General features: G+C 69.6%; 43 protein-coding genes and 3 rRNA genes (1 of these 46 cut by a window edge). 18 read left to right on the top strand and 28 right to left on the bottom strand.

All coding sequences use genetic code 11. The annotated features are described in order from the left end of the window. The first annotated feature begins 7 nt into the window (after positions 1 to 7). Entirely contained in the window at positions 8 to 1,219 is a 1,212-nt protein-coding gene (locus tag C4B68_RS24315) for a helix-turn-helix domain-containing protein (RefSeq protein WP_099504274.1), read from the top strand. 88 nt (positions 1,220 to 1,307) lie between these two features. Beyond that, the gene (locus C4B68_RS24310) at positions 1,308 to 1,520 is read left to right on the top strand and encodes a hypothetical protein (RefSeq protein WP_099504272.1); all 213 of its coding nucleotides are present in this window, start codon (positions 1,308 to 1,310) and stop codon (positions 1,518 to 1,520) included. A gap of 482 nt (positions 1,521 to 2,002) precedes the next feature. Here C4B68_RS24310 and C4B68_RS24300 read toward each other — a convergent pair whose 3' ends face one another. Together C4B68_RS24300 and C4B68_RS24290 are read right to left on the bottom strand one after the other, a co-directional pair. Beyond that, a complete protein-coding gene (locus C4B68_RS24300) occupies positions 2,003 to 2,242 on the bottom strand; it encodes a helix-turn-helix transcriptional regulator (RefSeq protein ID WP_099504270.1) in 240 nt (79 codons plus the stop codon). Positions 2,243 to 2,746: 504 nt separating this feature from the next. Then, positions 2,747 to 3,262: a DUF6912 family protein gene (locus C4B68_RS24290; protein WP_099504268.1), complete on the bottom strand. Its 516-nt coding sequence runs from the start codon at positions 3,260 to 3,262 to the stop codon at positions 2,747 to 2,749. Between the two features lie 322 nt (positions 3,263 to 3,584). Between C4B68_RS24290 and C4B68_RS24280 the strand changes: the two genes are divergently transcribed. Continuing rightward, on the top strand, positions 3,585 to 4,259 hold the full coding sequence (locus tag C4B68_RS24280; protein WP_099504266.1) for an Rv3235 family protein: 675 nt from the start codon (positions 3,585 to 3,587) through the stop codon (positions 4,257 to 4,259). A gap of 201 nt (positions 4,260 to 4,460) precedes the next feature. Here C4B68_RS24280 and secA read toward each other — a convergent pair whose 3' ends face one another. Further along, the gene (gene secA / locus C4B68_RS24275; RefSeq protein WP_099504264.1) at positions 4,461 to 7,271 is read right to left on the bottom strand and encodes a preprotein translocase subunit SecA; all 2,811 of its coding nucleotides are present in this window, start codon (positions 7,269 to 7,271) and stop codon (positions 4,461 to 4,463) included. 244 nt (positions 7,272 to 7,515) lie between these two features. Between secA and C4B68_RS24270 the strand changes: the two genes are divergently transcribed. After that, the gene (locus C4B68_RS24270; protein WP_099504472.1) at positions 7,516 to 8,088 is read left to right on the top strand and encodes a GNAT family N-acetyltransferase; all 573 of its coding nucleotides are present in this window, start codon (positions 7,516 to 7,518) and stop codon (positions 8,086 to 8,088) included. A gap of 212 nt (positions 8,089 to 8,300) precedes the next feature. Continuing rightward, positions 8,301 to 9,491, top strand: a complete 1,191-nt coding sequence (locus tag C4B68_RS24265) for a winged helix-turn-helix domain-containing protein (protein WP_099504262.1) — start codon at positions 8,301 to 8,303, stop codon at positions 9,489 to 9,491. 49 nt (positions 9,492 to 9,540) lie between these two features. Here C4B68_RS24265 and C4B68_RS24260 read toward each other — a convergent pair whose 3' ends face one another. The 7 genes from C4B68_RS24260 to mtnA all read right to left on the bottom strand — a co-directional run bounded on the left by C4B68_RS24260 (position 9,541) and on the right by mtnA (position 18,583). After that, positions 9,541 to 10,287, bottom strand: coding sequence for a response regulator (locus tag C4B68_RS24260; RefSeq protein WP_099504260.1), 747 nt, complete (start codon positions 10,285 to 10,287; stop codon positions 9,541 to 9,543). A 205-nt stretch (positions 10,288 to 10,492) separates the two neighbouring features. Next, the gene (gene hpf, locus C4B68_RS24255) at positions 10,493 to 11,185 is read right to left on the bottom strand and encodes a ribosome hibernation-promoting factor, HPF/YfiA family (protein ID WP_373682249.1); all 693 of its coding nucleotides are present in this window, start codon (positions 11,183 to 11,185) and stop codon (positions 10,493 to 10,495) included. Between the two features lie 316 nt (positions 11,186 to 11,501). Beyond that, on the bottom strand, positions 11,502 to 12,473 hold the full coding sequence (locus tag C4B68_RS24245; protein WP_099504470.1) for a ComF family protein: 972 nt from the start codon (positions 12,471 to 12,473) through the stop codon (positions 11,502 to 11,504). Positions 12,474 to 12,825: 352 nt separating this feature from the next. Further along, complete coding sequence (locus C4B68_RS24240; protein WP_099504254.1) at positions 12,826 to 14,670, bottom strand: LpqB family beta-propeller domain-containing protein; 1,845 nt, start codon at positions 14,668 to 14,670, stop codon at positions 12,826 to 12,828. Continuing rightward, positions 14,660 to 16,738, bottom strand: a complete 2,079-nt coding sequence (mtrB, locus tag C4B68_RS24235; RefSeq protein WP_099504252.1) for an MtrAB system histidine kinase MtrB — start codon at positions 16,736 to 16,738, stop codon at positions 14,660 to 14,662. The genes C4B68_RS24240 and mtrB overlap by 11 nt, the downstream gene beginning before the upstream one ends. A 1-nt stretch (position 16,739) precedes the next feature. Next, the gene (mtrA, locus tag C4B68_RS24230; RefSeq protein WP_191870552.1) at positions 16,740 to 17,429 is read right to left on the bottom strand and encodes a two-component system response regulator MtrA; all 690 of its coding nucleotides are present in this window, start codon (positions 17,427 to 17,429) and stop codon (positions 16,740 to 16,742) included. A gap of 8 nt (positions 17,430 to 17,437) precedes the next feature. Continuing rightward, complete coding sequence (gene mtnA / locus C4B68_RS24225) at positions 17,438 to 18,583, bottom strand: S-methyl-5-thioribose-1-phosphate isomerase (protein WP_099504250.1); 1,146 nt, start codon at positions 18,581 to 18,583, stop codon at positions 17,438 to 17,440. A 137-nt stretch (positions 18,584 to 18,720) separates the two neighbouring features. Here mtnA and C4B68_RS24220 point away from each other — a divergent pair, with 137 nt between their 5' ends. The 5 genes from C4B68_RS24220 to C4B68_RS24200 are packed head-to-tail and all read left to right on the top strand — an operon-like array spanning position 18,721 to position 24,394. Next, a complete protein-coding gene (locus C4B68_RS24220) occupies positions 18,721 to 20,157 on the top strand; it encodes a DUF7847 domain-containing protein (protein WP_099504248.1) in 1,437 nt (478 codons plus the stop codon). A 4-nt stretch (positions 20,158 to 20,161) separates the two neighbouring features. Further along, complete coding sequence (locus tag C4B68_RS24215) at positions 20,162 to 20,908, top strand: DUF4129 domain-containing protein (RefSeq protein ID WP_099504246.1); 747 nt, start codon at positions 20,162 to 20,164, stop codon at positions 20,906 to 20,908. After that, positions 20,905 to 22,095, top strand: a complete 1,191-nt coding sequence (locus C4B68_RS24210) for a DUF4350 domain-containing protein (protein WP_099504244.1) — start codon at positions 20,905 to 20,907, stop codon at positions 22,093 to 22,095. The genes C4B68_RS24215 and C4B68_RS24210 overlap by 4 nt, the downstream gene beginning before the upstream one ends. Beyond that, positions 22,095 to 23,084, top strand: coding sequence for an AAA family ATPase (locus tag C4B68_RS24205; RefSeq protein ID WP_099504468.1), 990 nt, complete (start codon positions 22,095 to 22,097; stop codon positions 23,082 to 23,084). The genes C4B68_RS24210 and C4B68_RS24205 overlap by 1 nt, the downstream gene beginning before the upstream one ends. Further along, positions 23,084 to 24,394, top strand: a complete 1,311-nt coding sequence (locus C4B68_RS24200; protein ID WP_099504242.1) for a DUF58 domain-containing protein — start codon at positions 23,084 to 23,086, stop codon at positions 24,392 to 24,394. The genes C4B68_RS24205 and C4B68_RS24200 overlap by 1 nt, the downstream gene beginning before the upstream one ends. Before the next feature lie 106 nt (positions 24,395 to 24,500). Here C4B68_RS24200 and rrf read toward each other — a convergent pair. From rrf to C4B68_RS24175, 4 genes are all read right to left on the bottom strand, one after another. Further along, a 5S ribosomal RNA gene (gene rrf / locus C4B68_RS24195) occupies positions 24,501 to 24,617 on the bottom strand. A 92-nt stretch (positions 24,618 to 24,709) separates the two neighbouring features. Then, a 23S ribosomal RNA gene (locus tag C4B68_RS24190) occupies positions 24,710 to 27,829 on the bottom strand. Positions 27,830 to 28,148: 319 nt separating this feature from the next. Further along, positions 28,149 to 29,674, bottom strand: a 16S ribosomal RNA gene (locus C4B68_RS24185). Together the 16S, 23S and 5S rRNA genes form the textbook arrangement of a ribosomal RNA operon. Before the next feature lie 583 nt (positions 29,675 to 30,257). Continuing rightward, positions 30,258 to 31,265: a stage II sporulation protein M gene (locus tag C4B68_RS24175; protein WP_099501654.1), complete on the bottom strand. Its 1,008-nt coding sequence runs from the start codon at positions 31,263 to 31,265 to the stop codon at positions 30,258 to 30,260. Positions 31,266 to 31,384: 119 nt separating this feature from the next. Here C4B68_RS24175 and C4B68_RS24170 point away from each other — a divergent pair, with 119 nt between their 5' ends. Beyond that, positions 31,385 to 32,335 carry an RDD family protein gene (locus C4B68_RS24170; RefSeq protein WP_099501655.1) on the top strand — a complete coding sequence of 317 codons (951 nt, stop codon included), beginning with the start codon at positions 31,385 to 31,387 and terminating at the stop codon, positions 32,333 to 32,335. 78 nt (positions 32,336 to 32,413) lie between these two features. On the opposite strand, the gene C4B68_RS24165 is transcribed toward C4B68_RS24170, so the two are convergent. Continuing rightward, complete coding sequence (locus tag C4B68_RS24165; protein WP_099501657.1) at positions 32,414 to 33,028, bottom strand: hypothetical protein; 615 nt, start codon at positions 33,026 to 33,028, stop codon at positions 32,414 to 32,416. A gap of 99 nt (positions 33,029 to 33,127) precedes the next feature. Next, the gene (ahcY, locus tag C4B68_RS24160) at positions 33,128 to 34,585 is read right to left on the bottom strand and encodes an adenosylhomocysteinase (protein WP_099501659.1); all 1,458 of its coding nucleotides are present in this window, start codon (positions 34,583 to 34,585) and stop codon (positions 33,128 to 33,130) included. A 440-nt stretch (positions 34,586 to 35,025) separates the two neighbouring features. On the opposite strand from ahcY, the gene C4B68_RS44125 reads away from it, so the two are divergent. Continuing rightward, on the top strand, positions 35,026 to 35,154 hold the full coding sequence (locus C4B68_RS44125) for a hypothetical protein (RefSeq protein ID WP_257217300.1): 129 nt from the start codon (positions 35,026 to 35,028) through the stop codon (positions 35,152 to 35,154). Positions 35,155 to 35,254: 100 nt separating this feature from the next. Here the strand turns inward: C4B68_RS44125 and C4B68_RS24155 are convergent, their stop codons facing one another. The 7 genes from C4B68_RS24155 to C4B68_RS24125 all read right to left on the bottom strand — a co-directional run bounded on the left by C4B68_RS24155 (position 35,255) and on the right by C4B68_RS24125 (position 43,230). Further along, on the bottom strand, positions 35,255 to 36,232 hold the full coding sequence (locus C4B68_RS24155) for a cation diffusion facilitator family transporter (RefSeq protein ID WP_099501660.1): 978 nt from the start codon (positions 36,230 to 36,232) through the stop codon (positions 35,255 to 35,257). Between the two features lie 163 nt (positions 36,233 to 36,395). After that, the gene (gene manA, locus C4B68_RS24150; protein ID WP_099501662.1) at positions 36,396 to 37,547 is read right to left on the bottom strand and encodes a mannose-6-phosphate isomerase, class I; all 1,152 of its coding nucleotides are present in this window, start codon (positions 37,545 to 37,547) and stop codon (positions 36,396 to 36,398) included. Between the two features lie 145 nt (positions 37,548 to 37,692). Continuing rightward, positions 37,693 to 38,820 carry an SIS domain-containing protein gene (locus C4B68_RS24145; protein ID WP_099501664.1) on the bottom strand — a complete coding sequence of 376 codons (1,128 nt, stop codon included), beginning with the start codon at positions 38,818 to 38,820 and terminating at the stop codon, positions 37,693 to 37,695. Between the two features lie 54 nt (positions 38,821 to 38,874). Beyond that, a complete protein-coding gene (locus C4B68_RS24140) occupies positions 38,875 to 39,045 on the bottom strand; it encodes a Trm112 family protein (protein WP_099501666.1) in 171 nt (56 codons plus the stop codon). 265 nt (positions 39,046 to 39,310) lie between these two features. Then, the gene (locus tag C4B68_RS24135; protein WP_099501667.1) at positions 39,311 to 40,723 is read right to left on the bottom strand and encodes a phosphomannomutase/phosphoglucomutase; all 1,413 of its coding nucleotides are present in this window, start codon (positions 40,721 to 40,723) and stop codon (positions 39,311 to 39,313) included. Between the two features lie 158 nt (positions 40,724 to 40,881). Continuing rightward, positions 40,882 to 42,498 (bottom strand): L-lactate permease, encoded by a 1,617-nt coding sequence (locus C4B68_RS24130; RefSeq protein ID WP_099501669.1) that lies wholly within the window; start codon positions 42,496 to 42,498, stop codon positions 40,882 to 40,884. Between the two features lie 249 nt (positions 42,499 to 42,747). Next, positions 42,748 to 43,230 (bottom strand): DUF3499 domain-containing protein, encoded by a 483-nt coding sequence (locus C4B68_RS24125; protein ID WP_167459152.1) that lies wholly within the window; start codon positions 43,228 to 43,230, stop codon positions 42,748 to 42,750. Positions 43,231 to 43,601: 371 nt separating this feature from the next. Between C4B68_RS24125 and C4B68_RS24120 the strand changes: the two genes are divergently transcribed. Beyond that, positions 43,602 to 44,051, top strand: coding sequence for a metallopeptidase family protein (locus C4B68_RS24120; protein WP_099501671.1), 450 nt, complete (start codon positions 43,602 to 43,604; stop codon positions 44,049 to 44,051). 101 nt (positions 44,052 to 44,152) lie between these two features. On the opposite strand, the gene C4B68_RS24115 is transcribed toward C4B68_RS24120, so the two are convergent. The 3 genes from C4B68_RS24115 to C4B68_RS24105 form a co-directional block, all read right to left on the bottom strand. Then, positions 44,153 to 45,652: a DUF5719 family protein gene (locus tag C4B68_RS24115; RefSeq protein ID WP_099501673.1), complete on the bottom strand. Its 1,500-nt coding sequence runs from the start codon at positions 45,650 to 45,652 to the stop codon at positions 44,153 to 44,155. After that, positions 45,649 to 49,323 carry a glycosyltransferase family 2 protein gene (locus C4B68_RS24110; protein WP_099501675.1) on the bottom strand — a complete coding sequence of 1,225 codons (3,675 nt, stop codon included), beginning with the start codon at positions 49,321 to 49,323 and terminating at the stop codon, positions 45,649 to 45,651. The genes C4B68_RS24115 and C4B68_RS24110 overlap by 4 nt, the downstream gene beginning before the upstream one ends. Positions 49,324 to 49,570: 247 nt before the next feature. Further along, positions 49,571 to 49,834, bottom strand: a complete 264-nt coding sequence (locus tag C4B68_RS24105; RefSeq protein ID WP_003975777.1) for a WhiB family transcriptional regulator — start codon at positions 49,832 to 49,834, stop codon at positions 49,571 to 49,573. A gap of 728 nt (positions 49,835 to 50,562) precedes the next feature. On the opposite strand from C4B68_RS24105, the gene C4B68_RS24095 reads away from it, so the two are divergent. From C4B68_RS24095 to C4B68_RS24080, 4 genes are all read left to right on the top strand, one after another. Next, positions 50,563 to 51,051, top strand: a complete 489-nt coding sequence (locus tag C4B68_RS24095; RefSeq protein WP_099501676.1) for a cysteine dioxygenase — start codon at positions 50,563 to 50,565, stop codon at positions 51,049 to 51,051. Between the two features lie 79 nt (positions 51,052 to 51,130). After that, positions 51,131 to 52,090 (top strand): 2-phospho-L-lactate transferase, encoded by a 960-nt coding sequence (gene cofD / locus C4B68_RS24090; RefSeq protein WP_099501678.1) that lies wholly within the window; start codon positions 51,131 to 51,133, stop codon positions 52,088 to 52,090. Further along, on the top strand, positions 52,087 to 53,451 hold the full coding sequence (locus tag C4B68_RS24085) for a coenzyme F420-0:L-glutamate ligase (protein WP_099501680.1): 1,365 nt from the start codon (positions 52,087 to 52,089) through the stop codon (positions 53,449 to 53,451). Before cofD ends, C4B68_RS24085 begins: the two co-directional genes overlap by 4 nt. A gap of 160 nt (positions 53,452 to 53,611) precedes the next feature. Continuing rightward, positions 53,612 to 54,613, top strand: coding sequence for a DNA-3-methyladenine glycosylase family protein (locus C4B68_RS24080; RefSeq protein WP_099501681.1), 1,002 nt, complete (start codon positions 53,612 to 53,614; stop codon positions 54,611 to 54,613). Positions 54,614 to 54,807: 194 nt separating this feature from the next. On the opposite strand, the gene manB is transcribed toward C4B68_RS24080, so the two are convergent. Further along, positions 54,808 to 55,890 carry a mannose-1-phosphate guanylyltransferase gene (gene manB, locus C4B68_RS24075; protein ID WP_099501683.1) on the bottom strand — a complete coding sequence of 361 codons (1,083 nt, stop codon included), beginning with the start codon at positions 55,888 to 55,890 and terminating at the stop codon, positions 54,808 to 54,810. Positions 55,891 to 56,027: 137 nt separating this feature from the next. Continuing rightward, on the bottom strand, positions 56,028 to 57,503 hold the full coding sequence (locus tag C4B68_RS24070) for a peptidoglycan recognition protein family protein (protein ID WP_099501932.1): 1,476 nt from the start codon (positions 57,501 to 57,503) through the stop codon (positions 56,028 to 56,030). A gap of 129 nt (positions 57,504 to 57,632) precedes the next feature. Here C4B68_RS24070 and C4B68_RS24065 point away from each other — a divergent pair, with 129 nt between their 5' ends. Beyond that, positions 57,633 to 57,671, top strand: the start of a protein-coding gene (locus C4B68_RS24065; protein ID WP_099501933.1) for a TIGR03089 family protein. Its footprint extends 717 nt past the window's final position; the window shows 39 of its 756 coding nt (coding positions 1–39); the start codon lies at positions 57,633 to 57,635; its stop codon lies beyond the right edge, outside the window.

Raw genomic sequence — 57,671 nt, 5'->3', positions numbered from 1 at the left:
TCGAAACATGGCTGAGCACCTGGGGGACCGGATCGCCCACCTTCGGCGCATGGCGAGGCTGACCCAAGAGGCACTGGCGGAACGATCCGACCTGTCCGTGGACACGATCAAGAAGCTGGAGCAGAAGCGGAAGCACTCCGCCCGGCTCCCCACTCTGCACGCCCTTGCGAAGGGCCTCGGCGTCGAGCTGACCGCCCTACTTGGCGACCCGCCCGGCGTCCCCTCAACAGGCGAGGTCGACCCGCCCGAGCTCGTCAGCTTGAGGCGTGCCGTGATGCCCCCGTTGTTCGCCCCGCCCGCGGAGCCGAGCGACACCGAGCGCCTCACCGCGCGGCTCCTGCGCCGGGAGATCGCGGACGCATGGACGCTGTACCACGCTGCGGAGTTCGGGCGCCTCATGACCGTGCTGCCCGGCATCATCAGCGACGCGCGGTTCACCGCCTCGGTAGGCAATGCAGGCGACCGCGCGACCGGACAGGCAGCTCTCGGCAAGTCCCTCCAGCTCGCTGGCCACCTCGCGATCCGGCTCGGCAAAATCGACCTCGCTCTGTCCGCGCTCGAACGCGCGATGACCGCAGCCGACCAGTCCTCCGACCCCCTGCTCACGTCCATGGTCAGTAACAGCGTGGCCTGGAACTACCAACGACAGAACAGGCTCGACGACGCAACGAATCTCGCCGTCTACGCCGCCGACAAGGTCGACCGGGAACAGGCCGACACCGCCGAAAAGGTGCGCGTGTGGGGCGGCCTGGTCATGTCGGCCGCGACCAGTGCGGCACGTTCCGGGGACTACGACACAGCCAACGACATGATGACAACCGCCGAGGACGCCACCAAGAGGCTCGCCAAGCTACCCCCACCCAGCGACAGCAAGCTCGTGTCAGTGTTCAGCCGCTCCTCGGTCCGCATCGAACGAGTACGCCTCGCCGTGCAGCACGCACGGCCCGAGGAAGCCCTACGCCTCGCCAAGGGCATGCGCCTGTCGGCCGACACGCCTCCGTCGTGGCGTACGTGGCTGCTCCTCGACGTGGCGCGGGCACACGCCGACCTCGGCGACGCAGAGGGAGCTGTGAGAGCCCTCACCAGGCTTTATGAGGTGGCGCCCGGATGGATGGCGCACCACACCCTTGCCGTGGCCATCGTGAGCGACCTGTGGGCCGGGCCTGCGCGCCCTCCTGGGCTGCGGAAGCTCGCCGAGTTCCTCGGAGTGGCCGCGTAAGGGCGCAAAAGGGGGACGTTCCGTCCCTGTGAGCCTGCCCGCCCTCGCATGAGGCTGGTCGTCAGACGGACGACATGAGGGGCTGGCGATGGCGCACACCACGAGAGAGCGACTGTCCGAAGCGATCGACCTGTTCGGCCACGACGGCGCGTTGGTCGTGTTCCACGACCATGACGACCCGTGCGGCACCACCGCGGAAGGTGCGGACCTCCCCCCGCTCACGCGGCTCGACTCCCAACACCCCGAACTGAGCGAGAAGGTCTCCAAGGCCAACGCTCGGAGTCGGGGCGAACTCCTCTAGTGGCTCGGACGATGAGCCACCTGACGATCCCCCCGGCCGCCGACCTGTCGTTCCCGCAGTTCCAGGGGTGGGCTTGTGTGTTTTGCAGCGCCTCATTCATGCACGGCCGCCCTGCTCAAAGCGTCGGCAGGACCCGCGACCGAAACGGCAACCCTGACGTCGAGGTCTACGCCTGCGCGATCCCCTGTAAGCCGATGCAAGGAGACAAGCGGTGAGACTCATCTGTTGCCGATGCGACCGAGGGATCGAGCCTGGGGAGCGGCCACAGCAGCACGTCCATGACCGCAACTCGGGCGCGCCGCTCGTGAACTACAGCCACCGTGACGGCTGCCCACCGCGGTACCCGAAGGCCCCCGCTGCGTGCGTTGCGTCGCGCGTGTAGCGGAAGGGTCCGCCGTCGGGTCCCCGTCCGACTGCGGGCCGCTCATGAGACGACCCCCGGCACCTCAACAGGCGCCGGGGGTCGTTGCTGTCCTGCGCCGCTATGGAAGGTCGTCGCTCACAAGGTCGGCGACGGTTACGCCCATGGCGCGGGCGAGGGCGTAAAGGACGTCGAGGTGGCAGCCGTGGCGGCCGGATTCGAGAGAGACGACTGTGCGCGGGGCAAGGCCAGCGTCGTGTGCGAGCTGTTCTTGGGTGAGGTTCCGCCGACGCCGCTCGGTTCTCACGCGGTCGGCGACGAGGCGCCGGAAGTCCGGGAGGCCGGGCGGGGGATCGTGCACCTGACTACGCTCACGGGATCATGGTGAGGAGTCACGGCAGAAAGTTGCCGATTGTGTGATCACGAACGCCTAGGTAGCCTGAACCATCCGTTCCGCTACGGCGCGCCTGCGCCGGATGGTGCGGGGTCCGTTCAGGGCTGGTAGACCCCTGGCGGAACACGACAGGGCCCCGGGCGCTTCACCCGGGGCCCTGTCTCCTTTGTGGCCTAGCTGTCTGACCTTCGGTTATGCGCCATGCGGCCAGTTAAGCGTTTTACCTTCATTGTCGTGGAACAGCGTGCCGTTCCAGTCCCACACAATGTGCGCAGTTCCGTTCATCCCCATACCAAGAACGTACCCGGCCCCACTGACATCCTCGCCGCAGCCGCCGTAGCAGCGGGCGCCGCAGCCGCCCTAGCTGCGGGCACGACAGCCCGCGGGCAACCCCACCCCCGGGTGCCGTTACAGCGGCCGGGGCAGGCCGCTGAGGCGGCGGAGCAGGCCGCTGCAGCGGCGCGGCGGGGGTCAGTCCCCCAACCCCACCAGGTTGGGAATCTCCTGCGTGGCGAACCACAGCAGCTCGTGGTCCTCGGCCCCGTCGACAATGAACTGGGCGTCGTCGTCCCCGACATCCGCCGCGCCGAGCGCCCCCGCCGCAGCGGCGACATCCTCCTCGGCATCGCCCGAGTCGACGTGCACGGCGGCCGCCTTCGCCAGCGGCACCGCCCCGGAGACCCGCACCTCGCCGAGCGCCTCGGGATCGAGCCCCCGGTCGGGATCGGCGACCGCGGCCCGGTCCGGGACGTCGACCGCGACGACAACCCGCCGCCGCGCCACCCCCGGATCGACCGCGAGCAACCGCAGCGAGGCCAGCGCGGCACGGCTGAGCGCCGCGTATTCGAGCTCCTCGATGTCGTCGGAGAGGTACCACTCACGCAACGCGGGCGTGACGGCGTACGCGACGAACGGTCCCGCCTCCAGCTCCCCCGTCTTGTACGCCTCGGCGAGACCGGAGAGGGTCAGAGGGACGTAGACGCGCATGGCTGGCCACTTTCGTAGTCGGAGGGCTCCGGAGGAGGGCGGTCCCGCGCCTCCCGCAGGAGCCTTCAGGATACGTGCGGGCGTCCCCTTTCGAGTCCCCATCCGCACCCTCCGGGGCGTCCACCCCCGGCCCGGGATTCACCCGGTACACCCCGCTCCCCCCAAGGCTCCGACACCTCCCGGCCACCCTGATAGGTGAACTTTCGGGCCGCTACGGCGCGCGCTCAGCGTCCTTGCGAAGGCCCGCTCCCGCCTCGTACAAGATCCCCAACGCAAAAGTTACCGCCCGGTATCAACCGGGCCCAGCGAGCGGGGACGACGCATGAACAAGGTGATGACCAGGACCAAGCGCCACCCGGGCACCCGCCCGCCCGGCCGCCAGGACACCCGCCGCCCGGGCACCACACCACCCCGCTCCCCCGGATCGGGCACACCCCGCAGGACCCCGGACAACAGCCCGCCTTCGACACCGCCCGGCTCAGGCACGTCCCGCCCAATCCCGACCACACCGACCACACCGCCGAGCACCCTCCCGCGAACGGCATCGACCGGCGCCCTCCCAGCAACGGCGGCAACCCGCAAGCCGCCGCGCCCGACGCCCAACGGCGACGGCGGCCCTCCGGGCGCCACGATGCAGCCCCCTGGCGGCGGAGCCCCGCCCCGCCCCACCGACCTCTTCGCCGACCGCCTGCTCGCCGTACTGAGCGGTCAGCGCCCCGTCCACTGCATGCTGCGACACACCGCGGGCCGTGCCTACGACGAACTGGCCTGGCTCGCCGAACGCGGCCCCCTGCGTACCCGCGGCACCCGCCCGGTCGTCCGCGACGTCGGCTACTACGTAGCGCGCCGCGGCGCGATCGAGGCCTTCGCCCGCATCGGCGCCGGCGACCAGCTGCGCGCCATGGCCTTCCGCCTGGAACGGGGCCCGGACCTCCGCTGGCGCTGCACGGCCGTGGAACTGGGCGGCCCCCGTATGCACCGCACGGACGCCGACTGAGCCCTGTCCACGCACTGGCGCACCGCCTGAGCCCGCCTGCGCCCTATCCGGACCCTTGCCCGGCAACGCGAACGGCTGGGCAACGCGAAGGGCCGTCGTCCAGGCAACGCGAAGGGCCGGGCACCCCAAGGTGCCCGGCCCTCACAAACATCCGCGACCGGCGCGCGCGGTGACCGGGTCACCGCTCGCGCGCCGCGGCCGTCACTTCTTGCGCCGACGTGCGCCCTTCTGCTGCTTGCGGCGCTCCGCGCGCGTGAGGCCGTCCGCCTCGGAGCGCACGGGCTCGTCGTCGCTGATGAAGTCGCCCTCGACGATGCCGCCCTCGCCGTCCACCTTCGGCGCGGAGAAGTGCAGCCGGTCCCGCCGCTGCGGGGCGTCGAGGCCCTTGGCGCGGATCTCCGGACGCGCCGCGCCAGCGGGGACGACGTCCTCCTTGTCGAGGGACGGCACGGCGTCCGCGACCGGAACCTCCTCGACCTGCTGCTCGACCTGGACCTCCAGGTTGAACAGGTAGCCGACGGACTCCTCCTTGATGCCTTCCATCATGGCGCCGAACATGTCGAAGCCCTCGCGCTGGTACTCGACCAGCGGGTCCTTCTGCGCCATGGCCCGCAGGCCGATGCCCTCCTGGAGGTAGTCCATCTCGTAGAGGTGCTCGCGCCACTTGCGGTCCAGGACCGACAGCACGACCCGGCGCTCCAGCTCACGCATGATCTCGGAGCCGAGCTGCGCCTCACGGGCCTCGTACTGCTCGTGGATGTCGTCCTTGATCGACTCGGAGATGAACTCGGCGGTCAGGCCGGCACGGTCGCCGGCCGCCTCCTCCAGCTCGTCGACGGTGACCTTCACCGGGTAGAGCTGCTTGAAGGCGCCCCACAGCCGGTCCACGTCCCACTCCTCGGCGAAGCCCTCGGCGGTCTCGGCCCCGATGTACGCGTCGATGGTGCCGTCCATGAAGTGGTGGATCTGCTCCTGCAGGTCCTCGCCCTCCAGGACGCGGCGGCGCTCGCCGTAGATGACCTCGCGCTGCCGGTTGAGGACCTCGTCGTACTTCAGAACGTTCTTACGGGTCTCGAAGTTCTGCTGCTCGACCTGCGACTGGGCGGAGGCGATCGCGCGCGTGACCATCTTGTTCTCGATCGGCACGTCGTCGGGAACGTTCGCCATCGACATGACGCGCTCGACCATCTGCGCCTTGAAGAGCCGCATCAGGTCGTCGCCCAGGGAGAGGTAGAAGCGGGACTCGCCGGGGTCGCCCTGACGGCCGGAACGACCGCGCAGCTGGTTGTCGATACGCCGGGACTCGTGGCGCTCGGTGCCCAGTACGTAGAGCCCGCCGAGATCCTTGACCTCGTCGTTCTCCGCCTGGACCGCCTTCTCGGCCCGCTCCAGGGCGGCGGGCAGCGCGGCGGCCCACTCCTCGATGTGCTCCTCGGGGTCGAGGCCGCGCTGGCGCAGCTCCGCCTCGGCGAGGTCGTCCGGGTTGCCGCCGAGCTTGATGTCCGTACCACGACCGGCCATGTTCGTGGCCACGGTCACGGCGCCCTTGCGGCCGGCCTGGGCGACGATCGTCGCCTCCCGGTCGTGCTGCTTCGCGTTCAGCACTTCGTGCTGGATGCCGCGCTTGGAGAGCTGCTGCGAGAGGTATTCGGACTTCTCGACCGACGTCGTACCGACGAGGATCGGCTGGCCCTTCTCGTGCTTCTCGGCGATGTCGTCGACCACCGCGTCGAACTTGGCGACCTCGGTGCGGTAGATCAGGTCCGACTGGTCCTTGCGGACCATCGGCTTGTTGGTCGGGATCGGGACGACGCCGAGCTTGTAGATCTGGTTGAACTCGGCGGCCTCGGTCATCGCCGTACCGGTCATGCCGGAGAGCTTGTCGTAGAGGCGGAAGAAGTTCTGCAGGGTGATCGTGGCGAGCGTCTGGTTCTCGTCCTTGATGTCCACCCCTTCCTTCGCCTCGATCGCCTGGTGCATGCCCTCGTTGTAGCGGCGGCCGGCGAGGATACGGCCGGTGTGCTCGTCGACGATCATGACTTCGCCGTCGATGACGACGTAGTCCTTGTCCTTCTTGAAGAGTTCCTTGGCCTTGATGGCGTTGTTCAGGTACCCGACGAGCGGCGTGTTCACCGACTCGTACAGGTTGTCGATGCCCAGCCAGTCCTCGACCTTGGAGACGCCGGACTCGTGGATGCCGACGGTGCGCTTCTTCTCGTCGACCTCGTAGTCGCCGGTCTCCTCGATGCCCTTGAGCTGGTTGCCCGGCTCGCCCTTCTTCAGGCGGGTGACCAGCTTGGCGAAGTCGCCGTACCACTTGGTGGCCTGGTCGGCGGGGCCGGAGATGATCAGCGGCGTACGGGCCTCGTCGACGAGGATGGAGTCGACCTCGTCGACGATCGCGAAGTTGTGGCCGCGCTGCACCAGTTCGTCCTGCGACCACGCCATGTTGTCGCGCAGGTAGTCGAAGCCGAACTCGTTGTTCGTGCCGTACGTGATGTCGCACGCGTACTGCTCGCGGCGCTGGGCCGGCGTCATGTTGGCGAGGATGCAGCCGACGCTCAGACCCAGGAACTTGTGGACGCGGCCCATCATTTCGGAGTCGCGCTCGGCCAGGTAGTCGTTGACCGTGATGAGGTGAACGCCGTCTCCGGAGAGAGCGTTCAGATACGCGGGCAGGGTGCCGACGAGCGTCTTGCCCTCACCGGTCTTCATCTCCGCGACATAGCCGAGGTGGAGCGCGGCGCCACCCATCATCTGCACGTCGTAGTGGCGCTGGCCGAGGACGCGCTTGGCGGCCTCGCGCACCGTGGCGAAGGCTTCGGGCAGCAGGTCGTCGAGGCTCTCACCGTCGGCGTACCGCTGCTTGTACTCATCGGTGAGGGCGCGCAGCTCGGCGTCGGAGAGGTCGACGAAGTCCTCTTCGATGGAGTTGACCTGGTCCGCGATGCGGTGCAGCTTGCGCAGGATCTTGCCTTCGCCTGCACGCATGATCTTCGAGAGGACGGACACGGGGGTTTGTCTCCTTGCCGGTCGGGCCTGGGACGGTCGGTTTCAATGACAGATTCAAATCACAGCTTGAGCAACGGCCATCGTAAGCGAGGACCCCACCGCGCCGGGAGGTCTGCATGTGACAGCCACTAGGACAACGGACAGGGGTTGCGGAAGGTGCCGCGTTCGCACAGCGAAAAGTAACGGGCCTCTCACTCACGGCAAAGGAATGGCGCCCTGCCGGCTGCCCGAGCAGAATCGGCCGATGGACCCCGTCACCCTGACCACCGACCGTCTCGTCCTGCGCCCTGTGAGCAGGCACGACACCGACGCCGTGTACGACGCCGTCCAGGACCCGGACATCCAGCGCTGGACGACGATCCCGTCACCGTACCTGCGCGAGCACGCGACGAGCTTCACGGACCAGATGGTGCCCGACGGCTGGGCGGACGGCTCCGCATTCGCCTTCGGCGTCTTTCTCCCCTCCGGGGAGCTGGTGGGCATGCTCGCCATCACCATGCGCTCCCTCGGCGTCGGCGAGGTCGGCTTCTGGGCGGCGAAGGAACACCGCGGCAACGGCTACATCACCGAAGCCACCGTCGCCGCCTCCCGCTGGGCCTTCACGGACCTGTCCATCGACCGCGTCGAATGGCGCGCCGAGGTCGGCAACACCGGCTCCCGCGCCGTCGCCGAAGGCGCCGGATTCACCCTGGAGGGCATCCTTCGCTCCGGCATCAACAACAGGGGCGTCCGCCGGGACTGCTGGGTCGGCTCCTTGCTCCCCTCAGACCTGGGCCTGCCCTCGACATCGCCATACCTGCCGGCACCGGCGATTTAGCCCGTCCGGCGTTTGAGGACGAGGCCGTCCAGGCCGATAGCGGGGGTCTGGGGGCGCAGCCCCCAGTCACGGGAATGGGTAGGGGTGGAGGGGGTGAAATCCGGTGGGCCGGCACCACCGCCGGGCGCCCCCGAGAACGGTCCGGCACCGCAGCCCGACCCCCAGCCCCCAGCCCCAACCCCGTTGTCAGTGGCACCGCCTACCGTGTGGGCATGACGAGTCTCCCGCGTCCCACCGCCGACCTCTCCACCGACGAAGCCCGCCGCATCGCCCTCCGGGCCCAGGGCTTCCTGGGCGCCCCGGACCGCAAGTCCGGCGTCCGCGGAGTCCTACGGCATCTGGGCGCGGTCCAACTCGACACCATCTCCGTCCTCGCCCGCTCCCACGAGCTCATCCCGTACGCCCGCCTCGGCGCGGTAGGCCGCAAAACGGTCGACGCGGCCTACTGGACGCCGGGCTCGGGCGGCGCACCCCACGCCTTCGAGTACTGGTCCCACGCGGCCTGCATCCTCCCGGTGGAAGAGTGGCCCCACTTCACCTTCCGCCGCCGCGCCTACCGCTCCCGCCCGCACTGGAACCACACCCTGCCGGACGGCACCTACGACCAGGTCATCAAACAGCTCCGCACCGAAGGCCCGCTCACGGCAACGGAGTTGGGCGGCGCGAAAAAGACCAGCGAGTGGTGGGACTGGTCGAGCACCAAGGTCGCCGTCGAACGCGCCCTCATGTACGGCGAGGTGGTGTGCACGGAGCGCCGCGGCTGGAAGCGGGTGTACGACCTCGCCGAGCGTGCCATCCCCGACGCGCTGCTCCACGACGAGCTCGACGACACGGAGTGCCTGCGCCGCCTCGTCCGCCTCGCGGGCCAGTCCCTCGGCGTCGGCACCCGCGCGGACATCGCCGACTACCACCGCCTCAAGGGCGAGCAGGTCGACGCGGTGATCGCGGACTCGGGCCTGGTCCCGGTGACGGTGGAGGGCTGGGGCAAGCCGGCCTGGGCGGACCCGGCGGCCCTGGAAACGGCCCCGCGCGGCCGCCATCGTACGACGCTGCTGTCGCCGTTCGACTCACTCGTCTGGGAACGGGCCCGCACGGAGCGCATCTTCGGCTTCACCCACCGCCTGGAGGCGTACACGCCCAAGCAGAAGCGGATCTACGGCTACTTCGCGATGCCGGTGCTGGCCGGCGGCCATCTCGTCGGCCGTGTGGACCCCGCCCGCGAGGGTCGCACCCTGGTCGCCAAGCAGGTCACCCTGGACGGCGCCAAGGCGGTCCCGGCCGTGGCCCAGGCCTTGGTCGAGGCCGCGAGCTGGGTGGACTGCACGGACGTACGGGTGGAGCGGGTGGACGCCCCGGAGCTGCGCGAGCCCCTCACCAGAGAGCTGTCCCGCGCCCTCGCCTGACCAAACGCCGCGCTGTACGGCCGACCGCTCAGCGAGGCGCGTCCCGCGGCTAGCGGATTTCGAGGATCTTCTCCCGCATCGCGTACACCACGGCCTCCATCCTGGAGTGCAGCTGCAGCTTCTCCAGGATGTTGCGCACATGGTTCTTCACCGTGTTCTCGGAGATGAACAACTCCTTGGCGATATCCCGGTTGTTCATCCCCGTGGCAACGAGCTTGAGAACCTCCAGCTCCCGATCGGTGAGCCGCGGCGCGGGCACCAGCCGGCGCTCGTCCGTCCGCTGGATCATCGATTTGAACTCGGTGAGGAGTTTCGACGCCATCGAGGGGCTGATCTGCGACTGCCCGTCGGCCACCGCGCGAATCGCCGTGGCCACCTCGTCCGTGGAGATCTCCTTGAGGAGATAACCCGTCGCGCCCGCCTTGATCGCGTCGTAGAGATCGGCCTCCTCGTCGCTGATCGTCAGCATGATGATCTTCGCGCTGGGGGCCACCTCCTTGATGGACGTGCACGCCTCGATACCGCCCCGCTTCGGCATGCGTACGTCCATCAGCACGATGTCGGGCAGCAGATCGGCCGCCTTGTCGACCGCCTCCGCCCCGTCCCCCGCCTCGCCGACGACCTGGATGTCCTCCTCGGCCGCGAGCACGATCTCCAGACCGCGGCGGAAGAGCGCATGGTCGTCGACGACGAGGACCCTGATGGGCTCCTTGCGTGAGGAGCCCGCGTCCGGGCCCATGCCGACGACGCCGTCGTCGGCATCCTCGTCACGCATCGGTCCGAAGCTGTCCGCCATCGTTCCTCCCCCTGAAGGCCGTGGCCTGTGTTCCTGTGCCATCGCCAACCCAAGGCAACGGCCCACCGGTTGGGGCCGGTCCGGCCATGATTTCATGCCCGGACGACAGTGCGGTGACAGAGCGGGCGCGAACGGGGCGCACACCGGTGCCCCTGGGGGCGCACACGCCCTCCAGGGGTACCGGTCCAGCTCTCACCGGGGAGGGTCAGCCGCCGAGCGCACCGCTCGGCGCATCCGCTGCGGTCTGGGTGACCATGGGGTCCGTGCTGAGGTGGATGACGCCGTAGTCGTACGCGTGCCGTCGGTAGACGACACTCGGTTCCTTGGTCTCGGAGTCGACGAACAGATAGAAGTCGTGCCCGACCAGCTCCATCTCGTAGAGCGCCTGGTCGAGCGTCATCGGGGCGGCCACGTGGGTCTTCTCGCGGACGACGAGGGGGCCTTCGCCCATGACCTCGAGGGTGCCGATCTTCTTGGTCGGCACGCTGTCGGGTTCCTCGTCGTGGACGACGCTGCCATTGCCGTTCAGCGTCGCGGCACCCGGTACGTGGTCGGCGACCTCGGCGGCTGAGATCCTGCCGTTGCCACGGCGGGTGTAACGCTTGTCGTGCTGCTTACGCAGCCGGGCTTCCAGTTTGTCCGCGGCCATGTCGAGTGCTGCATACGGATCGCTTGCCGCTGCCTCCGCCCGGATCACCGGACCGCGGGAGCGGAGCGTGATCTCCACTCGGTCGCAACGGTCGGCCTGTCGCGGGTTGGGCTCCTTGGACACCTCGACGTCGAGGCTGATCACCTTGCCATCGAGCTTCTGGATCTTCTCCAGCTTCAGCTTCTCGGCCACGTGCTTGCGGAACCGCTCGGGCACCTCGGTCTTGCGGCCCTTGACGACGATGTCCACGCAGAACTCCGTTCCCGGATAGCTCCGCTCCACTGGCGGAGCATCTCCCTTTTGCACCAGGCTCCGGTGAGTCCCGGAACCTCGGACTCGGTGACTTTCACCTCCTCCTCCCCCATGGGCAAGATCTCCACCCCACCGACGCGGGTGAATACGCAAAACCCGCAGCGCAGCATTCAGATTTTACGAGGCAGGACCATCGCCATTGCCTCACAACCGAACATATCTCGCCCGGACGGATGTCGTCACCCTCTACTGCCGCGTACCTCCGTTCTGGTGAATTGACCCTCTCATTACCTGCAACGATGCGAGTTGGTAGTCAGTTCCGGTTTATTTCGAAAGAGTCCGGCGATGCTGCGACCACGGCCGCACAGATCGTGTCGCGGCCCGCGTCCCGGCTCGCATCGTCGACTTCGCCCTTACCCGCCCAACCTTCGCCCTCACCTGCCATACGCCGGTCCGCTCCCGTCCCATCCGCCCCTTCCGCCCTTGCCCACGCCGCCCGTACGGCACGCGCCGCCTCCGTCAACGAAGCGCCCGTCGTCATCAGGTCGTCCACGAGCACGACCCGGCCGCCGCCCGCCAGTAGCCGGGCACCCCCGGCCGTCACCTCCAGGGCGCCCGCGAGATTGTCCAGCCGCTGCCGGGAGTTGAGCCCCGCCTGGTCGGCCACGGCGCGCCCCTGCCGCAGCACGCTCAGCACCCGGGCTTGCATCCCCGTACGCCGTAGCTCGCCCGCCGCCGCGAGCGCGATCCGCCGCGCCGGGTCATGTCCCCGCGCCCGCACCGCCCGGCGCGACGACGGCACGGGAACGAGCAGCACGGGCTCTCGTACGTCTCCGCCGACGGCCCCTGGCCGCACCCGGCCGCTCCCCGGCGACCTCGACTGTCCACCGCCGGCTCCCGGCCGACCGTCCTCTCCCCACAGCGGCCCCTTCCCGAGCCTCTGCCGCCCCTCTGCAGGCGTGAGCCGCCCTGTCGGGATAGGACACCGCATGTACCCCAGACCCGCCCGCACGGCCCCCGCCAGGGCTACGCCGAGCGGCGCCGCGAGCGCGAGCACCCCCCGTTCCTTGTGGGCGAGCAGCGCGGCCCGCACCTCGTCCTCGTACGCAGCCGCCGCGTGTACCACAGGCAGCCCTGAAGGCTCCGGCACCGGTCGCACCCGGCGCGATGCGGCCCCACTCAGGGCGGCACGGCACTCAGGGCAGAGCACCGTGCGAGATCTCCCACAGCCTCCGCACTCGGCCGGCAGCACCAGATCGGTGAGGTCCTGCCACCACCCCCGCATGCCCACCACTGTGCCCTCGCGCGGGCCGACCGGCCACCCCTGTGGATAACCCCCTGTGGATAACTCGGGCGCCCGCCCCGTGCCCGTAACCCCGCCGGCGGACCCGAGACGGACCGCCGTGTCAATTAGCTGGCCCACCTGGGCAAACCAACGAGCCCGGCCCGGGAAGAGCGAGCGGACCCGCCCGGGAAAACCGAGCATGCCGCCCACCGACCGGCACCCGAGCAGGGCGACCTGGACGTGCGGCCGGGACGGGTCAACGACGCCCGGGACTCGCCCCGGCCGCCGTACGGACTCCGAAAGCCCGGCCCGGCCCCCCCGCCCACACCTACCCGGGGTAACCAGGACGCCCCTACCCGGGATAAACCGGCGCGGTCCCGTCCTTGACCACCTGCTGCCACTGCTCCCCGGACGACAGGCGCACGATCCCGTCCTCCTCCGAGTGCGCCACCAGCGGCAGCCGCTCGTCCTCGGACGCGGCGATCTCCTTGACGCCCGTCAGCGCGGAGGGCGCGGTGCTCACCGGAGTGGAGCCGTCGACCTGGACGTACCGCATCTGCTGCACGCCACCCTGTTCGCGGCCGACCACCACGAGCCGGCTGTCCCCGGCCCACGACATGGCCGTGACCTCCTCCAGCTGGGGTGCGACGGAGCGCAGTTCGAGGATCGAGACATAGGGCCGCTCACCGGACTTCGCGTCGCGAGCGATGCGCCCGATCTGCAGCGAGCTCTTGCCGTCCTTCTCGACGATCAGGGCTATCCGCACACCGTCGGCGGCCACCCGCACCGCCTGGACGCGCCCGTCGAGGCTCGGGGCCTCGACCACCAGCGGATCGCCCGCGCCCTCCCGCAGGAGGAGCAGCCGAGGGTTCTCCGGGTCGCGGTCGGCCACCCACAGGTCGCCCTGCCCGTCCCAGCTGGGCGTCGTCAGCCGGTCGTCCGGTGTCTTGCCCTGGCTGTGCAGCACCGCTTCGCCGAGCGAACCGCCCGATACCAGCGACCCGACGTACAGCGAACTCCCGTCGGCCGACACTCCGGCCGCGCTGCTCTCGTCCCGCGACACCGCGGCCGCGCGCAGCTTCGTGTCGCCTTCGCCCAGCGCACCGGGCACCGCCTCGGGCTTCTTGTCGCCGTTGCCGCTGGGCATGCGCACGAGCCGCTGCTTGTCGTCGATGAAGTACTGGTACTCGGGACGCTCCCCCGTACCGTGCGAGGCGACGCCCTCCGCCTGGTCCTCGATGAGCACGCAGAGCTGCGAACCGTCCGACTTCTGCAGTTCCACCTCGTCCACCCCGGTGGGCGTCAGATCCTGGAACGTGTAGAGGAGTTGGGCCGCCATCTTGGTGCACTGTCCCCGTCCGACATGGTCGGCCTTCGGGTTCAGCGGCACGGTGACCCTGTTGCGGTCGTCGGGCGACAGCGCTGTGACGCCCTTCTTCAGGTCTGTGCCCGAGGGGAAGCTGGACGTCACCACGGGGTCCAGCCAGCGCGTAGGCCCCTTCAGGAGCGCGCGGACCATCTGCGTCATCGGATTCACTTGCTCGCGCACGTAAACCGGATCGGCGACGGTATCCAGCTGCGCTCCGGACCCGGAGGGCCCGTTCGAAGCGAAGTAGTACTTGTTGACGGACACGTAGTTGCGCTGGAAGTCGGACTTGCCCATCACGACACCCTGCGGCAGCCCGTCGATGCGCCACTGCTTGTCCTTCTGCAGCGTCAGGTGCACCGTCCTGTGGTACGCCCCGGAGTCCGGCGCGTACGCGTGCTGCCCGTCCACCGTGGCGACCTTGCTGCCGATCAGCGTGTACGAGTAGTCGTCGTCAGCGCCGTCCCTGGTCCCCGCGGGCTCGGACTCGGTGTTCGGGCCGTCCGCGAGGACGGTCGTGGAACGGTAGGGATCCCACGCCTTGCGGGCGCTCGGCGTCAGATACTTGCGTGCCGTCTCGTATTGCGGGTCGTCACTGGTCAGCGCCTCCAGGAAGCCCCGCACGATCTCCGCGGGCTGGGCGTCGGCACGCGGTGGCATCGCGAAGACCCGGACCTGCGAGTCCTGCCTCGGCGTGGACTCGACCCCGCGCAGGTCCCCGCTGTCCGGCATCGAGGCGCACCCCGCCAACACCAGCGCACCGACACCGACGCACGCCCCCACACGCACCGGACGCCCACGGCCGCCGCGCCCCTCGCGGTCAGCGCCCACGAAATGCCTCCCCTTGTCCGAGCTCCTCCGGCTCCCCGCCGTCCGGCTCGCGATTCTCCACGGTCAGCTCCTCACCCACGTCAGGCGCGTCGTCCGGCCGTCGCACGGCCCCGGTGGGGCGGGGCACCACCCGCGCGCCGTTGCCCGGCAGGGCGGTCGGATCGGCCGTGGGCGACACCCCGGCCAGTCGCGGCGCGATGGGCGCGTGCGGCGGCACATTCCCGCCGGCGTGCTGCTGCACCGGCACGGTGGCGAGCTTGCCGCTGCCGCCCTGCGGCAAACCGGCGTCATTAAGTCCACGATTACGCCGCGAGTCCTGCGGCTCCAGGGGTATCGGCGACCCCCGCAGCGGCTCGTCCGCGGTCCGCGGCAGCGTCAGCCGGAACTGCGAACCGCCGCCCGGCTCGCCCCACGCCTGCAGCCAGCCGCCGTGCAGCCGCGCGTCCTCCAGGGCGATGGACAGCCCGAGCCCCGTACCACCGGTGGTACGCGCGCGTGCCGGGTCGGCCCGCCAGAAGCGGCTGAACACCCGGGTCGCCTCGCCGGGCTTGAGCCCAACACCGTAGTCACGCACGGCGACCGCGACCGCCCCGCCCGCCGCGGCGAGCCTGACCACCACGTCCTTGCCCTCGCCGTGCTCCACCGCGTTGACGACGAGATTACGCAGCACCCGCTCCACCCGCCGGGCATCGGCCTCGGCGACCACCGGCTGCTGATCGCCGACGATGCGTATGTGCGAGCCCTTGCGCTCGGCGAGCGGCTCGGCCCCGCTGACGACCCGTCGTACGACCTCGCGCAGGTCTATCGCCTCGGCCTCGAGCGCCGCCGCGCCCGCGTCGAACCGGCTGATCTCCAGCAGGTCCGCGAGCAGCGACTCGAACCGGTCCAGCTGGTCGGCCAGCAGCTCCGCGGACCGCGCGGTCACCGGGTCGAAGTCCACGCGCGCCTCATGGATGACGTCGGCGGCCATCCGCACGGTCGTCAGCGGCGTGCGCAGCTCGTGCGACACGTCGGACACGAACCGTCGCTGCATCCGCGACAGGTCCTCCAGCTGCTGGATCTTCAGCTGGAGGTTCTGCGCCATCTTGTTGAAGGCCTCGCCGAGCCGCGCGATGTCGTCCTCGCCGGTGACCTTCATACGTTCCTGGAGGCGCCCGGCGGACAGTCGCTCGGCGATCCCCGCCGCCATCCGCACGGGCGTGACGACCTGGCGCACCACGAGCCAGGCGATGGCTCCCAGCAGCACGACGACGAACAGTCCGGCCGTGGCGAGCGTGCCCTTGACCAGGCTCAGCGACTTCTCCTCCTGCGTGAGCGGGAAGAGGTAGTAGAGCTGGTAGGGGTCACCGTTGGGGTCGTTGACCTGCTTGCCGATGACCAGCGCCGGCTGCGACTCCTTGTCGTCCTTGTAGACGACACGGGTGTAGCTCTGGGCCGCCAGGGTGCTGCTGTCGACGCGCGCGCGCAGGTCCTCCGGCACACTCACCGTCGGATCGACGTTGCCCGAGTAGCGCGGCCCCAGCCCGGCGCCGCCGCTGCCGGCCGCGCTGGAGGAGAGCGTCACCACGTCGAAGGCGCCCTGCCCGCCGCTGGAGAGGGACACCACGAGGTCGCTCATCCACTGGCTGACGTTCTTGGAGGAGCGGCCGTCCGCGCTCGAACCGCCGTCACCGTTCGCCGTCGCCGCCGTGTCCGCCTTCTGCTTGGCCACCGAGAACCCGCCGGTGGCCTGGCTCTGCGACGCCTTCACCTTGGCGTCCAGCAGTCCGTTGCGCACCTGCCCGATCACGACGAAGCCGAGCAGCAGCACCACACCCAGCGACATCAGCAGCGTCGTCACGACGATCTTGAGCTGGATGTTGCGCCGCCACAGCCGCATCACGGGCAGCAGCGGACGGCGCACCCAGCGCATGAACAGCCGAAGCACCGGGCTGCCCTGGACTCCGCCCTGCAGCAGCCCGCCCTCCAGGAACCGTCCCCAGCGGGAGCCCGTCACCTTCCGGCCGACAGGCCGCCCCGAACGGACCCCCGGCGCACCGGGCGTCGAAGCGGCACTGTCCCGGGACACGTCAGCTCGGTCCTGCCTTGTAACCGACACCACGCACGGTCACCACGATCTCCGGCCGCTCCGGGTCCTTCTCGACCTTGGAGCGCAGCCGCTGGACATGGACGTTGACCAGGCGGGTATCCGCCGCGTGGCGGTAGCCCCACACCTGCTCCAGCAGGACCTCACGTGTGAACACCTGCCACGGCTTGCGGGCCAGCGCCACCAGAAGGTCGAACTCGAGCGGCGTCAGTGCGATCGACTGCCCGTCCCGCTTCACAGAGTGACCGGCCACGTCGATGACGAGGTCGCCGATGGTCAGCTGCTCGGGCGCCGGCTCCTCCGAACGGCGCAGCCGCGCCCTGATCCGCGCCACCAGCTCCTTTGGCTTGAACGGCTTCACGATGTAGTCGTCGGCGCCCGACTCGAGGCCCACCACGACATCGACGGTGTCGCTCTTCGCCGTGAGCATCACGATCGGCACCCCGGACTCCGCCCTGATCAGGCGGCACACCTCGATGCCGTCCCGGCCGGGCAGCATCAGGTCCAGGAGCACCAGATCGGGCTTGGTCTCACGGAAAGCGGCCAGCGCCTTGTCGCCGTCGGCTACGAAAGACGGCTCAAAACCTTCGCCACGCAACACAATGCCGAGCATCTCGGCCAGTGCGGTGTCGTCATCGACGACAAGGACTCGTCCCTTCATAAACGACATCATCCCATTAACTAAATCGTTACCTGGCGTGACCTGTCACACAGCTCGGCGAGTGCCTCGGCTGTCACGGGCGACACAACGCCCTCCTCGGTGACGATCGCCGTCACCAACTCGGGCGGCGTCACGTCGAATGCCGGGTTGTACGCCTGGGTCCCCAGGGGGGCCACCGGTATCCCGCCTCCCGCTTCCGCTCCCGCCACCGGCACCTGGGGTGCTGTGATCTCGGTCACTTCATGACCTGCGCGCTGCTCCACCTCGATGGACGCTCCGTCCGGGGTGCCCGGGTCCACCGTCGTCACCGGCGCCACCACAATGAACGGCACGTGGTGATACCGGGCCAGCACCGCGAGCGGATAGCTCCCCACCTTGTTCGCCACCGAACCGTCGGCCGCGATCCGATCGGCACCGATCAGCACCGCGTCCACCTCCCCTGCCGCGAACAGCGAGCCCGCCGCGTTGTCGGTGAGCAAGGTGTACGCCATCCCTTTGCGCGCCGCTTCGTACGCCGTCAGGCGAGCACCTTGCAGCAACGGCCGCGTTTCGTCCACCCACAGCCGCCGCAGCCGCCCCGCCCGATGCGCCGCGAGAGCGACGGCGAACGCCGTGCCCTCCCCGCCCGACACCAACGCCCCGGAGTTGCAGTGCGTCAGGACCTGGTGGCTGCCGCCCGGCAGCAACTCGTCGAGCAGCGCCAGCCCGTGGTGGGCCATCCGCGCGCTGGCCTCGGCGTCCTCCCGGTGCAGCGCCCGCGCCGCGGCGAGCGCCGCCCCGGCGGCCTGCTTCTGATCACCTCCACGGGAGAGCGCGGCCTGGTACGCCGTCTGTGCCCTGCGCACGCCGACGGAAAGGTTCACCGCGGTGGGCCGGGCACCGGCCAGCGCCTGGGCGGCTTCGTCCACGTCGAAGCCGCGTACGGCGGCGAGCGCGACGCCGTACGCCCCGGCGATGCCGAGCAGCGGCGCCCCGCGCACGGCGAGCATACGGATCGCCTCCACCAGCGCGGGAGCGTCGGTGCACACCAGCTCGACCTCCGCGGCCGGCAGCCGCGTCTGGTCGAGCAGGACCAGTACGGGGCCTTCCGGTGGCTCGTCCCAGCGGATCGCCGGTATCTCCATCGGCCCGCCGTCGTCGCGGGATTGCGCATAGTGATCAGCCATCCGCCCAGTCTGCCCCGTACCAGGCGGACAATTGAAGACGTGCAGCTACGGCGGCCGGTCCCTTGCCGGGCCCACCGTGGCACGATGGCTGCCAACCTGCCGCCGCGACCGCGGACGGGCACCGTGAAGGAGCGACGATGAACGACACTCCGGGCTGGGCCTCGCCCGGATCTGCCCCCTCCGACGGGCAGGAGCCGGACTCCTCCGGCGCCGCGCAGCCCACGGAACAGCCCTCGGACCGAGGCCGCACGGACCAGCCGGAGCAGCCCTCGGACCGAGGCGGCACCGACCAGCCGGAACGGACCTCGAACGAAGGCGGGACGGACCAGCCGGAGCCGCCCTCCAAGTGGTCCAAGAAACAGCCCCCGCCGGGCCAGTGGTCCGCTCCCACTCCGCAGGGCCCCGGCCAGGCCGCGCCACCACCTCCGCCCGGCCCGGGCTGGGGCGGCCGGCATCCCGGCGGCCCGGGCGGCCACGGAGGCCAGGGCGGCGGATACGGCGGCTGGGGAGGCCCCGGTCGCGGATACGGCGGCCCCGGGCGTCCCGGCGGCTGGGGTGGCAACTGGGGTGGCCCACCGCCCGCCGCGAAGCCTGGCGTGATCCCGCTGCGCCCGCTTGGTGTGGGCGAGATCCTCGACGGTGCGGTCTCCACGATGCGCACCTACTGGCGCACCGTCCTCGGCATCTCGCTGACCGTCGCGGTCGTCACGCAGGTCGCGGTCATCCTGCTCCAGGGCTTCGTGCTGGACGACAGTGCGAGCACGGATGTCCTCAACGACCCGAGCGCCACCGTCGGTGAGCTGACCCGTGCCCTGGGCGACACGATGCTGAACTCCGGTGTCGTCCTGCTCATCACCCTGCTCGGCACCATCATCGCGACGGCCCTGCTCACGACCGTGACCAGCCGCGCGGTGCTCGGCAAGTCGGTGACGACGGCGGAGGCCTGGCGGGATGCCCGCCCTCAACTGCCGAGGCTGTTCGGCCTGACCTTCCTGCTGCCGCTCATCGCCATCGGGATCGTCGCCGTCGGGACACTGCCGGGCGTACTCGTCGGGCTGGCCGGCGCGGGGGACGCGGGCGTTGCGCTCGCCGTCCTCGGCGGATTCGGCATGGGCATCGTCGCCCTCTGGCTGATGATCCGCTTCTCGCTCGCCTCTCCCGCCCTGATGCTGGAGAAGCAGGGCATCCTGAAGTCGATGAGCCGCTCCGCGAAGCTCGTGCGCGGCTCCTGGTGGCGGGTCTTCGGCATTCAGCTGCTCGCCACGATCATCGCCAACGTCGTGGCGTCGATCGTCGTGATCCCGTTCGCCTTCCTCGCCGCTGCGCTGAGCGGCGACGGCGTCGCCGGCTTCCTCAACAACGGCACCGGCGACCTCGGTTGGACGTTCCTCATCGTCAGCGGCGTCGGCTCGGTGATCGGATCCATGCTCACCTTCCCGATCACCGCGGGCGTCACCGTGCTCCTGTACATCGACCAGCGCATCCGCCGCGAGGCCCTCGACCTCGACCTGGCCCGCGCCGCCGGTGTCCAGGAGTACGGCTCCGACGCCCCCGGCACCACTCCGGGGAGTTGATCGGGTGAGCCCGGCGGGGGGAGTTCTCACAGCGATCCTGGCACTGCCGCATACCGGCGCCAGCGCCGTCCTCGCGCTGCCGCGCGGCGACGAACCACCGGTGACGACACCGCGCGACCCCGCGCGGGAGGCGGCCAGGCGCGAGCTGTCCAAACGGATGTACCACGAGAACGACCCCGGCCTGGTCCAGCGCGCCCTGAACGCCTTCTGGGAATGGGTCGACAAGCTGTTCGGCGCCGCCTCCGCCGCAACGCCCGGCGGCACGCTCGGACTTGTCGTCATTGTGCTGGCCGTGGTGGCGGTCGTGGCCGCCCTGTGGTGGCGCCTGGGCAGCCCGCACCGCACTCCCCCGCCATCAGCCGCACTCTTCGACGACCGTCCCAAAAGCGCCGCCGAACACCGAGCGGCCGCCGAGGCACACGCCGCCCAGGGCCACTGGAACCAGGCCGTCCAGGAACGCATGCGCGCCGTCGTCCGCTCCCTGGAAGAGCGCGCGCTGCTCGATCCGCGCCCCGGCCGCACGGCGGACGAGGCAGCCGCGGAAGCGAGCAGCACGCTGCCCTCCCACACGGACCGACTGCGCGCTGCGGCACGGGTCTTCGACGACGTCACGTACGGCGGACGGTCCGCCGACACGCGCGCGTACCACCGCCTTACCGAGCTCGACCGCGACCTGGAGCGCACCAAACCCGTCCGCGCGAGCAGCGCCCAGAGCACGGCCCACAACACCCGCCAGGGGGCCGCCTCATGACCGAGGCCACTCTGACGACCACCTCCGCCTCGCCCACCGCCCGCCAGGTGTGGACGCGTGCCCGAGGAATCGTCCTCGCTCTCGTGATCCTGCTGGTGGCCGCCATCGTCATCGCCACGGTCCGCTCCGGCGCCCAGCACGGCCGCCTCGACCCGCGCTCCGCCGACCCCTACGGCAGCCGCGCCGTCGCCGAACTCCTCGCCGACCAGGGCGTCTCCACGCGCGTGGTCACCACCCTGGACGAGGCCCGCGCCGCTGCCGGCGCCGACACGACTCTCCTGATCGCCTCCCCCGACCAGCTGACCAAACGTCAGCAGTCGCTCCTTCACACGGCGACAGAGAACTCCGGCGGCCGTACGATCCTGATCTCCCCCACAGCTCCCTCCCTCGGCACGCTTGCTCCCGGAGTCACCGCTGACCCCGCGGTCAGCTTCGACTCGACGCTCTCCGCCGACTGCGCCCTGCCCGCCGCCCGGCGAGCGGGCAACGCCAACACGGGCGGCGTCCGCTACACCACCACCGATGTCGAGGCCGACGCCTGCTACCCCAGCGACGGACTGCCCACGCTCCTGCGCATCCCGGCGACCTCCGGGAGCGGCGACACCGTCGTACTCGGCGCCCCCGACATCCTCTACAACGACCGACTCGACGAGCAGGGCAACGCCTCGCTCGCCCTTCAACTGCTCGGTTCCCGCTCCCACTTGGTCTGGTACCTCCCCTCGCTCTCCGATACCTCGGCCACCGACGCGGGCGACCAGAGCTTCTTCGACCTGCTCCCCTCGGGCTGGCTCTGGGGCACGCTGCAGCTCTTCATCGCGGCAGCCCTGGCCGCCCTGTGGCGGGCACGCCGACTGGGCCCCCTCGTACCCGAACGACTCCCCGTGGCGGTCCGCGCCTCCGAAACCGTCGAAGGCCGTGCCCGCCTCTACCGCAAAGCCAACGCCCGCGACCGCGCGTCCGCCGCTCTTCGCTCCACCACTCGCACCCGCCTCGCCCCCCTCATCGGAGTACCCCCTGCCCAGGCGCACGCGCCCGAGGCCCTGCTTCCCGCCTTGTCCGCCCACCTCCAAGGCGACGGCCAAGCCCTGCACTCCCTCCTCTTCGGGCCGCCGCCCCGCGACGACGCGGCCCTCATCTCTCTCGCCGACCAACTCGACGCCCTCGAAAGAGAGGTACGCCGTCCATGATGGACCCGACCACTGACAACGCCGGGCACGCCGGGGATCCGGGCACCGCCCGCGCCTCCCTGGAAGCCCTGCGCGCCGAGATCGCCAAAGCCGTGGTCGGCCAGGACCCCGCCGTGACCGGCCTAGTCGTCGCCCTCCTGTGCCGCGGACACGTTCTCCTCGAAGGAGTCCCCGGAGTCGCCAAAACGCTCCTCGTCCGCGCCCTCGCCTCCGCGCTGGAACTCGACACCAAACGCGTCCAGTTCACCCCCGACCTCATGCCCAGCGACGTCACCGGCTCCCTCGTCTACGACGCCCGCACCGCCGAGTTCTCCTTCCAGCCCGGCCCGGTCTTCACGAACCTCCTGCTGGCCGACGAGATCAACCGCACCCCGCCCAAGACCCAGGCGTCCCTCCTCGAAGCGATGGAGGAGCGCCAGGTCACGGTCGACGGCATCCCACGCCCGCTCCCCGAGCCGTTCCTCGTCGCCGCGACGCAGAACCCGGTCGAGTACGAGGGCACGTACCCCCTCCCCGAAGCCCAACTCGACCGCTTCCTCCTCAAACTGACGATCCCTCTGCCATCCCGCCAGGACGAGATCAACGTCCTCACCCGCCACGCCGAGGGCTTCAACCCGCGCGACCTGCGCGCCGCCGGCGTACGCCCCGTAGCGGGCCCCGCCGACCTCGAAGCCGCACGCGCCGCCGTCGCCAAGACAGCCGTCTCCCCTGAAATCACCGGCTACGTAGTGGACGTCTGCCGCGCCACGCGTGAATCGCCGTCCCTCACCCTCGGCGTCTCCCCCCGCGGCGCGACCGCTCTCCTCGCCACGGCCCGCGCCTGGGCCTGGCTGACCGGCCGCGACTACGTCATCCCCGACGACGTGAAGGCCCTGGCCCTTCCCACACTCCGCCACCGCATCCAACTCCGCCCTGAGGCCGAGATGGAGGGCGTGACAGCCGACTCCGTCATCACCGCGATCCTCGCCCACGTCCCCGTCCCCCGCTGATGGCACTCACCGGACGCGCCGCCCTCCTCGCGGCCCTCGGCACACTCCCCGTCGGCATCTGGGAGCCGAGCTGGACAGGCATCCTCGCCGTGAACGGCCCCCTGGTCCTGGCCTGCGCCTGCGACGCCGCCCTGGCGGCTCCCGTACGACGCCTCGGCCTCACCCGCTCCGGCGACAACTCGGTACGCCTCGGCGAAACCGCCGACGTCACCCTCACCGTCACCAACCCGTCCAGCCGTCCCCTGCGCGCCCAATTCCGCGACGCCTGGCCGCCGAGCAGCTGGGAACCCGGCACCGAAGTAGCCGCCTCCCGCCACCGTCTGACGGTCCCCGTCGGCGAACGCCGACGCCTGACGACCCGCCTGCGCCCCACCCGCCGCGGCGACCGCCAAGCGGACCGGGTCACCATCCGCTCGTACGGCCCCCTCGGGCTCTTCGCCCGTCAGGGCAGCCACAAAGTCCCCTGGACCGTACGAGTCCTGCCCCCCTTCACCAGCCGCAAGCACCTCCCCTCCAAACTGGCCCGCCTCCGCGAACTCGACGGCCGCACCAGCGTGCTCACCCGCGGCGAGGGTACGGAATTCGACAGCCTTCGCGAATACGTCCCCGGCGACGACACCCGCTCCATCGACTGGCGCGCCACAGCCCGCCAGACGACGGTCGCCGTACGCACCTGGCGTCCCGAACGCGACCGCCACATCCTTCTCGTCCTCGACACGGGCCGAACCTCGGCAGGCCGCGTGGGCAACGCGCCACGCCTCGACGCCTCCATGGACGCGGCCCTGCTCCTCGGGGCCCTGGCCTCCCGCGCCGGCGACCGAGTGGACCTGCTCGCGTACGACCGCCGCGTACGCGCCCTCGTCCAGGGCCGCGCAGCAGGCGACGTCCTCCCGTCCCTGGTCAACGCCATGGCGACGCTGGAACCGGAACTCGTCGAAACCGACGCCCGCGGCCTCACCGCCACAGCCATGCGTACGGCCCCTCGCCGCTCCCTGATCGTGCTCCTGACCAGCCTCGGCGCTGCCCCCATCGAGGAGGGCCTACTCCCCGTACTCTCCCGCCTGACTCAGCGCCATACGGTCCTCATCGCATCGGTGGCCGATCCACACGTCGCCCGCATGGCGAGCGCCCGGGGGAACACAGAAGCGGTGTACGAAGCAGCGGCCGCAGCCCAGGCCCAGACGGAACGCCGCCGCACGGCCGAACAACTCCAGCGCCACGGTGTCACGGTCGTCGACGCGACTCCAGACGAGCTGGCGCCAGCTCTTGCGGATGCGTATCTGGCGCTCAAGGCCGCAGGGCGGCTGTAAGCAGCGCACAAAAGGCCCTCGCTGGGGCCTGCGTTCGATATCAATTGATCCCGAACGCAGAAAACCCCCGTACCGTTTCCCGGTACGGGGGTTTTCTCTACGATTAGTTCGGCGGCGTCCTACTCTCCCACAGGGTCCCCCCTGCAGTACCATCGGCGCTGTAAGGCTTAGCTTCCGGGTTCGGAATGTAACCGGGCGTTTCCCTCACGCTATGACCACCGAAACACTATGAAACTGTGAATACCGCACCGTCGCCGTGGCCCGACAACGGGGTTGTTCGTGGTTTCAGAACCAACACAGTGGACGCGAGCAACTGAGGACAAGCCCTCGGCCTATTAGTACCAGTCACCTCCACACCTTACGGCGCTTCCAGATCTGGCCTATCAACCCAGTCGTCTACTGGGAGCCTTAACCCCTCAAGGGGGTGGGAGTCCTCATCTCGAAGCAGGCTTCCCGCTTAGATGCTTTCAGCGGTTATCCCTCCCGAACGTAGCCAACCAGCCATGCCCTTGGCAGGACAACTGGCACACCAGAGGTTCGTCCGTCCCGGTCCTCTCGTACTAGGGACAGCCCTTCTCAAGACTCCTACGCGCACAGCGGATAGGGACCGAACTGTCTCACGACGTTCTAAACCCAGCTCGCGTACCGCTTTAATGGGCGAACAGCCCAACCCTTGGGACCGACTCCAGCCCCAGGATGCGACGAGCCGACATCGAGGTGCCAAACCATCCCGTCGATATGGACTCTTGGGGAAGATCAGCCTGTTATCCCCGGGGTACCTTTTATCCGTTGAGCGACGGCGCTTCCACAAGCCACCGCCGGATCACTAGTCCCGACTTTCGTCCCTGCTCGACCCGTCGGTCTCACAGTCAAGCTCCCTTGTGCACTTACACTCAACACCTGATTGCCAACCAGGCTGAGGGAACCTTTGGGCGCCTCCGTTACCCTTTGGGAGGCAACCGCCCCAGTTAAACTACCCATCAGACACTGTCCCTGATCCGGATCACGGACCCAGGTTAGACATCCAGCACGACCAGACTGGTATTTCAACGACGACTCCACAAACACTGGCGTGCCTGCTTCACAGTCTCCCAGCTATCCTACACAAGCCGAACCGAACACCAATATCAAACTGTAGTAAAGGTCCCGGGGTCTTTCCGTCCTGCTGCGCGAAACGAGCATCTTTACTCGTAGTGCAATTTCACCGGGCCTATGGTTGAGACAGTCGAGAAGTCGTTACGCCATTCGTGCAGGTCGGAACTTACCCGACAAGGAATTTCGCTACCTTAGGATGGTTATAGTTACCACCGCCGTTTACTGGCGCTTAAGTTCTCAGCTTCGCCAAGACGAATCCTGACTAACCGGTCCCCTTAACGTTCCAGCACCGGGCAGGCGTCAGTCCGTATACATCGCCTTACGGCTTCGCACGGACCTGTGTTTTTAGTAAACAGTCGCTTCTCGCTGGTCTCTGCGGCCACCCCCAGCTCGAGGAGCAAGTCCCCTCACCAGTGATGGCCCCCCTTCTCCCGAAGTTACGGGGGCATTTTGCCGAGTTCCTTAACCATAGTTCACCCGAACGCCTCGGTATTCTCTACCTGACCACCTGAGTCGGTTTAGGGTACGGGCCGCCATGAAACTCGCTAGAGGCTTTTCTCGACAGCATAGGATCATCCACTTCACCACAATCGGCTCGGCATCAGGTCTCAGACAATTGCCAGGCGGATTTACCTACCTGACGTCCTACACCCTTACCCCGGGACAACCACCGCCCGGGATGGACTACCTTCCTGCGTCACCCCATCACTCACCTACTACCAGCTCGGGTCACCGGCTCCACCACTTTCCTTTCCCCGAAGGGTCCGGAACGGCTTCACGGGCTTAGCATCACTGGATTCGATGTTTGACGCTTCACAGCGGGTACCGGAATATCAACCGGTTATCCATCGACTACGCCTGTCGGCCTCGCCTTAGGTCCCGACTTACCCTGGGCAGATCAGCTTGACCCAGGAACCCTTAGTCAATCGGCGCACACGTTTCTCACGTGTGTATCGCTACTCATGCCTGCATTCTCACTCGTGAACCGTCCACCACTGCCTTCCGGCGCGGCTTCACCCGGCACACGACGCTCCCCTACCCATCACAGCCTCCGTTGGGAGTATTGCTGCAATGACACGACTTCGGCGGTACGCTTGAGCCCCGCTACATTGTCGGCGCGGAATCACTAGACCAGTGAGCTATTACGCACTCTTTCAAGGGTGGCTGCTTCTAAGCCAACCTCCTGGTTGTCTCTGCGACTCCACATCCTTTCCCACTTAGCGTACGCTTAGGGGCCTTAGTCGATGCTCTGGGCTGTTTCCCTCTCGACCATGGAGCTTATCCCCCACAGTCTCACTGCCGCGCTCTCACTTACCGGCATTCGGAGTTTGGTTAAGGTCAGTAACCCGGTAGGGCCCATCGCCTATCCAGTGCTCTACCTCCGGCAAGAAACACACGACGCTGCACCTAAATGCATTTCGGGGAGAACCAGCTATCACGGAGTTTGATTGGCCTTTCACCCCTAACCACAGGTCATCCCCCAGGTTTTCAACCCTGGTGGGTTCGGTCCTCCACGACCTCTTACAGCCGCTTCAACCTGCCCATGGCTAGATCACTCCGCTTCGGGTCTTGAGCGCGCTACTAAACCGCCCTATTCGGACTCGCTTTCGCTACGGCTTCCCCACACGGGTTAACCTCGCAACACACCGCAAACTCGCAGGCTCATTCTTCAAAAGGCACGCAGTCACGAGACACATCCGAAGATGTGTCCGACGCTCCCACGGCTTGTAGGCACACGGTTTCAGGTACTATTTCACTCCGCTCCCGCGGTACTTTTCACCATTCCCTCACGGTACTATCCGCTATCGGTCACCAGGGAATATTTAGGCTTAGCGGGTGGTCCCGCCAGATTCACACGGGATTTCTCGGGCCCCGTGCTACTTGGGTGTCTCTCAAACGAGCCGCTGACGTTTCGACTACGGGGGTCTTACCCTCTACGCCGGACCTTTCGCATGTCCTTCGCCTACATCAACGGTTTCTGACTCGTCCTGTCGCCGGCAGACAACAGAAGAGAGATCCCACAACCCCCCAAGCGCAACCCCTGCCGGGTCTCACACACTTGAGGTTTGGCCTCATCCAGTTTCGCTCGCCACTACTCCCGGAATCACGGTTGTTTTCTCTTCCTGCGGGTACTGAGATGTTTCACTTCCCCGCGTTCCCTCCACACTGCCTATGTGTTCAGCAGCGGGTGACAGCCCATGACGACTGCCGGGTTTCCCCATTCGGAAACCCCCGGATCAAAGCCTGGTTGACGACTCCCCGGGGACTATCGTGGCCTCCCACGTCCTTCATCGGTTCCTGGTGCCAAGGCATCCACCGTGCGCCCTTAAAAACTTGGCCACAGATGCTCGCGTCCACTGTGCAGTTCTCAAACAACGACCAACCACCCATCACCCCGAACCAGTAGTCCGAGTGCACTGGGGCCGGCACTGAAGGCAGCCACATTCGGCCGTACCCTCAGACACCCAACAGCGTGCCCGACACGATCAGCTGACCAGATCAGCGTTCCACGCCCCGAGGGGCAGTACTAGCGCCTGATCCATCCTGGATCGTGCCGAATAATCAACGTTCCACCCATGAGCAACCAGCATCGGACGTTCGCCGATGTACTGGCCTCTGACCAAGTCCCCGAAGGTCGTTGGTGAGAAGTGCTCCTTAGAAAGGAGGTGATCCAGCCGCACCTTCCGGTACGGCTACCTTGTTACGACTTCGTCCCAATCGCCAGTCCCACCTTCGACAGCTCCCTCCCACAAGGGGTTGGGCCACCGGCTTCGGGTGTTACCGACTTTCGTGACGTGACGGGCGGTGTGTACAAGGCCCGGGAACGTATTCACCGCAGCAATGCTGATCTGCGATTACTAGCAACTCCGACTTCATGGGGTCGAGTTGCAGACCCCAATCCGAACTGAGACAGGCTTTTTGAGATTCGCTCCGCCTCGCGGCTTCGCAGCTCATTGTACCTGCCATTGTAGCACGTGTGCAGCCCAAGACATAAGGGGCATGATGACTTGACGTCGTCCCCACCTTCCTCCGAGTTGACCCCGGCAGTCTCCTGTGAGTCCCCATCACCCCGAAGGGCATGCTGGCAACACAGAACAAGGGTTGCGCTCGTTGCGGGACTTAACCCAACATCTCACGACACGAGCTGACGACAGCCATGCACCACCTGTACACCGACCACAAGGGGGCACCCATCTCTGGATGTTTCCGGTGTATGTCAAGCCTTGGTAAGGTTCTTCGCGTTGCGTCGAATTAAGCCACATGCTCCGCTGCTTGTGCGGGCCCCCGTCAATTCCTTTGAGTTTTAGCCTTGCGGCCGTACTCCCCAGGCGGGGCACTTAATGCGTTAGCTGCGGCACCGACGACGTGGAATGTCGCCAACACCTAGTGCCCACCGTTTACGGCGTGGACTACCAGGGTATCTAATCCTGTTCGCTCCCCACGCTTTCGCTCCTCAGCGTCAGTAATGGCCCAGAGATCCGCCTTCGCCACCGGTGTTCCTCCTGATATCTGCGCATTTCACCGCTACACCAGGAATTCCGATCTCCCCTACCACACTCTAGCCTGCCCGTATCGACTGCAGACCCGGGGTTAAGCCCCGGGCTTTCACAACCGACGCGACAAGCCGCCTACGAGCTCTTTACGCCCAATAATTCCGGACAACGCTTGCGCCCTACGTATTACCGCGGCTGCTGGCACGTAGTTAGCCGGCGCTTCTTCTGCAGGTACCGTCACTTTCGCTTCTTCCCTGCTGAAAGAGGTTTACAACCCGAAGGCCGTCATCCCTCACGCGGCGTCGCTGCATCAGGCTTTCGCCCATTGTGCAATATTCCCCACTGCTGCCTCCCGTAGGAGTCTGGGCCGTGTCTCAGTCCCAGTGTGGCCGGTCGCCCTCTCAGGCCGGCTACCCGTCGTCGCCTTGGTGAGCCACTACCTCACCAACAAGCTGATAGGCCGCGGGCTCATCCTTCACCGCCGGAGCTTTCCACCCAGGAGCATGCGCTCCCGGGTCGTATCCGGTATTAGACCCCGTTTCCAGGGCTTGTCCCAGAGTGAAGGGCAGATTGCCCACGTGTTACTCACCCGTTCGCCACTAATCCACCCCGAAGGGCTTCATCGTTCGACTTGCATGTGTTAAGCACGCCGCCAGCGTTCGTCCTGAGCCAGGATCAAACTCTCCGTGAATGTTTTCCCGTAATCGGGACGACACCACGAGAGCGGAACGATCAGCCGGAATAAGACCGATCGTTCACAGCGTCCTCGCTGTGCGCCTGCCCCGAAGGGCAGGACTTTTTCAAAGGAACCTCGCCCCAGCCGATCGGCCGGAGACGGGGTATCAACATATCTGGCGTTGATTTTTGGCACGCTGTTGAGTTCTCAAGGAACGGACGCTTCCTTTGTACTCACCCGAGAGACTCTCTCAGGCTTTCCTCCGGGCGCTTCCCTTCGGTCCTGCGTTTCCGACTCTACCAGATCTTCCCGATCCGATTTCCTCGGCGCTTTCCAGGTTTCCGCTTTCGCGTTTCCCTTTCCGGCGATCCCAACTTTATCAGAAGTTTTGGGCCGGACTGACCGGTGGCCATTTCTGATTCATCGGGAGTGGCCTCTCGGAAATCGACGTTTCCAGAGGCAAGCAGAGACTAGCTGCTGCCACTGGACATGTCCAGTTCTCTCGGCAACCGTTCAAATCTACCTCCCCGCAGGTTCCGTGTCAACGGCTCCTGCTGGGCGAAGAGGACAGTAGCAGGTCAACAGGGGTGCCCGCACATCAGGCGGCCGTTGGAAGGACAGCGCTGCGCTCGGCCTCGTCGACGTCGCCAGTGTCGCCAGCTCTCGCCGCACGACCGCCCAGGACATAGACGTACGCGAGAAAGACCAGTTCAGCAGCGATTCCGATGGCGATACGGGCCCAGGTGGGGAGGCCGGACGGCGTGACGAAGCCTTCGATGGCGCCCGAGATGAAGAGGATCAGTGCCAGGCCTATCGCCATGCCCAGGGCGGCTCGACCCTCTTCGGCGAGCGCCGTACGGCGGGAACGCGGCCCCGGGTCGATCACCGTCCAGCCCAGTCGCAGACCTGTGCCCGCGGCGACGAAGACGGCGGTCAGTTCGAGAAGGCCATGTGGGAGGACAAGTCCCAGGAAGGTGTCGAGGCGGCCGGCCGAGGACATCAGGCCGATGCCGACGCCCAGGTTGAGCATGTTCTGGAAGAGGATCCAGAGGACCGGGATGCCCAGGAAGACACCCAGGACCAGGCACATCGCGGCGGCCTGGGCGTTGTTCGTCCACACCTGGGCCGCGAAGGAGGCGGCGGGGTGGCTCGAGTAGTACGTCTCGTACTGGCCACCGGGGCGGGTGAGGTCGCGCAGTTCGCTGGGGGCCCCGATCGAGGACTGGACCTCGGGGTGCGTGCCTATCCACCACCCCAGGAGGGCCGCGATCGCAGTGGAGAGGAGCGCCGTCGGCACCCACCAGTGGCGCGAGCGGTAGACCGCTGCCGGGAATCCGCGGGTCAAAAAGCGGGTGGCATCGCGCCAGGAGGCACGACGAGTGCCCGTCACCGCGCTACGCGCGCGTGCCACGAGTTGGCTGAGGCGGCCGGTGAGCTGAGGGTCCGGTGCGCTTGACTGGATCAGGGAGAGGTGGGTGGCGGTGCGCTGGTACAGGGCGACGAGTTCGTCGGCCTCGGCTCCGGTGAGGCGGCGCTGGCGGCGCAGCAGGGTGTCGAGCCTGTCCCACTCGGCGCGGTGGGCGGACACGAAGACGTCGAGGTCCATCGGGTTGGCTGCTCCTCGGCTGCTCGTCGCGGGTGTCAGCTTGTAGTACTGCGGCGCGATGTGCCCTCAGCTTGGCAGACTGGCCGCTCTCGGGGCAGGTCAGGGGAAGGAAGGCGAGCGTGAGTGAGCTAGTGACGGGCGAGGCGGTGGCGCTGGAGCTGCGCCCCGCGAAGCTGCCGAGCCGAGCGCTGGCTGTGCTGCTCGACCTGGTCGTGGCCATGGCCGTCTACATCATCGTGACCATCGGTCTGGTGGCTGCGACGGCTGCCCTGGACGAGGCGGCGCAGATCGCGGTGTCGATCACGAGTTTCGTTCTCGTGCTGGTGGGCGGGCCGATCGCGGTGGAGACGCTCAGCCACGGCCGCTCGCTCGGGAAGCTGGCATTCGGGTTGCGGGTGGTACGGGACGACGGTGGGCCGATCCGGTTCCGGCATGCGCTGGTGCGTGGTGCCGTCGGTGTGGTCGAGATTCTGATGACGTTCGGGATCGTCGCGTGCATCGCCTCCCTGGTATCGGCGCGGGGGCGGCGGCTCGGTGACGTGTTCGCGGGGACTCTCGTCGTTCGGGAAAGGATTCCGACCGGGCGCATGCCGTTCGTGCCCCCGCCGCCGCCCTGGCTGGCGGGACGGTTCACGGGGCTTGATCTGTCCGCGGTGCCGGACGGGTTGTGGCTGGCCATCCGCCAGTACCTGACACGGATGCAGCAGTTGGATCCGCAGGTCGGCAGGGCGATGGCGGAACGGCTGGCCATGGATCTCGCCGCCCGTACGGGGACCCCGGCGCCGCAGGGTGTTCCGGCGACCGCCTATCTCGCTGCCGTGGTACAGGAGCGGCAGGCGCGGGAGGCTCGGCGTGCGTTCGCACCGCCGCCCGGCGCACCTTCCTACCCCTATCCGAACCCGGCAGCTCCCGCGGCTGCGTCAGCGGTTCCGGGAGCAGCGTCGCCGCGGGCGCCGCAACCCGCCGTGCCGCAGGAGGCACCGCAAGCCTCATCCCAAGCTGCACCGCAGGCCGTGCCGCCGGCCGACCGAGTCGATCGCCCCGCGACGGGCTTCGTACCGCCCGCGTAACGAGCCATCGAGGCGCAGCCGGCACCGAACATCGTGGCGGAAGCTGCCGTCGTCAGGGGGAAACGGAACCAGCGGTCGTCAGGTGAAGACCGACGGCGGTGATTCGAGGTATTCCAGCTCGATGCCGGGCGCCGCCAGCACCACGTCTCCCGCGATGTGCACGGCGTGCTGCTCCCCCGTGTCCAGGGCTGTGACCTGGTATTCGTCCACGGACAGAGGGCCGTTGTCAGTGGCGTGTGTTTCTCTTGCGATCAAGGCCCAGGACTGGTCGACGGTGCGTGGGGCGAGGACCGGGTCCGTGAAGGCGACGAGGCGTACGCGGGTCGCGGCGTCGGAGGGGGTGAGGCGAAGGAGACGGGCGGTGGCGATGAGGAACGCGGGAGAAGTGCCGGTGAAGGCGTGGGCGCGAACATTGCCTTCGGTGGCCTCCGCGCCCGTGGGGCCGGTGCGGACCCAGGTCACACCGTCGAGCGCGGCGCCGCGGACCTGCCAGCTCGCGGCGTGCAGTTCGAGACGGATGGGGCGGCCGAGGTCGTCGAGGGCGAGGTCGACGGAGCCGGTGGGGTCGCCGGAGGGGGTGGTGATTTGGGAGACATAGCGCCAGCCGGAGGGGCCGGGCGCGCAGTGGAAGTGCTCTTCAGCGAGGGGGGTGTGATCGTGCGGATCATGGAGCGAATAACGGCCGCGGGGCATAGGCGTTCAGGTCCTCATCGGGGACAGGCCCCCGCCATGACGGCGAGGGCCTGCTGACATCCGTACGCCGAGCGGTGGTACCGCTGCTCGGCGGGGTGCTCAGTAGCGGTAGTGGTCCGGCTTGAAGGGGCCTTCGACCTCGACACCGATGTACGCAGCCTGCTCGGGGCGCAGCGTCGTTAGCTTCACGCCGAGCGCGTCGAGGTGGAGGCGGGCGACCTTCTCGTCCAGGTGCTTGGGCAGCACGTGGACGTCGGTCGGGTACTCCTCGGGCTTGGTGAACAGCTCGATCTGGGCCAGCGTCTGGTCCGCGAACGAGTTGGACATCACGAAGGAGGGGTGTCCGGTGGCGTTGCCCAGGTTCAGCAGGCGGCCCTCGGACAGCACGATGATCACCTTGCCGTCCGGGAGCGTCCAGGTGTGCACCTGGGGCTTGACCTCGTCCTTGACGATGCCCGGGATCTTCGCGAGGCCGGCCATGTCGATCTCGTTGTCGAAGTGACCGATGTTGCCGACGATCGCCTGGTGCTTCATCTTGGCCATGTCGGCGGCCATGATGATGTCCTTGTTGCCGGTCGTGGTGACGAAGATGTCGGCCTTGTCGATGACCTCGTCGAGGGTCGTGACCTGGTAGCCGTCCATGGCGGCCTGCAGCGCGCAGATCGGGTCGATCTCGGTGATGATCACGCGAGCGCCCTGTCCGCGCAGGGACTCCGCGCAGCCCTTGCCCACGTCGCCGTAGCCGCAGACGACGGCGGTCTTGCCGCCGATCAGGGTGTCGGTGGCGCGGTTGATGCCGTCGATCAGGGAGTGGCGGCAGCCGTACTTGTTGTCGAACTTCGACTTCGTCACGGCGTCGTTCACGTTGATCGCCGGGAAGAGGAGGGTGCCGTCGCGGTGCATCTCGTAGAGACGGTGGACGCCGGTGGTGGTCTCCTCGGTCACGCCGCGGATCTCCGAGGCGAGCTGGGTCCACTTCTGCGAGCCGTCGGTGATGGTGCGCTGCAGGAGTTCGAGGACGACGCGGTGCTCGTCGGACTCCGCGGTGTCGACGGAGGGAACCTTGCCGTCCTTCTCGTACTCGACGCCCTTGTGGACGAGGAGGGTGGCGTCACCGCCGTCGTCCAGGATCATGTTCGGGCCGCCGGTGGGGGTGTTCGGCCAGGTCAGGGCCTGCTCCGTGCACCACCAGTACTCCTCCAGGGTCTCGCCCTTCCAGGCGAAGACCGGGATGCCCTGGGGGTTGTCGGGCGTGCCGTTCGGGCCGACCGCGATGGCGGCGGCGGCGTGGTCCTGGGTGGAGAAGATGTTGCAGGAGGCCCAGCGGACCTCGGCGCCCAGGGCGACCAAGGTCTCGATGAGGACGGCGGTCTGCACCGTCATGTGCAGGGAGCCGGTGACGCGGGCGCCCGCGAGGGGCTGCGCCTCGGCGTACTCCTTGCGGATTGCCATCAGGCCGGGCATCTCGTGCTCGGCGAGGGTGATCTCCTTGCGGCCGAACGCGGCCAGGGAGAGGTCGGCGACCTTGAAGTCCTGTCGGTTGTCGACAGTCGTCATGACGAGCTGCTCCTCGGGATTGGGGCGAGGTGGATACGGCTGGTCTGCGCGGCGGCGGGCATGCGCATGCCCAAGTGGGCACTGGGGTGCCCGGTGCGCGCAGCGCAGTCCGTCGGAGGCCCTCTCTCCCTCGGCCGGTCCCGGTGGGACCGCCCGACCGCCATCAGCAGCGACGTCTGGCTCCCCACCAAGCTACACCGGTGGGCCCGGCCCTCCCCAGTCCGCCTCCGGCAACGGCGGGGTCCCGTGCGCCCGACGTTCACAGGAAAGGAGGATTGGCGATCACGGCTGGGTGTTGGCGCCGTTGGGGCTGGTGTTGCTGATCGGGTTGTCCGTTTTTGCGGGCAGTACCTGTGCGGCGGCCTCGGTGCGGCGGGAAAGCATGGCGCCGATTTGCGCCGTTGGTGAGCGGCTCTTCCGTCGCGCTCGCTGTCACCGGGATGTCTGTCACCGGGGTGGTCGGGGTGCCCATCGCCCTTGCTGGAGTCGGCTTCGGGATGGCCGCCGTCGTCGTACGGCCGCGGAGTCGGGTGGTGCCGCCCATGACGCTGTGGGCCGTGCACGTCTGACGGATGTACGTGCGTACGTGGCTGGGGCCCGCCTTCATCACCCAGGCGGGCCCCAGCCACGTACAAGTAGAGAAGCGCTTATGGCACGTAGAGGAAGAACTCAGTGTTCGGGCGTGTGGGCCGGTCCCCCGGGCGTCGCCTCGCGGTCCGGGCCCTTCGCCGCCTCCGCCTCGCTGTAGATGTCCGGTTCCAGGTAGATCACGCGGGCGATCGGGACGGCGGCGCGGATGCGGGATTCGGCGGCGTCGATCGCGGTGGCGATCTCGGCGGCCGTGCTGTCGCGCTGGACGGCGATCTTGGCGGCGACGAGGAGCTCCTCCGGGCCGATGTGGAGGGTGCGCATGTGGATGAGGCCGGTGACGGTCTCGCCGTCGACGACGGCCTTCTCGATCTTCTTGACCTCGTCGATGCCCGCGGCCTCGCCGAGGAGGAGGGACTTGGTCTCGGCGGCGAGGACCAGCGCGATCAGGATGAGGAGGACACCGATGCAGATCGTGCCGATGCCGTCCCAGACGCCGTCGCCGGTGATCAGGGACAGACCGACACCGCCGAGCGCGAGGATCAGACCGACCAGTGCGCCCAGGTCCTCCAGGAGGACGACCGGCAGCTCGGGGGCCTTGGCGTGGCGGACGAACTCCTTCCAGGACCTGCCCGCGCGCAGCGGGTTGGACTCCTTGATGGCCGTCCGGAAGGAAAACGTCTCAGCGATGATCGCGAACACCAGGACGCCGACCGGCCAGTACCAGTGCTCGATCTCGTGCGGGTGCTTGATCTTCTCGTAGCCCTCGTAGACGGCAAACATGCCGCCGACCGAGAAGAGGACGATCGAGACGAGGAAGGCATAGATGTAGCGCTCGCGGCCGTAGCCGAAGGGGTGCTGCGGGGTCGCCTCGCGCTGGGCCTTCTTGCCGCCGACCAGGAGCAGGGCCTGGTTGCCGGAGTCGGCGAGCGAGTGGACTCCCTCGGCAAGCATCGAGGACGAGCCACTGAAGGCGAACGCCACGAACTTCGATGCCGCGATCGCGAGGTTGGCGGCGAGTGCCGCCACGATCGCTTTGGTGCCGCCTGAAGCGCTCATCTGCTTCTGCTGTCCCTTCGTACGCCGTCCCGGGACCCGTTCGTACCTCGTACGCCGGTCCTGGCTTTGCCCGCTCTTTGCGGTACGCCATTCTTGCAGCCCGGTCAGACAACGGCGCGTCTGGCCACCGAAGTGAGCGCCTCAGGCCATCACCGTCGCCCCGTCAGGCCACCACAGTCGCACGGAAGACCGTGCCGTTTCCGGACACCTCGGCCTTTTCGCCCGCCGGTACGAAGACCGACTGGCCGGGGGCCAGCGTGATGCCGTCCGCGTGGACGGAACCCGCCGTGCAGAGGAGGATCTGCGGGGTCTCGCGCGTGAGGTCGTGCGCGGCGGCGGCCTCCGCGAGGACGTACCGGGAGAGGCGGAACTCGTCGATGGGGGTCTCGTAGACCTCCTCGCCGTCCGGGGACGCCTCCGGGCGCAGGACGCCGGGGTCGCTCGCCTCGAAGCGGACGATGCGCAGGAGCTCGGGGACGTCGACGTGCTTGGGGGTCAGGCCGCAGCGCAGGACGTTGTCGCTGTTGGCCATGATCTCCACGCCCAGGCCGTTCAAGTACGCGTGCGGGACCCCGGCGCCCAGGAACAGGGCCTCGCCGGGCTGCAGTTGGACGTAGTTGAGCAGCATGGCGGCGATGACGCCCGGGTCGCCCGGGAAGTGGTGGGCGATGTCGGCGTAGGGGGCGTAGGCGCCGCCGAGGCGGGCGCAGGCGGCCGCGGCCTCGGTGACCGTGTGGGCCATGCCGTCGGGGTCCGCGCTCAGCACCGCCGTCAGGACCTCGCGCAGCGCCGCGTCCCCGGGGTGTGCGTGCAGCAGGTCGACGTACGGCTTGAGGGAGTCGACGTCGAGGCCCGCGAGCAGTTCGGCGGCCTCGTCGGGGGAGCGGAAGCCGCACAGGCCGTCGAACTCCGTGAGGGCGCAGATCAGTTCGGGCTTGTGGTTGGCGTCCTTGTAGTTGCGGTGGCCCGCGTCGATCGGGATGCCGCGGCGCTCCTCGTCCTCGTAACCCTCCTTCGCCTGTTCGAGGTTGGGGTGCACCTGGAGGGAGAGGGGGGCGCCTGCGGCGAGGATCTTCAGCAGGAACGGCAGGCGGGGGCCGAACTTGGTGGCGGCCGCGCGGCCGAGTTCCCTCTCGGGGTCCTCGGCGATGACCTCGTCGAGCGGACCGCGCGCGGTGCGCGAGGGCGCGCCCGGGTGGGCGCCCATCCACATCTCCGCCTGCGGTTCACCGGTCGGCTCCACGCCGAGCAGCCGCGGGATGGCGGTGGTCGAACCCCAGGCGTAGGGGCGGATGGTGTTCTCGAGGCGGTCCATACGAATCTCTACGGTTCCTTCTGCGTACGACGCGGATCGTGCCTCCGCGTACGGTCAGGGTCTCGAACCCGCCGCGCACGAAGGTTGTCTAAATCTAAGACTGCCGACATCTCCGCGTACGAAGGTCAAGGTGTCGGAGTCAAGATCAGGCGGCCGAAGCGAGCGCCAGGTAAACGGCGGCGAAATCCGTGATGGCGATCAGCTCTGCGAGGGTCTCCAGCTCTCCGCCCTCCTCGGGCTCGAGCTCGCTGACCGCGGTGTCGTGGCTGAGCGCGAGTTCGCGGGCGGCGGGTGCCGCGCTGATGCCGCCGATCGGGCGGTCGCGGAGCAGGACCACGCGCGCGTGCAGGGCCTGTGCCTCCTCGACGCGGTCCCGGAAGAAGTCGTCGGGGTCGGCGCCCGCGGCCAGTGCGCCCGCGAGCAGCACGCTGTGGGCGGCCAGCGCCTCGGGGAGTTCGGCGGTGAGTGCGGGACGGCCCGCGAGCTCGGCGAGCGCGGCGGTGAAACGGCGGCCGGCGGGGCCCGCGGAGGTGCCCTCCGTCCAGATCACCGGGAGCGCCTCGGCCAGGTCGGCGGCGAGTGTCTTGGCGGGGTTGCTGTACGTCGCGATGGCCGGACCGCAGCGCTCGGCGACGTGGTCGAGACGGTCGGCGACCTTCTGCAGGACCTCGGGCGGCGCCGAGACCAGGCCGGTGCGGTCGAGGAGGGAGAGCAGCGGGGTGAGCAGCGCCCACAGGACGCCGGGGGCGGAGGCCGCCAGGGGTTCGTCCTGCTCGTACGGTGCGGTCGCCATCGGTACGAAGAGGCCGTGCGCGCGATCCACCGCTTCGGCGATCGGGGAGTGGGCCGGGGCCACGGCGGCCACGGTGCAGCCGCGCCGGTACGCCTGCTCGATCAGGAGTTCGAGGCTTGGTTCGATGCCGTCGGGCGTGGCCACCAGGAGGAGGTCCATGGGGCCCGCCCAGCCGGGCAGTTCCCAGCGCAGGGCGCCCGCCGCGGGGGCGACACCCGTGGGGGTGAGCCGGGTGAGCGGGCAGCTCGCCCCGACGATGGTGCCGAGCAGTTCGGCGACGCCGGTGGCGGCCAAACCGGGGCCCGCGATCATGACGGCGCGCGGGCGGCCGTCCGGCTTCAGCTCCGGGATCCCGGCCTCGGTGGCGTGCCGGACCGCGGTGCGTACGCGGGCGCCGGCCTCGGCGGCACCGCGGAGCAGCTCCCGCCGGTCGGCGCGGGCCAGCGCCTCGGGGTCGTCGAGCAGCGATTCGTCGAGCATGGGGTCGGCAGCCTCCGATCGCCGGTGTGTCGCTGAGTGTGACGCCCTGTCCGCTTACGCGGGGCGGCGTGCCTCGTCCACGAGGAGGACGGGGATGCCGTCGCGGACGGGGTAGGCCAGGCCGCAGTCGCCTCCCGTGCAGATCAGCTCACTCTCCTGCTCCTTGAGCGGGGCGTGGCAGGCCGGGCAGGCGAGGATCTCCAGAAGGCCGGCTTCAAGCGGCATGGGGGTGTCCTTCCGAACAGGTGGATGCGGCCTGGTCAGGGTACCGCTGTGGGGGGACTCCGCGCCGGGGCGCGGCGCTGGCTTGTGGGGGTCGCTCGGGGGTGGTTGCCGGGTGAGGTGGCGGGGGCGGGTTGGCGGGGGTTTTCGCCCCCTCCGCCCCTGCCCGTCCCGTACTTGGCCCCGCGGCGGAGCCGCTGATGAACGCAGCGCCCCAGACCCCCGTATCGCGCTGCGCACTCGTCCTCAAACGCCGGACGGACTGGCACTAGCCCCTGATGATCGCCAGTACCTCGTCCCTCGTCTTCGCCATCGTCGCCTCGTCCCGGGCCTCGGCGTTCAGGCGGAGGAGGGGCTCCGTGTTGGAGGGGCGGACGTTGAACCACCAGTCCTGGGCGGTGACGGTGAGGCCGTCGAGCTCGTCGATGCTGACGCCCTCGCGGCCCTCGTACGCGGTCTTGACGGCGGCGAGGCGGGCGGCCTGGTCGTCGACCGTGGAGTTGATCTCGCCGGAGCCCGCGTAGCGGTCGTACGCGGCGACGAGTTGGGAGAGGGGGCCGTCCTGGCCGCCGAGGGCGGCGAGGACGTGGAGGGCGGCCAGCATGCCCGTGTCGGCGTTCCAGAAGTCGCGGAAGTAGTAGTGCGCGGAGTGCTCGCCGCCGAAGATCGCGCCGGTGCGGGCCATCTCGGCCTTGATGAAGGAGTGGCCGACGCGGGTGCGGACCGGGGTGCCGCCGTTCTCCCGGACGGCCTCCGGAACCGACCAGGAGGTGATGAGGTTGTGGATGACCGTGCCGCCGCCGTGCTTGGCGAGCTCGCGGGAGGCGACCAGGGCCGTGATCGCGGACGGGGACACCGGGTCGCCGTGCTCGTCCACGACGAAGCAGCGGTCCGCGTCGCCGTCGAAGGCGATGCCGAGGTCGGCGTCCTCCTCGCGCACGCGCTTCTGGAGGTCCACGATGTTCGCCGGCTCGAGCGGGTTGGCCTCGTGGTTGGGGAACGTGCCGTCCAGTTCGAAGTACATCGGGACGAGGTCCAGGGGCAGGCCGGCGAAGACGGTCGGGACCGTGTGTCCACCCATGCCGTTGCCCGCGTCGACCACGACTTTGAGATGAGAGGGGCGCGAAGCGCTTTCCTTGGAAGGGCGGTGGTGGGAGACGGGCGGGCGGATCGAGGTCAGGTCGACGAGGGAGCGGAGGTGCGCCGCGTAATCGTCCAACGTGTCCCGCCGCGTGATCGTTCCCGGCGTCGCGTCCGAGGCCGGGGCGCCCGAGGTGAGCCAGGACTCGACGAGTTCGCGGATGTCGGCGAGGCCGGTGTCCTGACCGACCGGGGCGGCGCCCGCCCGGCACATCTTGATGCCGTTGTACTGCGCGGGGTTGTGCGAGGCCGTGAACATGGCGCCCGGCAGGGCGAACGCGCCCGACGCGTAGTAGAGCTGGTCCGTGGAGCACAGGCCGATTTCGGTCACGTCGACGCCGCGCGCCGCCGCACCGCGCGCGAAGGCACGCGACAGGCCGGGCGACGAGGGCCGCATGTCGTGCCCGATCACGATCGCCCGCGCTCCGGTCACCTGGACGAAAGCCGATCCGAACAGCTCGGCCAACGACTCGTCCCACTGGTCCGGGACCACACCGCGTACGTCGTACGCCTTTACGAGCTGCGACAGATCAGCAGTCACGGCCAACCCTCCAGAATCCATTCGGTGGCCCCAAACTACCCGTCCGGACTGACAGCCGGCTGTGCGGCCGCCGAGCGGAAGCGGATCCGCCGCCCGCGGTCCCGTGCCGTGCTGCCGGTGAGGCGTGGCCGGCCGTGATGCCGGTGGAACGTGGCCGGTCAGGGCAGCATCCACTCCAGGACCGGTGAACTCTGTCCCACCACGATCAGACACATGACCAGCAGCAGTCCGACGCTCCACGGCAGCACCTTGCGCAGCAGGTCTCCCTCGCGGCCCGCGAGCCCGACCGCCGCGCACGCGATGGTCAGGTTCTGCGGCGAGATCATCTTGCCGAGGACACCGCCCGAACTGTTGGCGGCGGCGAGCAGTTCGGGAGACAGTCCCGACTCCCTGGCCGCGCTCACCTGGAGGGCACCGAAAAGGGCGTTCGCCGAGGTGTCGGAGCCGGACACCGCTACGCCGAACCAGCCCAGAACGGGTGACAAGAAGGCGAGTCCCGCGCCGGCCGCCGCCACGAAGTGGCCGATCGTGGCGGCCTGTCCGGAGAGGTTCATGACATAGGCGAGGGCCAGCACCGACGTCACGGTGAGGATCGCGAACCTCAACTCGTGCACCGTCGCCAGCCATTCCTTGACGGCCACGCGCGCGTGCACCCCGAGTACGACGGCCGTGCACAGCCCGGCGAGGAGCACGAGGGTGCCGCCGGTCGACACGATCGGCCAGGTGAAGACGTTCCCGCCGACCGGCTTCCCCTCCGGGTCGACGACGTCCAGGAAGGGCCAGTCGTACGTCTGGGTCGCCCGCGCCAGCCAGTCCTTCACGGCCGGGATCTGCGCGACCGAGAAGATGGCGACGATCAGCGCGTACGGGGCGTAGGCGCGCACGACTTCGGGGCGCGGGTCCTCCTCGTCCAGGTCCTCGGTGCGTACGCCGGTCAGGACCGCGGCCCGTACGGGCTCGGCGACGGGCACGCGCGTGTGCGGTACGGCGACCAGGGCGGCCGCGCCCGCCAAGGCGGCGCCGATGTCGGCGAGTTGCGCGGAGACGTAGTTCGAGGCGGCGAACTGGGCGGCGGCGAAGGCGACTCCGCACACCACGGCGGGCACCCAGGTCTCGCGCAGGCCGCGTCGGCCGTCGACCAGGCCGACCAGCACGAGGGGCACGACGAGGGCCAGCAGCGGGGTCTGACGGCCCACCACGGAGGCGACGGAATCCAGAGGCAGGCCCGTGACCTGGGCGAGCGTCACGACCGGTGTGCCCATGGCGCCGAACGCGACCGGCGCGGTGTTGGCGACGAGTGCGACCACCGCGGCGCGCACCGGGTCGAAGCCGAGCGCGACCAGCATCACCGAACAGATCGCGACCGGCGCACCGAAGCCCGCGAGGGCCTCCAGGAGCGCGCCGAAGCAGAAGGCGACGACGAGCGCCTGGATGCGCGGATCGTCGGACAGTCGCCCGAACGAGCGGCGCAGGATGTCGAAGTGCCGGGTGCGGACGGTCATCCGGTACACCCACAGGGCGTTGACGACGATCCACAGGATGGGGAAGAGGCCGAAGACGGCGCCCTGGGCGGCGCTGGAGAGCGTCTGGCCGACCGGCATGCCGTAGGCGAGCCATGCGACCAGAGCGGCCGCCAGAAGGCCGATCAGGCCTGCCCGATGAGCCTTCATGCGGACGCCGCCGAGCAGGACCAGCACGATGACCAGGGGCAGGGCGGCGACGAGGGCGGACGGGCCGAGCGAGTCGGCGACGGGTTCGAGCTCCTGGACGTACACGGACGCCTCCCCGGATTCCGTGATGCGGAAAGTGATTTCTCACGGCAAACGGAATGGTCGTGTCCGCGACAACGACGCGTCAATGGGTGTGCATCACCCGGTGAAACGGGAGGAGCCGACTGGCCTCAGTTGTCCGGATTCGGCCGTCGGGCCGCACGTGGGCGGATCAGCCGCCTGGACTCAGAGTCCGAACCGAGCTGCACGGACCCAGCCGTCAGGACCCAGCCGTCCGGACTCAGCTGCCCGGACTCAGTTGTCCGGCGAGCGCAGCACCCGCAGATGGCCGCGGCGCGCGACCTCCATCGGGTCCGCCGAGCGGGCGTTGCCGCCGCCACCGGCCTCCGCGGCGCGCTGCTGCGGCCGGGCCGCCTCGCGCACGGCGTTGGCCAGCGCTTCCAGATCGTCGCCACTGGGGCGGGAGGGACCCGAGGCGTCGGCGAGCCGGACGACCTCCCAGCCGCGCGGCGCGGTGAGGCGCTCGGAGTGCTCGGCGCACAGGTCGTAGCAGTGGGGTTCGGCGTAGGTGGCGAGCGGGCCGAGGACCGCGGTCGAGTCGGCGTAGACGTACGTCAGCGTCGCGACGGCGGGACGGCCGCAAGCGGTGCGCGAACAGCGACGTACAAGGCTCACGACGTTGGACGGTACCGCACTCTTGAGCGGGCCGCGACGACTCTCCCCCAGGTCACCCCACCGTGTCGTGCTGTGACACCGCCCACACAGGCCTCCGGACATCCCGCCCTGACCTGGGGCGACATCACATGACGACATGCCGAACAGACCTGAATCCGGTCACCACTTGGAGCAAACCACGTCAAATGTCATGTGAGCGACGGTCTTGGAGAGATACGGAATCGAGTCCAACCTTGGCTGGAATGGTCATCAAGCGACATCCGGAATAGGTCGCCTGGCTTCGTGCCGCACGGGCCGCCGGGCTCCGTGCCACACAGGCCGCCGGGCTCCGTGCCACACAGGCCGCCGGACCGGGTGCCGTACCGGCCGCCGAGCCCGGTGCGTACAGATCGCCGAGCCGCCTGCCGTCGGTCCGTGGGCGGCCGCGTGGGTGCCGGGCACACGGACCTCACGGGGACTACTCTTCGTCAGTGATGGACAACCCCGTACAGCCCCGCGCCGCCGCACCTGGGCCCCGCCGTCGTGATCGCCACGGAAGGGGCATGCGCGGCCCCGTGGCGCCGCCCCAGGTGCCGCTCTCCGCGAGCCGTGCCGAGGCGTTCGCGGATCTGGTGCAGGACTCCGTGGAACGGCTGGAGCGGCGCTGGCCGCAGCTGGCCGACATCGACTTCCTGGTCCTCGAGGTGCCCCGCCTCGAGGGCTCCGGCGAGGGCTGGAGCGACGAGGCGGTGCCCTTGGGCGGCACGATCCCGGCGCGGGACGGCCGCCCCGCGCGCGTGGTCGTCTACCGCCGCCCGGTCGAGATCCGTACCAAGGGCCGCGACGAGCGCGCCGCCCTGGTGCACGAGGTCGTCGTGGAGCAGGTAGCGGAGCTGCTGGGGCTGACCCCGGAGACGGTCGATCCGCGGTACGGCGAGGACTAGGGACCGCCGACCACGCCCACCGGGCCCCTGCGAGTTTCGAGGACCCGGTGGATCACCAGCCGCCTCGTGCTGATCGCTCGTGACTGATTGCCCGTGCCGGATCAGCGCTTCAGCAGCACCGAAAGATCCTGTTCCGTCTGCGGCACCGCCACCGTTCCGCGGTCGTCCGGGAGGGTCTGGACCGTGAAGCCGGAGACGCCCTCCTGGGTGCCGGTGAGCATCCGGGAGGCGTAGACGGAGCCACCGGAGACCGGCTCCACCGTCAGTGCGTACGTCCCCTTGAGGCCGCTCGGGACGGGTGCCTCCACGTTCTGGGTCGTGCCGCCCTTGATCGTGAACGTCTTCGTCGCGGCCGTACCGCCCTCGCTGCCCGCGGACGCGGTGACCTTGACCTCGGCGGTACCTCCGGGGGCGGTCAGGGCGAGCGTGGTGCTCTTGGAGCTGTTCTGGGCGACCGTCGCGCGCGTGCCGACCGGGCGGGTGGCGGGGATGAACGCGGTCTCCTGCTCGTCGCCCTTGCCGCGCACGACCCGCAGCGCGGCGACGACCGGCACCGACGCGCCGGTGGGGGTGAGGATCAGGGAGCCCGCCTCGCCGCGCGTGACGTCACCGAGGTCGACGGCGGCGGTCATGCCGGACTTCACGTGCAGCGTCTCGTTGCCCGCGGGAGTGATCAGCGCCGAGGGGGAGGCGAGGCGCACCTTCAGGTCGGCGTCGGCGTCGCCGGGCGCGAAGGCGACCAGGCGCACAGACGTGGCGTCCTTGGGGATGCCCGGCAGGACCAGGCTGCCCGTGGGGTCGGCGGAGGCGGCCAGCCAGTCGCCGCCGAGCTTCTCGTCCAGGGCCTGCACGGCGGCTCCGACGCGGCCGCTGCGGACCGTCACGTGCACCGTGAGGTTGGTCTGCGGGTCGTCGGTGAGCGTGCTCAGCAGGATCTGCTCGCCGGCGTGCGGCTGGACCGTGATGCCGTCGCCCACCGTGGACTTGAGGGTGCCGTCCTTGCCGTACAACTGGATGTCGACGACGGCGGCGGAGTCGTCGGGGTTGGTCAAGTGCACGTAGTCGGTGCGGTCGGCGGCGGTGCTGGCGCCCGGGAACCAGAACTCGGTGTCCGGGGCGGTGCAGTTGGTGCCGAGCAGACCGCGCCCGGCGCCGGCGGCGACCTCCGTGGTCTCCTGGACGGTCCAGCCGGGCGCGAACTTGCCCTCGGCGGTGCCGACAAGGGCGGGAACTTCGGCGCCCGAGCGGTCGCCGGTAGCCGGCTTGCCGGGCTCCTTGGGCTCCACGACCGGCTTGTCGGCGCTCTTGCCGCTCTTGTTGCCGTCGGTGTCATCCGCCGACTTCTCTGTCGCGGCGCGGAGTTCGGCCTTGCCGCTGTCGCTCGTGCCCTTGGAGACGGGCGTGAAGGACGTGTACGCGGTCTCGGCGATGTCGGAGGTGCTCGGCTGCGGGCAGAGCAGGCTGGTGCGCTCCACGGGCAGCTGGGCGGCCGCCTTGGCGGTGCTGTCTCCGGAGGCGGACGGCGCGGAGAGCGTGGCGAATCCGGTGACGGCGGCGAGCGCGGTCGCGCCGGCGATCAGGGACAGGGTGGTGCGGTTCACTGCTGGCTCCCGTCGGGGCGCTCACTGTCGGTGCCGTGCGGCGGCTGCGAGGGCATCGGGGGCTGCGCCGGGTCGTAGCCCGTGTCATAGCCCTGGTTGGCGGGGTCGTAGCCCTGGCTGTACGTCTGGTCGTACGAGGTGCCCCCGTAGGCGTACGGGTCGTACTGGCCGGCCTGGTAGGGGTCCGCCTGGTACGGCTGCTCGTAGGTGCCCGCCGGGTACTGCTGGCCCTGGTACTGCTCGCCGCCGTAGGTGCCGTAGTCGGTGTCCGCGTAGCTCGGGGTGTCCCATTCGCCGTACGTCTGCTGCTGCGGGACGGCGGTGGCAGGGACCTCCTCCTCCGGAGGAGGAAGGGCACCCCCGTCCTGGACGGTCTGGGCCGCCTGCTCGGCCTGCTCGGCCTCGGCCTGGGCGCGCAGGCGGCGGGCGCGGCGGCCGTCGCCCGTGGCGTCCTGGGCGGGGACGGCCTGCTCCTCGGGGAGGTCGTCGTCGACGTCCCGGCGCCGCCCGGGCAGCGCGAGCACCACGAGGACGAGGGCGAGTGCGCCCTGCGCCCACAGCCAGGCGGTGTGGCTCATCGGAGCGTCGAAGGTGACATCCACCTTGCCACCGCTCGCGGGCAGTTCGAAGCCCTGTGCCCAGCCGTCGACGGTGGTGCGGGTGAGCGGCTTTCCGTCCAGGGTCGCCGTCCAGCCCTCGTCGGCCGTGTCGGCCAGACGCAGGACGCGGCCGTCGGCTCCGGAGGGGATCGTGGTGTGCAGTTCGACGGGTCCGGCGGCGATGGACAACGCGTCGCCGGACTGGGGGACGATCGCGGCGCGCGAGACCTGCCGGTCGACGCGCCACAGGGCGCTGCCGTCCTGCTGGCTGAGCCGGGTCAGGCCCGGCGTGGCGTCCAGGACGCGGCTCACCTCGCGGGGCGCGCCCTTGCGGACCAGGACGTAGCGCACGGCGAAGCCGCCGAGTTCGTCGGCCTGGTCGGCGCCGGAACCCGCCACCAGGTTGGCGACGGCCTCGTCGAGCTTCTTGTTGGCGCCGTCCACCGCCGCGAGTTCGGCGTCGCCGAGGCGGGCGCCGGAGCCGCGCACGAGGGTGTAACCGACCTTGGCGGTCGAGCGGCTGGCGAGGACGAGGGTGCGGGCCTGGTCGCGGGTGCCGCTCTCTTCGGCGACGAACGCGGGCACCTGCACCGGGTCGCGGCGCCCCACGGGTCCGTCGGCGCCGCGGATCATCCATCCGGCGGCGACGAGCAGGGGCCCGGCCGCGCAGGCGAAGGCGATGAGCGCGGCCACCGGCTGGCGCCAGCCGAAGCTCTGCTCGGCCACACGCGCGCGTGCCCCGTCGGCGCCGAGCGCGGCGGCGGCGAGGAGCGCGAGTCCGTAGACGAGCGTCGCGGGCCCCGCCCAGGCGGACCTGTTGGACAGCGCGGCGAAGACGAGCGCCACCAGGGCGACGGCCCAGGCCGTCCAGATCCCCGCCTGGCGCTGCGTGCGCATCAGGGCGGCCAGCGCGGCCAGCACGATGCCGAACAGCATCAGCCCGCTGACGGTCCCGGGCCCGCCGGGGCTGGCGCCGAGCAGGTCGAGCGCGGAGGCCGCGCTCTCGCCGTACTCCAGACCGGCCTCCGTGAAGAAGCCGAACGGGAGCAGCGTCAGCGACCAGGGAGCGAGGATCAGCAGCGGGGTGCCGAACTGGGCCAGGAAGCGCGCTCCATAGGCCGTGATGTCGCTGCGGCGCACTACGAGAAGCGCGATTCCGAGGGCCAGCGCGATGGGCCACACGATCGGCGTGAACGCGGTGGCGATCGTCAGCAGCAGGGCGTACGCCCAGGTGGCGCGCCAGCTGCCGCGCGACCCGGAGGAGTGGCTCAACCCGCTCGCGGCAATGCCCGCGCGCGCGATGAGCGGCAGCAGGATCGCGAGGACGGCCGTGCCGATGCGGCCGCCCGCGAGCGCGCCGGTGGCGGCGGGCAGGAAGGCGTACGCGACGGACGCCCAGGCGCGCAGCAAGCGCGACTCGACGAGGGGCCGCGACGCGAAGTACGCGGCGAAGCCGGCCAGCGGCACGGAGGCCACCAGGAGGACGGTGACCGCCAGCCCGGCGGAACCGAGGAGCAGGGAGGCCAGCATCGCGACGAGCGCGAGGTAGGGCGGCGCGGACTCAGTGCCGCCCGCGCCGACCGGATGCCAGCCGTCGAGATAGCGCGACCACAGCTCGGAGGAGTCGGCGGGCGCGGGCAGCAGCGCGCCGCCCGCGAGCGCCCCGCCGCCGAGCAGCTCACGGCAGGCGAGCAGCGAGACGAAGAGCAGCACCAGGAAGAGCATCGGACCGGGGTTGCGGGCGACGCGCTTGAGCCGGGCGAACTGCTCGATCTCCAGGAAGTCGGCGTCGTCGTCGCCGCCCGGTCCGGACTCGACCGCGCCGCCGTGCCGTCCGGCCCCGGCGGCGACTTCGGGGTCGGAGCGGCCCACGAGGTTGCTCGCGACCTGCTCGACGGTGGCCCGCACGGTCGCGCCGGGCGGCGGGAACAGCGCCCGCAACTCGCCCTTGTCGACCAGCGGCCGGCCGCGCCTGCGCCGCCCGGCGATGATCCGCTCCGGGCGCAGCAGGACGCCCAGGAGGCCGCGGATCTCGTCGACGGCCTGTCCGGGGACCTTGCCGACGAGATACGCGACCGTGCGCAGCAGCGTGCCGAGGACCAGGCGGATCAGGACCCAGGGCAGCTGTGCCGAACGCGCGTTGACGAGGAGGGTGTAGACGGCGCCCGCCTTGTCGACCTTGTGCGGGGACGCGGCGGTGCGGCCCACGCAGTCGACGGCGCGGCGCTCGCGGGAGGCCGCCTCGGCGTGTCGTACGACCGACTCGGGGGCGACGAGGACGCGGTGGCCGACGGCCTGGGCACGCCAGCACAGGTCGACGTCGTCGCGCATCAGGGGCAGCCGGCGGTCGAAGCCGCCGAGCTCTTCGTAGACATCGCGCCGGATCAGCATTCCGGCGGTGGACACGGACAGCACGGGGTGGACGTGGTCGTGCTGCCCCTGGTCCTGTTCGCGGCGGTCCAGGCCCGTCCAGCGGCGGCCGGAGTTGGCGATGGTGACGCCGACCTCGAGGAGCTGACGGCGGTCGTACCAGCCGCGGAGCTTGGGGCCTACGACGGCGACGTCCCTGCCGAACTCCCGCTCGCTCTCCACGACTCGCAGCAGCTGCGCCAGGGCGTCCGGCTCGGGGGCGCTGTCGTCGTGCAGCAGCCACAGCCACTGCTCGGGCTCGCCGTGCGGGAGTTCCGGCATGTCGTAGGCGTCGTCGCGCCACGTGCGCGTGACGGGGTCCCAGCCGCTGGGGCGCTTCAGGTAGGGCAGGTCGTCCGGAGTGAGCACACGGGCGCCGCGGACGGCCTCGTCGACGGCCTGGCCGAAGCCGGAGCGCCGGGCGAGGTGCAGGACCCGGTCGGCGCCGAGCGCGTCGGTGAGCAGCTGGGCGGAGTCGTCCGCGCTGCCGGTGTCGGCCGCCACCGCGTTCTGCACGGGTCGCTCCTGGCCGAGCAGCCCGGAGAGCGCCTCGGGCAGCCAGCGGGCGCCGTCGTGGGAGACGAGCACCGCGGTCACGACGTGGCGCGGGAACTCAGGAGTGGCAGCGTCGTGTTGGGCTGCCGAATGGCTGTGCACGGACATCGAGGTACGGGCCCCGGTTCGATGGACTGCGGTGGACGTCTGTGCCCTGCGGGGACAGCGGGACGTCTCGGACGAGGGCCCACACTAACGGCTGGGCAACACAGCGGCCCGCCGCCTGTGGATAACCCACCTGCGACGGGCCGTTCGTTACGTATCGGTACGGAGGGGTGTGCGCCGTTCGGTCAGTCGGCGGTTTGCGGTGGCGCCGCCCGGTCGGACGGCGGTCTTCTTCAGACAGCGGCCTTCTTCAGACGGCGGCCTTCTTGAGGCGCCGGCGTTCGCGCTCGGACAGGCCGCCCCAGATGCCGAACCGCTCGTCGTTGGCGAGCGCGTATTCGAGGCACTCAGAGCGGACCTCACAGGCGAGGCAGACCTTCTTGGCCTCGCGGGTGGAGCCGCCCTTCTCGGGGAAGAAGGACTCGGGGTCGGTCTGGGCGCACAGCGCGCGCTCCTGCCAGCCGAGTTCCTCATCCGCGTCGTCGACCAGCAGTTGCTGCACCAGCTCGGTCATGTGCGCCCCTCGTCTGTCTTTCGCGTCCCCGTGATGCTGCCGTTACCGATTTCGGCTGAACGACACGAGTGAAATTACAAGTGTGCCGATCCGGGCCAGTCAAGCCGAGATCTGCTATTGGGCCCCTTATTCACTCTGCGGAACCAAGGCTATGCGGAAAGTGTTCAAATCGGCATAAACCCTGACAGCTCGCGAGGCCCAAGCCGGGCCTCCGACCCTCACAGGGGAGGACGCCCAGGAGTTCGATCTCGTTCCGACGCAGACACCGAAGCGAACCTGATCACATTTCGATCACGGGATCGCGGCGAGGTTTGCGCGCCCGGTTGTGCGCCATGTGTCCGGGGCGGCTCCTGAACAAACCTTTCGCCTGCCAGGAGAACCGGATGAGGTGAAACATCTCCCACATACTGGACATCAAGTTGACAGTGCGAGTGTGAACCGGTGTCCTTGTGGGCATGCTCGCGAACTTGGCACTCACCTCGACCCGCACCGCCGGGTCCCACGGTGCTGCCCGCGCTCGCTGTAGCTGTTGCTGTTCCAGCTGTTGAGCCGTACCGCGCTCCGGCTGCCTCGCCGCCACTGAGGCGAATCCCCGCCCCCTACCGGGGTGAACGCCCGCACCAGGGCACTCCTCCCCGTCCGTGATCCGGATGGAATCCCCGTCCGGAACCCGGACGGAAATGGTCCGCGACACCCCAGCACTCTCCCGCCGAGGAACCACCGCACCCATGAACAGCGACAGCGACCTCCAGATCGCCGGCGACATCCTCGAAGTACCGCACCTGCTCCAGCCGCCGCGCGAGCACCCCGCCACCGTGGCCGAGTTCGCCGGCCTCGCCCGCTCCATCGCGGCCGACCGATCCCAGTGGGAGCACCTCCTCCAGTACGACGCGACCTCGCGCTGGTACCACCGGCTGCGCACCGGACCCGGCTATGAGGTGTGGCTCCTGTCCTGGGTCCCCGGTCAGGGCAGCGGGCTGCACGACCACGGCCGCTCCTCCGGCGTCCTGACCGTCCTGGACGGCGCCCTGACGGAGCACACGGCGCGCGGCACGCGCGCTTTGAGCGTCGGTTCGCAGCGGGTGTTCGCGCCCGGCTACGTCCACGAGGTCGTCAACGACTCGCTCGAACCCGCCGTGAGTCTGCACGTCTATTACCCGGGGCTCACCGAGATGCCGATGCACGCGGCGCGTTGCGCGGTGGCCGAGGTCGCGTGACCGGCCGGAGCGTTGCGCGGTGACTCAGGTCGCGTAACCGGCTGACGCGTTGTCGTACCCGCCTGCCAGACTGAACCTCATGCGCATTGTGGTTCTGGCAGGCGGTATCGGTGGTGCCCGGTTCCTGCGTGGTCTCCAGCGGGCCGTGCCGGACGCGGACATCACGGTCATCGGCAACACCGGCGACGACATCCACCTCTTCGGGCTGAAGGTCTGCCCGGACCTCGACACGGTGATGTACACGCTCGGCCGCGGCATCAACGAGGAGCAGGGCTGGGGTCGGGCCGACGAGACCTTCCACCTGAAGGAGGAGCTCGCGGCGTACGGGGTCGGACCCGAGTGGTTCGGGCTCGGCGACCGCGACTTCGCCACGCACATCGTGCGGACGCAGATGCTGAGCGCGGGCTATCCGCTCAGCGCCGTCACCGAGGCGCTGTGCGACCGGTGGAAGCCGGGCGTCCGGCTCATCCCCATGTCCGACGACCGAATCGAGACGCATGTCGCCGTCGAGATAGAGGGCGAGCGCAAGGCGATCCACTTCCAGGAGTACTGGGTGCGGCTGCGGGCCTCCGTTCCGGCCGAGGCCGTCGTGCCGGTCGGCGCCGAGCAGGCCAAGCCCGCGCCCGGGGTGCTCGAAGCCATCGCCGAGGCGGACGTCGTCCTCTTCCCGCCGTCCAACCCCGTCGTGTCCGTCGGCACGATCCTCGCCGTGCCCGGCATCCGGGAGGCCATCGCCGACGCGGGCGTGCCCGTGGTCGGCCTCTCCCCCATCGTCGGGGACACGCCTGTGCGCGGCATGGCCGACAAGGTGCTGGCCGCGGTGGGCGTCGAGTCCACGGCCGCGGCGGTCGCCGAGCACTACGGCTCGGGGCTCCTCGACGGCTGGCTCGTCGACACCGTGGACGCGGCCGCCGTGGAGCGTGTGGAGGCGGCCGGGATCCGGTGCCGGGCCGTGCCGCTGATCATGTCCGACCTCGACGCGACGGCGCGGATGGCACGTGAGGCGCTGACGCTGGCCGAGGAGGTACGGGCGTCTTGACCGGTTCGGAGGGCGCCCCCGGGCGCGGTGATGCCGACGGGCGCGCCGACGCCCCCGCGCACGGTACGGCGGGCTATCGCGTCTGGGCACTGGAAGGGCTTCCCGAGGTGCGGCAGGGCGACGACCTCGCCAAGCTCGTCGCCGCCGTCGAGCCCGGCCTCGCCGACGGGGACGTCCTGCTCGTCACGTCGAAGATCGTGTCCAAGGCGGAGGGGCGGATCGTCGAGGCCGTCGACCGCGAGGCCGCCATCGACGCCGAGACCGTACGCGTCGTGGCGCGGCGCGGAGCCCTGCGCATCGTCGAAAACCGGCAGGGGCTCGTGATGGCCGCCGCCGGGGTCGACGCCTCCAACACCCCCGCCGGGACCGTGTTGTTGCTGCCCGAGGACCCCGACGCCTCCGCGCGGGCGATCCGCAGCGGCCTGCGGGACACCCTCGGAGTCGACGTCGGCGTCGTGATCACCGACACCTTCGGGCGACCGTGGCGCAACGGGCTCACCGATGTCGCCATCGGCGCCGCGGGCGTACGGGCACTCGACGATCTGCGCGGCGGCACGGACGCGTACGGCAATCCGCTGAGCGCGACCGTCGTCGCCACCGCCGACGAGCTCGCCGCCGCCGGTGACCTGGTCAAGGGCAAGGCCTCCGGGCTGCCCGTCGCCGTCGTGCGCGGGCTGCCGCACGTGGTGGGCGAGGACGACGGTGAGGGGGCGCGGGCGATGGTGCGCAGCGCGCGCGACGACATGTTCCGCCTTGGCACGTCAGAGGCCGTACGGGAGGCGGTGACCCAGCGGCGTACCGTACGGGCCTTCACCGACGAACCGGTCGACCCCGGGGCCGTACGGCGTGCGGTCGCCGTGGCGGTGACCGCTCCGGCGCCGCATCACACCACTCCCTGGCGGTTCGTGCTCCTGGAGTCCCAGGAGTCCCGGACGCGGCTGCTCGACGCCATGCGGGACGCGTGGATCGCGGATCTGCGGGGCGACGGCAGGAGCGAGGAGTCCATCGCCAAGCGGGTGCGCCGGGGTGAGGTGCTGCGCAAGGCGCCGTACCTCGTGGTGCCTTGCCTGGTGCTGGACGGGTCCCATACGTACGGCGACATACGGCGGGACGGGGCCGAGCGCGAGATGTTCGTGGTCGCCGCCGGGGCCGGCGTACAGAACTTCCTGGTCGCGCTGGCCGGGGAGCGGCTCGGGTCCGCCTGGGTGTCGTCGACGATGTTCTGCCGGGATGTCGTACGGGAGGTGCTGGGCCTGCCGGAGGGGTGGGATCCGATGGGGGCCGTGGCCGTGGGGCACGCCGCCGAGGAGCCGAAGGCCCGGCCGGAGCGGGACGCGGGCGCGTTCATCGAGGTGCGCTGAGTCGGACGTTCGTCGAGGTGCGCGAAGTCCGAGGTGCGCGAAGTCCGAGGTGCGCGAAGTCCGAGGTGCGCCGAGTCCGAGGTGCGCCGAGTCGTGCGTGCCGGGTGGTCTGAGCGCCTACTCTCGTAGAGCACCCCCAAGCTCCTCTAGGACCTCATTCGTGGCTGGACGTTTCGCTCCTCGGCCGACCCGTACGACTGTGCGCGGCGGGCATGTCGTCGTGCCCGGTGGAGTACCGAGGCAGGCCGCTGCTCCACGGCGCAGTCGTACCTGGACGCCTGACGGGCCGCTCGATCTCGGGCTCGTGCTCGGGCCGCTGCGGCGGGGACCGGGCGATCCGACGTTCCGGGCGACGCCGGACGGATCCGTGTGGCGGGCCTGCCGTACGCCTGCCGGGCCCGGGACGCTGCGGGTCGCGTTGCGGGACGGGGTGGTTCAGGGCGAGGCGTGGGGGCCGGGGGCCGAGTGGCTGCTCGATCAACTTCCCGAGCTGCTGGGGGCATCCGACGATCCCGGCGCCTTCGAACCGCGCCACCGGCTCGTCGCGCTCGCACGGCATCGGCGGCCGGGGTTGCGTCTGACGCGTACCGGGCTCGTACTCGAGTCGCTGATTCCGTCCGTGCTCGAGCAGAAGGTGACCGTCGAGGAGGCTTACCGGGCATGGCGGTTGCTCGTACGGAAGTACGGGGAGCCGGCGCCCGGACCCGCGCCGGAGCGTCTGTACGTCATGCCCGCGCCGCGGACGTGGGCCTTGATCCCCTCGTGGGAGTGGCATCGGGCCGGGGTCGACAACAAGCGGGCCTCGACGATTTTGCAGGCCGTGCGGGTTGCCGCGCGGCTCGAGGAGGCGGTGTCGTTCGATCCCGTGCGGGCTCAGGCCCGGCTGGAGTTGGTGTCCGGCGTGGGGCCCTGGACCTCTGCGGAGGTGGTGCAGCGGAGTCATGGGGCGGCGGACTCCGTGACCGTGGGGGACCTTCATCTGCCCGGGATCGTGGGGTACGCGCTGGCGGGGGACCGGGATGCGGATGACTCCGTCATGCTGGAGTTGCTCGCGCCCTATGCGGGACAGCGGCATCGGGCGGCTCGGCTGATTCTGTTGTCGGGGCGTACGCCGCCGCGGCGCGCTCCGCGTATGTACCGGGCGGACATCGGGCGGCTGTAGTCCGCCGGTTCCGGTGCGGGTGGGGTGGCCGTGGCGCCCGCGGCGGAGCCGCTGATGGATGCAGTCGCCCCCTCCGCCCCTACCCGTCCCGTACCTGGGGCCCGCGGCGGAGCCGCTGATGGATGCAGCGCCCCCAGACCGCCGTATCGCGCTGAACGCGCTCGTCCTCAAACGCCGGACGGGCTAAACCCCCTCTACTCGTCCGACGAGAAGCGGAGCGCCGCGCCGGGGATCCTGGCGTCGCACCACACCCGTACGCCCTCGCGGAGTTCGTTGTCGGGGCCGATGGTGGCTCCGTCGCCGATGACGGCGCCGGTGAGGATGGTGCGTTCGCCGATGCGGGCTCGGGCGCCGATGAGGGAGTCGGTGATGACGGCGCCGGGTTCGATCACGGCGCCGGCGAGGATCGTGCTGCCCGAGATGCGGGCGCCCTCGCCGACGTGGGCGCCCTCGCCCACCACCGTGCCGCCGGTGAGTTTGGCGTCGGGGGCGACGCTGGCCGTGGGCAGGATCAGGCGGTCGCCGCAGCGGCCGGGGACGGCCGGGGAGGGGGCGCGGCCGAGGACGAGGTCCGCGGAGCCGCGTACGAAGGCCTGGGGGGTGCCCAGGTCCAGCCAGTAGGTGGAGTCGACCATTCCCTGGAGGTGGGCTCCCGTGGCCAGCAGTTCGGGGAAGGTCTCGCGTTCCACCGAGACCGGGCGGCCCTCGGGGATCGTGTCGATGACCGCGCGGCGGAAGACGTACGCCCCCGCGTTGATCTGGTCGGTGACGATCTCCTCGGGAGTCTGGGGCTTCTCCAGGAAGGCCGTGACGCGTCCGGTGGCGTCCGTGGGGACCAGACCGTACGCGCGCGGGTCCTCGACAGGGGTGAGATGGAGGGAGACGTCCGCGCCGGTCGTCTCGTGGGTGCGGACCAGCGCCGGGATGTCCAGGCCCGTGAGGATGTCGCCGTTGAAGATCAGTACCGGTTCGTCGGGGCCCGAGTGGAGCCGGGACGCCACGTTGCGGATGGCGCCGCCCGTGCCGAGGGGTTCTTCCTCGGTGACGTACTCGAGGTGGAGGCCCAGTGAGGAGCCGTCGCCGAAGTACGGCTCGAAGACCTCGGCCAGGTAGGAGGTCGCCAGGACGATGTGCTCGATGCCCGCCGCTCTCGCCCGCGCCAGCTGGTGTGTGAGGAACGGGACCCCGGCCGCCGGAACCATCGGCTTGGGGGTGTGCACCGTGAGGGGGCGCAGCCGGGTGCCTCTGCCGCCGACCAGGAGGATCGCTTCTGTCACCTGTCGTCTCTGCTTCCTGCCGGGACCGGCCGAACTGTGTTTCGGCCGGCCAGTGTATGCAGACCGTTCGATGGCGCCTTCGATGGCCGTGCGATGTCCCACGATGGCCTCGGCCGTCTGTCAGTGGTCTCCGGCAGTCACCGGCCCTGGTAGCGGGCCGCCTCCTTGCGGGCCGAGCCGAGTTTGCCGTACAGGGATTTCCCTGGGCACTCCGTGGCGTACCCGTCCCGATGGCCGGAGATCACGTTCAGTCGCACGTTCTTTCCTTTTCGGTAGAGGTTGCCACCACCCGACTTCAGGTATGTCGTGCCACGCGGATTGGCTCCGAAGAGGCCGAGCTTCCATGCCGTGAGCCGCGCGATGGCGGTGACCGCGGCGCCTGACGGCTTCGACTTGCCGAAGCTGCCGAGGACGGCGATCCCCATGCTGTCGTCGTTGAAACCGAGAGTGTGGGCGCCCATGACGGGCTTCGCCACGCCCCCGGCGCGCCCTTCGTAGATGTTTCCGCACTTGTCGACGACGAAGTTGTAGCCGATGTCGCGCCACCCGCTGCTCACCACGTGGTAGCGGTAGATACTGCGGATGAGCGAAGGGGCTTGCGAACAGGCGTACTTGTTGCCCGATCCCGTGTGGTGCACGAAGGCCGCCTTGACCTTCTTGGTGTAGACGAAGCCGCGTTCGCGCAGGCTCTCGTTCGCGCCCCAGCCCTTGCGCGTGATGATGCGCGGGCGCGGGCCTATGTACGGCTTCGCCTGCTGCTCACTCCCGCTCACGGCGAAGACTTCGCGCGCCGTCTCGCGCTCGGAGAGCGCGGGTATCTCCGTGGCGCCGAGGGGTGCGAGAGCGGCGTTGGCGGCGGACGCGGCGGCGCTCGCGGCAGAAGCTACGGCGGCGCTCGCGGTGGAGAGGGCGGCGGCACCCGCGGGCAAGCGTGCGCCGATACTCGCGGAGGAGAGTGCGCCGTCGCCCGGCTCGTCCGCGCGTGGGCCCGGTCCCGCGGGCGCGCCGCCCTCCGCCGCTCCCGCTTCCGGGCTGTCGTCCGGTACGCCCGCGTCCGAGGGGTCCGCGCCGGGGTCGACGAGTTCGAGGTGGAGTCCCCTGGGGAGCGGGGAGTCGCCCGGAGCCGTCGCCCGGCCGGCTCCGTCCGCCCCGTCTGCGAGGACGCGCACCTCGACGCCGTTCGAATTGCCCACCCACAGCGGCGCCGTGGAGCCGCGCACCCGGCCCGACGCGGCCTCCGGAGTGTCCGGGTCCGCCGCGTGCTCGTGGTTGTGCGTGTCCACGTCCTGCCAGCCGGACCAGCGGCCGGTCCCGACCGCCCGCGTACGGACCTGGACGCGGCCGTGCAGTTCTCTGCCCGGGTCGTCCCAGACGACGCCGACCAGGGAGAACGGCCGTACGTCGCTTCGGGTCAGCCCCTGTTCGGGTGCGGCGGAGCCGAGGGCGCGGTGGCCCGCGAGCGGAACGAGCGGCAGGGACTGGGTGCTGCCGGGGACGGCCGGTTCGGACGTCACCGCCGCCGGTCCGGCCCGCGCAGGGGTGGGCAGGGCCAGCGGGAGGGCAAGTGCGGCCGCGCAGGTGACGCCGGCCGAGGAAACAAGGAATCCATGCATACCCCCGATCGTGGACATATTCATACATATCTGTCCATCGAGGAATTGACGGACCGTCGGCGCACGTTCACCCGAACCGGTGGCGTGGGCAGCCCACTCGGCGCGTCGCCCCCGCGTACGCTTGCGCGCGTGAATGCCACCGATCGCACCCCTGCCGACCTGCTGCGA

The sequence above is a fragment of the Streptomyces dengpaensis genome (assembly GCF_002946835.1).
Lineage (GTDB): Bacteria > Actinomycetota > Actinomycetes > Streptomycetales > Streptomycetaceae > Streptomyces > Streptomyces dengpaensis.
This window is presented reverse-complemented; position numbering and strand designations above follow the sequence as displayed.

Coding starts and splice junctions, on each gene's coding strand:
- C4B68_RS24110 (WP_099501675.1), bottom strand. CDS start 49,323: ATGTCCGTGCACAGCCATTCGGCAGCCCAACACGACGCTGCCACTCCT.
- C4B68_RS24155 (WP_099501660.1), bottom strand. CDS start 36,232: ATGAGCGCTTCAGGCGGCACCAAAGCGATCGTGGCGGCACTCGCCGCC.
- C4B68_RS24205 (WP_099504468.1), top strand. CDS start 22,095: ATGGACCCGACCACTGACAACGCCGGGCACGCCGGGGATCCGGGCACC.
- ahcY (WP_099501659.1), bottom strand. CDS start 34,585: ATGACGACTGTCGACAACCGACAGGACTTCAAGGTCGCCGACCTCTCC.
- C4B68_RS24270 (WP_099504472.1), top strand. CDS start 7,516: ATGGACCCCGTCACCCTGACCACCGACCGTCTCGTCCTGCGCCCTGTG.
- C4B68_RS24245 (WP_099504470.1), bottom strand. CDS start 12,473: ATGCGGGGGTGGTGGCAGGACCTCACCGATCTGGTGCTGCCGGCCGAG.
- mtrA (WP_191870552.1), bottom strand. CDS start 17,429: ATGATGTCGTTTATGAAGGGACGAGTCCTTGTCGTCGATGACGACACC.
- C4B68_RS24070 (WP_099501932.1), bottom strand. CDS start 57,503: ATGCATGGATTCCTTGTTTCCTCGGCCGGCGTCACCTGCGCGGCCGCA.
- C4B68_RS44125 (WP_257217300.1), top strand. CDS start 35,026: ATGTCTGTCACCGGGGTGGTCGGGGTGCCCATCGCCCTTGCTGGAGTC.
- C4B68_RS24095 (WP_099501676.1), top strand. CDS start 50,563: ATGAACAGCGACAGCGACCTCCAGATCGCCGGCGACATCCTCGAAGTA.
- manA (WP_099501662.1), bottom strand. CDS start 37,547: ATGGACCGCCTCGAGAACACCATCCGCCCCTACGCCTGGGGTTCGACC.
- C4B68_RS24315 (WP_099504274.1), top strand. CDS start 8: ATGGCTGAGCACCTGGGGGACCGGATCGCCCACCTTCGGCGCATGGCG.
- C4B68_RS24220 (WP_099504248.1), top strand. CDS start 18,721: ATGAACGACACTCCGGGCTGGGCCTCGCCCGGATCTGCCCCCTCCGAC.
- C4B68_RS24265 (WP_099504262.1), top strand. CDS start 8,301: ATGACGAGTCTCCCGCGTCCCACCGCCGACCTCTCCACCGACGAAGCC.
- C4B68_RS24120 (WP_099501671.1), top strand. CDS start 43,602: ATGGACAACCCCGTACAGCCCCGCGCCGCCGCACCTGGGCCCCGCCGT.
- C4B68_RS24105 (WP_003975777.1), bottom strand. CDS start 49,834: ATGACCGAGCTGGTGCAGCAACTGCTGGTCGACGACGCGGATGAGGAA.
- mtnA (WP_099504250.1), bottom strand. CDS start 18,583: ATGGCTGATCACTATGCGCAATCCCGCGACGACGGCGGGCCGATGGAG.
- C4B68_RS24145 (WP_099501664.1), bottom strand. CDS start 38,820: ATGCTCGACGAATCGCTGCTCGACGACCCCGAGGCGCTGGCCCGCGCC.
- C4B68_RS24280 (WP_099504266.1), top strand. CDS start 3,585: ATGAACAAGGTGATGACCAGGACCAAGCGCCACCCGGGCACCCGCCCG.
- C4B68_RS24175 (WP_099501654.1), bottom strand. CDS start 31,265: ATGGACCTCGACGTCTTCGTGTCCGCCCACCGCGCCGAGTGGGACAGG.
- C4B68_RS24210 (WP_099504244.1), top strand. CDS start 20,905: ATGACCGAGGCCACTCTGACGACCACCTCCGCCTCGCCCACCGCCCGC.
- C4B68_RS24140 (WP_099501666.1), bottom strand. CDS start 39,045: ATGCCGCTTGAAGCCGGCCTTCTGGAGATCCTCGCCTGCCCGGCCTGC.
- C4B68_RS24260 (WP_099504260.1), bottom strand. CDS start 10,287: ATGGCGGACAGCTTCGGACCGATGCGTGACGAGGATGCCGACGACGGC.
- C4B68_RS24290 (WP_099504268.1), bottom strand. CDS start 3,262: ATGCGCGTCTACGTCCCTCTGACCCTCTCCGGTCTCGCCGAGGCGTAC.
- C4B68_RS24200 (WP_099504242.1), top strand. CDS start 23,084: ATGGCACTCACCGGACGCGCCGCCCTCCTCGCGGCCCTCGGCACACTC.
- C4B68_RS24310 (WP_099504272.1), top strand. CDS start 1,308: ATGGCGCACACCACGAGAGAGCGACTGTCCGAAGCGATCGACCTGTTC.
- C4B68_RS24125 (WP_167459152.1), bottom strand. CDS start 43,230: ATGTCCGGAGGCCTGTGTGGGCGGTGTCACAGCACGACACGGTGGGGT.
- cofD (WP_099501678.1), top strand. CDS start 51,131: ATGCGCATTGTGGTTCTGGCAGGCGGTATCGGTGGTGCCCGGTTCCTG.
- C4B68_RS24165 (WP_099501657.1), bottom strand. CDS start 33,028: ATGCCCCGCGGCCGTTATTCGCTCCATGATCCGCACGATCACACCCCC.